Annotated in this window: 61 protein-coding genes, 2 pseudogenes and 2 riboswitches (1 of these 65 only partly in view); of the genes and pseudogenes, 52 read left to right on the top strand and 11 right to left on the bottom strand. The window is 27.0% G+C overall.

Annotated features, from left to right (window positions below; translation table 11 throughout):
* The first annotated feature begins 356 nt into the window (after window positions 1–356).
* Window positions 357–503, top strand: a complete 147-nt coding sequence (locus tag CSGHG_RS22445; RefSeq protein WP_010292536.1) for a hypothetical protein — start codon at window positions 357–359, stop codon at window positions 501–503.
* 67 nt (window positions 504–570) lie between these two features.
* On the opposite strand, the gene CSGHG_RS02905 is transcribed toward CSGHG_RS22445, so the two are convergent.
* The 3 genes from CSGHG_RS02905 to CSGHG_RS02895 are packed head-to-tail and all read right to left on the bottom strand — an operon-like array spanning window position 571 to window position 3,092.
* A complete protein-coding gene (locus CSGHG_RS02905) occupies window positions 571–1,404 on the bottom strand; it encodes a MetQ/NlpA family ABC transporter substrate-binding protein (protein WP_010292534.1) in 834 nt (277 codons plus the stop codon).
* Between the two features lie 18 nt (window positions 1,405–1,422).
* The gene (locus tag CSGHG_RS02900; protein ID WP_081496265.1) at window positions 1,423–2,028 is read right to left on the bottom strand and encodes a methionine ABC transporter permease; all 606 of its coding nucleotides are present in this window, start codon (window positions 2,026–2,028) and stop codon (window positions 1,423–1,425) included.
* A gap of 29 nt (window positions 2,029–2,057) precedes the next feature.
* Window positions 2,058–3,092: a methionine ABC transporter ATP-binding protein gene (locus CSGHG_RS02895; protein WP_010292530.1), complete on the bottom strand. Its 1,035-nt coding sequence runs from the start codon at window positions 3,090–3,092 to the stop codon at window positions 2,058–2,060.
* A gap of 116 nt (window positions 3,093–3,208) precedes the next feature.
* Window positions 3,209–3,309, bottom strand: a riboswitch (SAM riboswitch).
* A 67-nt stretch (window positions 3,310–3,376) separates the two neighbouring features.
* Window positions 3,377–3,478, bottom strand: a riboswitch (SAM riboswitch).
* 128 nt (window positions 3,479–3,606) lie between these two features.
* Here CSGHG_RS02895 and CSGHG_RS19710 point away from each other — a divergent pair.
* From CSGHG_RS19710 to CSGHG_RS02880, 3 genes are all read left to right on the top strand, one after another.
* A complete protein-coding gene (locus CSGHG_RS19710) occupies window positions 3,607–4,401 on the top strand; it encodes a polysaccharide deacetylase family protein (protein ID WP_081496218.1) in 795 nt (264 codons plus the stop codon).
* A 238-nt stretch (window positions 4,402–4,639) separates the two neighbouring features.
* On the top strand, window positions 4,640–5,428 hold the full coding sequence (locus CSGHG_RS02885; protein ID WP_010292524.1) for a YhfC family intramembrane metalloprotease: 789 nt from the start codon (window positions 4,640–4,642) through the stop codon (window positions 5,426–5,428).
* A 182-nt stretch (window positions 5,429–5,610) separates the two neighbouring features.
* A complete protein-coding gene (locus tag CSGHG_RS02880) occupies window positions 5,611–6,144 on the top strand; it encodes an isochorismatase family protein (RefSeq protein WP_010292522.1) in 534 nt (177 codons plus the stop codon).
* A gap of 72 nt (window positions 6,145–6,216) precedes the next feature.
* Here CSGHG_RS02880 and CSGHG_RS02875 read toward each other — a convergent pair whose 3' ends face one another.
* Window positions 6,217–6,402, bottom strand: coding sequence for a hypothetical protein (locus tag CSGHG_RS02875; RefSeq protein ID WP_010292520.1), 186 nt, complete (start codon window positions 6,400–6,402; stop codon window positions 6,217–6,219).
* A 160-nt stretch (window positions 6,403–6,562) separates the two neighbouring features.
* The gene (locus tag CSGHG_RS23010) at window positions 6,563–6,718 is read right to left on the bottom strand and encodes a hypothetical protein (RefSeq protein WP_155844725.1); all 156 of its coding nucleotides are present in this window, start codon (window positions 6,716–6,718) and stop codon (window positions 6,563–6,565) included.
* 563 nt (window positions 6,719–7,281) lie between these two features.
* Here CSGHG_RS23010 and CSGHG_RS25005 point away from each other — a divergent pair.
* The 13 genes and pseudogenes from CSGHG_RS25005 to CSGHG_RS24785 all read left to right on the top strand — a co-directional run bounded on the left by CSGHG_RS25005 (window position 7,282) and on the right by CSGHG_RS24785 (window position 19,597).
* A pseudogene (locus CSGHG_RS25005) lies at window positions 7,282–7,997 on the top strand (metallophosphoesterase family protein).
* A 273-nt stretch (window positions 7,998–8,270) separates the two neighbouring features.
* Complete coding sequence (locus CSGHG_RS02855; RefSeq protein ID WP_010292511.1) at window positions 8,271–9,071, top strand: hypothetical protein; 801 nt, start codon at window positions 8,271–8,273, stop codon at window positions 9,069–9,071.
* A gap of 20 nt (window positions 9,072–9,091) precedes the next feature.
* Complete coding sequence (locus CSGHG_RS02850; RefSeq protein WP_010292509.1) at window positions 9,092–10,210, top strand: ATP-binding protein; 1,119 nt, start codon at window positions 9,092–9,094, stop codon at window positions 10,208–10,210.
* A gap of 9 nt (window positions 10,211–10,219) precedes the next feature.
* Window positions 10,220–10,882, top strand: coding sequence for a DUF2201 family putative metallopeptidase (locus tag CSGHG_RS24810; RefSeq protein ID WP_328284721.1), 663 nt, complete (start codon window positions 10,220–10,222; stop codon window positions 10,880–10,882).
* A gap of 77 nt (window positions 10,883–10,959) precedes the next feature.
* On the top strand, window positions 10,960–11,493 hold the full coding sequence (locus CSGHG_RS24805) for a VWA-like domain-containing protein (protein ID WP_328284720.1): 534 nt from the start codon (window positions 10,960–10,962) through the stop codon (window positions 11,491–11,493).
* Window positions 11,494–11,883: 390 nt separating this feature from the next.
* Window positions 11,884–12,357, top strand: coding sequence for a rhodanese-like domain-containing protein (locus CSGHG_RS23855; RefSeq protein ID WP_010292506.1), 474 nt, complete (start codon window positions 11,884–11,886; stop codon window positions 12,355–12,357).
* A gap of 215 nt (window positions 12,358–12,572) precedes the next feature.
* Window positions 12,573–12,914 carry a tRNA 2-selenouridine(34) synthase MnmH gene (locus CSGHG_RS23850; protein WP_010292504.1) on the top strand — a complete coding sequence of 114 codons (342 nt, stop codon included), beginning with the start codon at window positions 12,573–12,575 and terminating at the stop codon, window positions 12,912–12,914.
* A 528-nt stretch (window positions 12,915–13,442) separates the two neighbouring features.
* Window positions 13,443–15,385: pseudogene (locus tag CSGHG_RS19690) on the top strand (DNA gyrase/topoisomerase IV subunit B).
* A 12-nt stretch (window positions 15,386–15,397) separates the two neighbouring features.
* Window positions 15,398–18,307, top strand: coding sequence for a DNA topoisomerase IV subunit A (locus CSGHG_RS02830; protein WP_010292498.1), 2,910 nt, complete (start codon window positions 15,398–15,400; stop codon window positions 18,305–18,307).
* A 78-nt stretch (window positions 18,308–18,385) separates the two neighbouring features.
* Window positions 18,386–18,883, top strand: a complete 498-nt coding sequence (locus CSGHG_RS24800; protein WP_010292495.1) for a M16 family metallopeptidase — start codon at window positions 18,386–18,388, stop codon at window positions 18,881–18,883.
* Between the two features lie 5 nt (window positions 18,884–18,888).
* Window positions 18,889–19,050 (top strand): insulinase family protein, encoded by a 162-nt coding sequence (locus CSGHG_RS24795; protein ID WP_010292493.1) that lies wholly within the window; start codon window positions 18,889–18,891, stop codon window positions 19,048–19,050.
* The gene (locus CSGHG_RS24790) at window positions 19,047–19,352 is read left to right on the top strand and encodes an insulinase family protein (protein ID WP_328284728.1); all 306 of its coding nucleotides are present in this window, start codon (window positions 19,047–19,049) and stop codon (window positions 19,350–19,352) included. Before CSGHG_RS24795 ends, CSGHG_RS24790 begins: the two co-directional genes overlap by 4 nt.
* A 65-nt stretch (window positions 19,353–19,417) precedes the next feature.
* Window positions 19,418–19,597, top strand: coding sequence for a hypothetical protein (locus tag CSGHG_RS24785; protein WP_328284719.1), 180 nt, complete (start codon window positions 19,418–19,420; stop codon window positions 19,595–19,597).
* 56 nt (window positions 19,598–19,653) lie between these two features.
* Here the strand turns inward: CSGHG_RS24785 and CSGHG_RS02820 are convergent, their stop codons facing one another.
* Complete coding sequence (locus tag CSGHG_RS02820) at window positions 19,654–20,472, bottom strand: TIM barrel protein (RefSeq protein ID WP_010292487.1); 819 nt, start codon at window positions 20,470–20,472, stop codon at window positions 19,654–19,656.
* A 257-nt stretch (window positions 20,473–20,729) separates the two neighbouring features.
* On the opposite strand from CSGHG_RS02820, the gene recJ reads away from it, so the two are divergent.
* Complete coding sequence (recJ, locus tag CSGHG_RS02815; RefSeq protein ID WP_010292486.1) at window positions 20,730–22,496, top strand: single-stranded-DNA-specific exonuclease RecJ; 1,767 nt, start codon at window positions 20,730–20,732, stop codon at window positions 22,494–22,496.
* 50 nt (window positions 22,497–22,546) lie between these two features.
* On the opposite strand, the gene CSGHG_RS02810 is transcribed toward recJ, so the two are convergent.
* Window positions 22,547–23,056 carry a QueT transporter family protein gene (locus CSGHG_RS02810; RefSeq protein WP_010292484.1) on the bottom strand — a complete coding sequence of 170 codons (510 nt, stop codon included), beginning with the start codon at window positions 23,054–23,056 and terminating at the stop codon, window positions 22,547–22,549.
* A gap of 303 nt (window positions 23,057–23,359) precedes the next feature.
* Between CSGHG_RS02810 and CSGHG_RS02805 the strand changes: the two genes are divergently transcribed.
* Entirely contained in the window at window positions 23,360–23,587 is a 228-nt protein-coding gene (locus CSGHG_RS02805; protein WP_010292481.1) for a hypothetical protein, read from the top strand.
* A 241-nt stretch (window positions 23,588–23,828) separates the two neighbouring features.
* Here CSGHG_RS02805 and CSGHG_RS02800 read toward each other — a convergent pair whose 3' ends face one another.
* The 4 genes from CSGHG_RS02800 to CSGHG_RS02785 all read right to left on the bottom strand — a co-directional run bounded on the left by CSGHG_RS02800 (window position 23,829) and on the right by CSGHG_RS02785 (window position 24,867).
* Window positions 23,829–24,017 carry an alpha/beta-type small acid-soluble spore protein gene (locus tag CSGHG_RS02800; RefSeq protein ID WP_010292479.1) on the bottom strand — a complete coding sequence of 63 codons (189 nt, stop codon included), beginning with the start codon at window positions 24,015–24,017 and terminating at the stop codon, window positions 23,829–23,831.
* A 101-nt stretch (window positions 24,018–24,118) separates the two neighbouring features.
* Entirely contained in the window at window positions 24,119–24,307 is a 189-nt protein-coding gene (locus tag CSGHG_RS02795; protein WP_010292477.1) for an alpha/beta-type small acid-soluble spore protein, read from the bottom strand.
* Between the two features lie 87 nt (window positions 24,308–24,394).
* The gene (locus CSGHG_RS02790) at window positions 24,395–24,583 is read right to left on the bottom strand and encodes an alpha/beta-type small acid-soluble spore protein (protein WP_010292475.1); all 189 of its coding nucleotides are present in this window, start codon (window positions 24,581–24,583) and stop codon (window positions 24,395–24,397) included.
* Window positions 24,584–24,678: 95 nt separating this feature from the next.
* Complete coding sequence (locus tag CSGHG_RS02785; RefSeq protein ID WP_010292473.1) at window positions 24,679–24,867, bottom strand: alpha/beta-type small acid-soluble spore protein; 189 nt, start codon at window positions 24,865–24,867, stop codon at window positions 24,679–24,681.
* 396 nt (window positions 24,868–25,263) lie between these two features.
* Between CSGHG_RS02785 and CSGHG_RS02780 the strand changes: the two genes are divergently transcribed.
* The 33 genes from CSGHG_RS02780 to fliG form a co-directional block, all read left to right on the top strand.
* Window positions 25,264–26,331, top strand: a complete 1,068-nt coding sequence (locus CSGHG_RS02780) for an undecaprenyldiphospho-muramoylpentapeptide beta-N-acetylglucosaminyltransferase (protein WP_010292472.1) — start codon at window positions 25,264–25,266, stop codon at window positions 26,329–26,331.
* Between the two features lie 182 nt (window positions 26,332–26,513).
* A complete protein-coding gene (locus tag CSGHG_RS19680) occupies window positions 26,514–27,839 on the top strand; it encodes an MBL fold metallo-hydrolase RNA specificity domain-containing protein (RefSeq protein ID WP_010292471.1) in 1,326 nt (441 codons plus the stop codon).
* A 277-nt stretch (window positions 27,840–28,116) separates the two neighbouring features.
* On the top strand, window positions 28,117–31,638 hold the full coding sequence (nifJ, locus tag CSGHG_RS02770; protein WP_010292470.1) for a pyruvate:ferredoxin (flavodoxin) oxidoreductase: 3,522 nt from the start codon (window positions 28,117–28,119) through the stop codon (window positions 31,636–31,638).
* Between the two features lie 202 nt (window positions 31,639–31,840).
* Window positions 31,841–32,242: a DUF1292 domain-containing protein gene (locus tag CSGHG_RS02765; protein WP_010292467.1), complete on the top strand. Its 402-nt coding sequence runs from the start codon at window positions 31,841–31,843 to the stop codon at window positions 32,240–32,242.
* A 183-nt stretch (window positions 32,243–32,425) separates the two neighbouring features.
* The gene (locus CSGHG_RS02760; protein ID WP_010292466.1) at window positions 32,426–33,067 is read left to right on the top strand and encodes an HAD-IB family hydrolase; all 642 of its coding nucleotides are present in this window, start codon (window positions 32,426–32,428) and stop codon (window positions 33,065–33,067) included.
* 14 nt (window positions 33,068–33,081) lie between these two features.
* Window positions 33,082–33,885: an aminotransferase class IV gene (locus CSGHG_RS02755; RefSeq protein ID WP_010292464.1), complete on the top strand. Its 804-nt coding sequence runs from the start codon at window positions 33,082–33,084 to the stop codon at window positions 33,883–33,885.
* 147 nt (window positions 33,886–34,032) lie between these two features.
* A complete protein-coding gene (locus CSGHG_RS02750; RefSeq protein ID WP_010292463.1) occupies window positions 34,033–35,796 on the top strand; it encodes a DUF342 domain-containing protein in 1,764 nt (587 codons plus the stop codon).
* 11 nt (window positions 35,797–35,807) lie between these two features.
* Window positions 35,808–36,254 carry a chemotaxis protein CheW gene (locus CSGHG_RS02745; protein WP_010292461.1) on the top strand — a complete coding sequence of 149 codons (447 nt, stop codon included), beginning with the start codon at window positions 35,808–35,810 and terminating at the stop codon, window positions 36,252–36,254.
* Between the two features lie 8 nt (window positions 36,255–36,262).
* Window positions 36,263–36,751 carry a chemotaxis protein CheD gene (locus tag CSGHG_RS02740; protein ID WP_010292460.1) on the top strand — a complete coding sequence of 163 codons (489 nt, stop codon included), beginning with the start codon at window positions 36,263–36,265 and terminating at the stop codon, window positions 36,749–36,751.
* 25 nt (window positions 36,752–36,776) lie between these two features.
* Window positions 36,777–37,826 carry a protein-glutamate methylesterase/protein-glutamine glutaminase gene (locus tag CSGHG_RS02735; protein ID WP_010292458.1) on the top strand — a complete coding sequence of 350 codons (1,050 nt, stop codon included), beginning with the start codon at window positions 36,777–36,779 and terminating at the stop codon, window positions 37,824–37,826.
* Between the two features lie 4 nt (window positions 37,827–37,830).
* The gene (locus CSGHG_RS02730; RefSeq protein ID WP_010292456.1) at window positions 37,831–38,595 is read left to right on the top strand and encodes a CheR family methyltransferase; all 765 of its coding nucleotides are present in this window, start codon (window positions 37,831–37,833) and stop codon (window positions 38,593–38,595) included.
* 11 nt (window positions 38,596–38,606) lie between these two features.
* Window positions 38,607–41,018, top strand: a complete 2,412-nt coding sequence (locus tag CSGHG_RS02725; RefSeq protein ID WP_010292454.1) for a chemotaxis protein CheA — start codon at window positions 38,607–38,609, stop codon at window positions 41,016–41,018.
* A 15-nt stretch (window positions 41,019–41,033) separates the two neighbouring features.
* A complete protein-coding gene (locus tag CSGHG_RS02720; RefSeq protein WP_010292452.1) occupies window positions 41,034–41,648 on the top strand; it encodes a chemotaxis protein CheC in 615 nt (204 codons plus the stop codon).
* On the top strand, window positions 41,641–42,000 hold the full coding sequence (locus tag CSGHG_RS02715; protein WP_010292450.1) for a response regulator: 360 nt from the start codon (window positions 41,641–41,643) through the stop codon (window positions 41,998–42,000). Before CSGHG_RS02720 ends, CSGHG_RS02715 begins: the two co-directional genes overlap by 8 nt.
* 11 nt (window positions 42,001–42,011) lie before the next feature.
* Window positions 42,012–42,410: a chemotaxis protein CheW gene (locus tag CSGHG_RS02710; RefSeq protein ID WP_010292448.1), complete on the top strand. Its 399-nt coding sequence runs from the start codon at window positions 42,012–42,014 to the stop codon at window positions 42,408–42,410.
* A 30-nt stretch (window positions 42,411–42,440) separates the two neighbouring features.
* On the top strand, window positions 42,441–43,433 hold the full coding sequence (gene fliM, locus CSGHG_RS02705) for a flagellar motor switch protein FliM (protein WP_010292446.1): 993 nt from the start codon (window positions 42,441–42,443) through the stop codon (window positions 43,431–43,433).
* Window positions 43,426–44,553, top strand: coding sequence for a flagellar motor switch phosphatase FliY (gene fliY, locus CSGHG_RS02700; RefSeq protein WP_010292445.1), 1,128 nt, complete (start codon window positions 43,426–43,428; stop codon window positions 44,551–44,553). The genes fliM and fliY overlap by 8 nt, the downstream gene beginning before the upstream one ends.
* 211 nt (window positions 44,554–44,764) lie before the next feature.
* On the top strand, window positions 44,765–45,043 hold the full coding sequence (flgM, locus tag CSGHG_RS02695; RefSeq protein WP_010292443.1) for a flagellar biosynthesis anti-sigma factor FlgM: 279 nt from the start codon (window positions 44,765–44,767) through the stop codon (window positions 45,041–45,043).
* Window positions 45,043–45,459: a flagellar protein FlgN gene (locus CSGHG_RS02690; RefSeq protein ID WP_010292441.1), complete on the top strand. Its 417-nt coding sequence runs from the start codon at window positions 45,043–45,045 to the stop codon at window positions 45,457–45,459. The genes flgM and CSGHG_RS02690 overlap by 1 nt, the downstream gene beginning before the upstream one ends.
* A 12-nt stretch (window positions 45,460–45,471) precedes the next feature.
* A complete protein-coding gene (gene flgK, locus CSGHG_RS02685; protein WP_010292439.1) occupies window positions 45,472–47,046 on the top strand; it encodes a flagellar hook-associated protein FlgK in 1,575 nt (524 codons plus the stop codon).
* Between the two features lie 12 nt (window positions 47,047–47,058).
* Window positions 47,059–48,237, top strand: a complete 1,179-nt coding sequence (gene flgL / locus CSGHG_RS02680) for a flagellar hook-associated protein FlgL (protein WP_010292437.1) — start codon at window positions 47,059–47,061, stop codon at window positions 48,235–48,237.
* Window positions 48,238–48,257: 20 nt separating this feature from the next.
* On the top strand, window positions 48,258–48,695 hold the full coding sequence (fliW, locus tag CSGHG_RS02675; protein ID WP_010292435.1) for a flagellar assembly protein FliW: 438 nt from the start codon (window positions 48,258–48,260) through the stop codon (window positions 48,693–48,695).
* Entirely contained in the window at window positions 48,689–48,904 is a 216-nt protein-coding gene (csrA, locus tag CSGHG_RS02670; RefSeq protein WP_010292432.1) for a carbon storage regulator CsrA, read from the top strand. Before fliW ends, csrA begins: the two co-directional genes overlap by 7 nt.
* Window positions 48,905–48,919: 15 nt before the next feature.
* Window positions 48,920–49,324 (top strand): flagellar protein FlaG, encoded by a 405-nt coding sequence (locus CSGHG_RS19675; protein WP_010292430.1) that lies wholly within the window; start codon window positions 48,920–48,922, stop codon window positions 49,322–49,324.
* 19 nt (window positions 49,325–49,343) lie between these two features.
* Complete coding sequence (gene fliS, locus CSGHG_RS02660; RefSeq protein WP_010292428.1) at window positions 49,344–49,733, top strand: flagellar export chaperone FliS; 390 nt, start codon at window positions 49,344–49,346, stop codon at window positions 49,731–49,733.
* Between the two features lie 177 nt (window positions 49,734–49,910).
* Window positions 49,911–51,704 carry a flagellar filament capping protein FliD gene (gene fliD, locus CSGHG_RS02655; protein WP_010292426.1) on the top strand — a complete coding sequence of 598 codons (1,794 nt, stop codon included), beginning with the start codon at window positions 49,911–49,913 and terminating at the stop codon, window positions 51,702–51,704.
* A 5-nt stretch (window positions 51,705–51,709) separates the two neighbouring features.
* On the top strand, window positions 51,710–52,054 hold the full coding sequence (locus CSGHG_RS02650; protein WP_010292424.1) for a flagellar protein FliT: 345 nt from the start codon (window positions 51,710–51,712) through the stop codon (window positions 52,052–52,054).
* 636 nt (window positions 52,055–52,690) lie between these two features.
* The gene (locus CSGHG_RS02645) at window positions 52,691–53,515 is read left to right on the top strand and encodes a flagellin N-terminal helical domain-containing protein (RefSeq protein WP_010292421.1); all 825 of its coding nucleotides are present in this window, start codon (window positions 52,691–52,693) and stop codon (window positions 53,513–53,515) included.
* Window positions 53,516–53,603: 88 nt separating this feature from the next.
* The gene (flgB, locus tag CSGHG_RS02640; protein WP_010292419.1) at window positions 53,604–53,990 is read left to right on the top strand and encodes a flagellar basal body rod protein FlgB; all 387 of its coding nucleotides are present in this window, start codon (window positions 53,604–53,606) and stop codon (window positions 53,988–53,990) included.
* Window positions 53,991–53,993: 3 nt separating this feature from the next.
* Window positions 53,994–54,425 (top strand): flagellar basal body rod protein FlgC, encoded by a 432-nt coding sequence (gene flgC / locus CSGHG_RS02635; RefSeq protein ID WP_010292417.1) that lies wholly within the window; start codon window positions 53,994–53,996, stop codon window positions 54,423–54,425.
* Between the two features lie 9 nt (window positions 54,426–54,434).
* On the top strand, window positions 54,435–54,743 hold the full coding sequence (gene fliE / locus CSGHG_RS02630; protein WP_010292415.1) for a flagellar hook-basal body complex protein FliE: 309 nt from the start codon (window positions 54,435–54,437) through the stop codon (window positions 54,741–54,743).
* Between the two features lie 15 nt (window positions 54,744–54,758).
* Complete coding sequence (fliF, locus tag CSGHG_RS02625; RefSeq protein WP_010292413.1) at window positions 54,759–56,327, top strand: flagellar basal-body MS-ring/collar protein FliF; 1,569 nt, start codon at window positions 54,759–54,761, stop codon at window positions 56,325–56,327.
* A gap of 3 nt (window positions 56,328–56,330) precedes the next feature.
* Window positions 56,331–57,229: the 5' portion of a flagellar motor switch protein FliG gene (gene fliG / locus CSGHG_RS02620; protein WP_010292410.1), read on the top strand. It continues 118 nt past the right edge of the window; only the first 899 of its 1,017 coding nucleotides appear in the window; it begins with the start codon at window positions 56,331–56,333; its stop codon lies beyond the right edge, outside the window.

Genomic DNA, 57,229 nt, shown 5'->3' with positions numbered 1-57,229 from the left:
CATAATTCATAATTCTTAAGTAAATATATTTGCACTTATTTTTCTCAACTGATAACAAAAATTTATTCAATAACTTTAAAAAAATTTTATACAAAACATAGTGTTGAATTCTAAGTGATTCGGAGTATGTTTCACTATTTTAGGTATCTAAGTTTTGGAATGGATAATTTTAAAAGTCAACTTGAAAACCTATATTTAATGAAATTTATGTTTTAAATTAATTATAATATAAAATATTTTAAAAATAAAAAGATTAACTAAAACGAATAATCAGAATATATGTATAATTTTTTCTCCAATACTGATACTATTTATGAGATATATTTAAGATTTAACACATGAAAGGAGTGAATAATATGTCACATAAGAATAATAAGAACAGTAAAGATAATAAAAAAGCAGGTCAAAAAACTAAAAAAGAATTAGAAAAAATGAATATGGAAACATCAAATGAAGTAGGTGTTTCTAAGGAATCTAAAAAATTAGGAAAATCACTTAAATAGCTGAATATATTTTAAAAGGGTATGAATAAAATTCATACCCTTTTAAAATATATAAGAAAAATTATTATTAATTAGCAGGAAGAATAGCATTACCATATTTATCTTCTATAAAATGTTTTGTTTCATCACTTTTAAGAAAATCAACAAGCTCTTTAAGTGCATTATTGTTCTTGTTTTCAGAAGTGGTAGCTATAATATTAACGTATTCATTTATATCAGATATATCTTCTGAAAATAATGTAGACTTAGTATCAAGTCCAGCATCTAATGCATAGTTTCCATTTATAATTGCAATATCAACATCTTCTAGTATTCTTGGAAGTTGAGAAGCTTCTATAGATTTAATTTTAAAATTTTTCAAGTTATCTTTTATATCTTTTTCTGTTTGTATAGTTTTATTAGAATCTTTTAGTGTTATAAGTTTTTCCTTTTCTAAAAGTTTTAATGCTCTTGTACCGTTTGAACCATCATTAGGTATAGCTATAGTAGAACCTTCTTTTAAGTCGTTTAAATTAGCTATTTTTTTTGAATATGCAGATAAAGGTTCACCATGTATTTCACCAATTGAAATTAGATCAGTACCATTATTTTTATTAAAATCATCTAAATAAGGTTTATGTTGAAAGAAATTAGCATCTAATTCACCAGAATCTAGGGCTTTATTTGGTACAACATAGTCTGTGAATGTTTTAATTTCTAAGTTTATTCCTTTATCTTTTAATTTTGTTTTTGCAAATTCTAAAATTTCAGTATGGGGCACTGGAGAAGCTCCTATAACTATAGTGTTTTCATTAGAATTAGTTTCTTTTGAAGAATTTTTAGAATCACTATTAGGTGAACAAGCTGTAAAAATTATTAAAGATAAAGTTAATAAGATTATTGTAAAATAAGATTTTTTCATAAATAAATACCTCCTAAATTAAAAAACTTTTTTGTTTGATTTTTTACATAAGTAATTCCCAATACTTTGAATAAGTTGAACTACTATAATTAAAATTAAGATTGTTAATAAGACAATATTGTTGTTATATCTCATATAACCTTCTCGTATAGCATAATCACCAATACCTTCGCCACCAACTGCACCAGCCATAGCGGAATATCCTATAATATTTATTATTGTAAGAGTTATGCCAGATATAAGTGATGGAATTGCTTCACGGAGCATTACTTTAAAGATAATTTGCATATTTGTTGCTCCGCAAGATAATGCAGCTTCTATAACACCAAAAGGAATTTCTTTAAGAGAACTCTCTATAATTCTTGCCGCAAATGGAGCAGCTGCTATAGAAAGAGGAAGAATTGCCGCAGTAGTTCCAATGGTTGTTCCAACTATAAATTTAGAAATAGGAAATAATGCAACTATTAAAATTATAAAAGGAATTGACCTAAATATATTTATTATAGTATCTAAAAAAGAGTTTAACTTTAAGTTTTCGCATAAATGGTTCTTACTTGTTATTACTAAAATAATACCAATCGGAAAACCTATAATTAAAGAAAAAATAGTTGAGAAAAATACCATGTATAGTGTTTGTAGTAAAGCATAAATCATTAATTAAGAACCTCCCATCCTATATCATTATTAATTAAATAATTACGTATATCATCTAAATTTTCATTAGAAGCAATGTTTACAATAAGATGACCAATTTGAATATTTTGAACAATATCTATGTTCCCAGAGATAATATTTATATCCACATTAAATTTCCTTGAAATATGAGATATTGTAGATGTTGTTGTATTAGATCCTAAAAATGTAAGTTTAACTATAGAATGTGAATTCGTACAGCTATCTTTTATAGAACTAGGAATATTAATATTTTGATTTAAAAAATTTTTAGTTATATTAGAAGTTGGGTTTGCAAAAATATCAGTTACATAACCTTGTTCTACTATTTTTCCTTTATCTAATACAGCAACTTTATTACAAATAGTTTTAATAACATCCATTTCATGTGTTATTAAAATTATAGTTATATTAAATTTTTCATTTATAGATTTTAAAAGAGATAATATTGAATCTGTAGTACTAGGGTCTAAAGCAGAAGTGGCTTCATCACATAAAAGAACTTTAGGATCATTAGCTAATGCTCTTGCAATACCTACCCTTTGTTTTTGTCCACCAGATAGCTGAGAAGGATAAGAATCTTTCTTATCATAAAGGTCAACTAATTTTAAAAGTTCATTAACTTTTTTAGTTATATCACTATCAGACATCTTATTTATTCTTAAAGGAAAAGCAATATTTTCAAAAACAGTAGAATTCATAAGTAAATTAAAATTTTGAAAAATAACACCTATTTTTTTCCTTATAGAAATAAGCTCTTTATCAGATAAATCTAATATATTTATAAAATCATTTGTATTTTTAGAATCTAATATATTTTTAAAAAGGATTTCTCCTTTAGTAGGTTTTTCAAGTAAATTGATACATCTTAGAACTGAAGATTTACCTGCACCACTAGGACCAATAATTCCAAATATGTCGCCTTCGTTAATAGTTAAATTTAAATTTTCAAATCCAATAATCTCTTTTAAATTTTTAGATTTATATATTTTAGTTAAATTATTAATTTTTATCATATTTATTTTCACATCCTCAATGTAATTAGTTTCAAAACTATAAAAATAGCATACTGTATATATGTGCTAAAATTTAGCAATAAAAAAATCCCCTCCAAAAGATAAGAAGGGGATTTTTCTTATCTTTCGGTAAAAACCGCTGGAATTAGCACCTTGCCTAATGAAAGCTGGTTGCTGGGCATCATAGGGCCAGTCCCTCCGCCACTCTGGATAAGAGTATTTAAATTTACATATTTAATTTTAAAAACAAAAAAACCTCTTTAAAGATAAGAGGATAAATATAAATCTTATCTTTCGGCATAACACCGCTGGAATTAGCACCATGCTTTAAAAAGCTGGTTGCCGGACGTCATAGGGCCAGATCCCTCAATCACTCATAATAAGAAACCTATTAAATTTTAACTATATTTTATATTATATAGAAAACAATTAAAATGTCAACATTATTTTTACATTAATACATATAATTGAACATTCTTTAGCATATAAAAAATAATAATACTAATAATAATATATGAAATTAAAGAATTTGAAAAACATAGAAAGGAAGAATAAAAAATATGAAGAAAAAGAGTTTTTTTTATTTGTAATTATTATTAGCGTTGTTATTTTTACATCTATAAGTGTTTTTGCGATTTCAGATGATAGTGAATGTAAAGATAATAAAAAAATAGCATATTTAACTTTTGATGATGGACCAACAGAAACAACATTAGAAGTTTTAAAAATTTTAGATGAGGAAAATATTAAGGCTACATTTTTTGTTATAGGGAAATTAGTGGAGGAAAATCCTAATATCTTAAAAGAAATCAAAGAAAAAAATCATAGTATATGTGCTCATACATATACTCATAACAATAATAATTATAACAGTGCTGATGTTTATTTTAATGATTATGAAAAAGTAAAAAATGTTTTAAATAAAAATTTGGATAAAAAAAATTTTGAGTTCATGAGAATGCCTGGTGGGTCAAGTACAGGAATACCACAAAAATTAACATTAAAACAAATTAGAGATGGTTTGGTTAATAGAAAATTAGATTATGTAGATTGGAATGTGTCTATTGAAGACGCAATGGGAATAAACATTCCGGTAGATCAATTAATATCAAACTATTTTAAAGCTATGAATAGCAAAAATATTGACAAATCAAGAATAATAATTCTGATGCACGATGGTGCTTCAAATAAAACCACTCCAAAAGCATTAGGAACAATTATTAAATCTTTAAAAGAGCAAGGGTATGAATTTAAATCTTTAGATATGATAGATGAAAAAGAACGTGAAATTCTTATAGAAAAAAATTAATAAATAGATATAATTAATTATTAAAAATATAGAACTACACTAATTATATACAAAAAAATGTTGTTTTTTTATCAATAAGTTACTTTATAATTAAATTGTAACAAATCTATGATACTATGTATAATAAACAAAAAACTAAATAAAATTTTAGAAAAAAAATAACTTCATTAAATTTTTAAAATATAATTGTATCACAATATTAAATGCTTTAATTATAATAACTTAAGGAGATGATTCAGTGGTAAGTGGAAGTTCTATATTTTTTATGATAATTACAATTGTATTAAGTACTATTGTGCCAATAGCACTTATAGTATTTTTAAAAAAGAAATATAATATATCATTAAAATATGTAATAGTAGGGGCAATTGCTTTTTTATTGGCAGTTAAATTATTAGAAGGATCTATACATCAATATGTTTTATATAATAATGAAAAAACTGCTACATTTTTAAGACAACCAATGGCATATATGCTTTACGGTGGTCTTATGGCTGGAATATTTGAAGAAAGTGCGAGGTTTATATGCTTTAAGTGGATTTTAAAAAAAGATAGAAGTTTTGAAAATGGGCTAGCCTATGGATTGGGACATGGAGGAATAGAGGCATTTTTAATAACTGGAGGTATGTATATAAATAATCTCATAACAGCAGTTCAGATAAATACAGGTAATTTTGAAAATTTATTAGATAAGGTGGATACTAATACAGCACAAACATTAATGTATATAAAAGAACAAATGATTCAAATGCCATCCTATACGTGGATTATAGCAGGAATAGAAAGATCTAGCTCACTTATAATTCAATTAGGATTATCGCTTTTAGTTTTGTATGCAGTAAAAGAAGAAAAGATAAAGTATTTATTCTTAGCTATAATATGTCATGCAGTTATAAATTTTCCAGTTGCATTATATCAAGTTAATGCTATAGAGAATATAATATTCTTAGAAGAATATTTAGTAATAGTTGCTATAATAATTTTATTTATAATAATAAAAACTAGAAAAAAATTAAAAAAAGTATAATTAAATTAAAAAATAAAGGCAATATTATATAAAAACACAAAATAAGTTCTTGTAATGATTTTATTTTAACTTATAATATTAAAGAGATAGAAAATAATAAATAATCATATGAAAAGTAGATTGATTGTTTTCATCAATTTATTTAGTTAAATGTTTAAAGGAAATTATGAGGTGAATATAATATGAGAGCATTAATAGTAGTAGATATGCAAAAACATATTTTAAGTCAAAAAAATTTTAAGGAAGAAAAAGAAAAAATAAAGGAAATTATAAATATATGTAAGGCTAAAGGTGATAAAATAATATTTACAAAACATGAAGACCAAGATGATGAAAGTCCATTTAATAAAAATTGCGACAGAGGAAATATACATGAAGAATTTGTAGACTACTATGATGAATTAGTAATTAAAACTACACCAAGTGCATTTTTTAAAACAAATTTAGAAGAAATATTAAAGAAAAATAATATAAATGAAGTTATAATTGTAGGTTTTAATACAGAATTCTGTTGTATGTTTACGGCAATAGCAGCTTTTGATAGAGGGTATATAGTTACTTTTATAGAAGATGCTACAGGAACTGTTAATAGTTCTGAAACTTATGATATGGAAGATTTAGATATAAAAGATTTAGTTGGATCGGTGTTAAACTGGTCTGGAAAAATAGATGTTTTGTATTTAAATGAATTTTTAGAATTAGAAAATGTAAAATAAATAAAACAGTGTATGTTAAAATAATTTTAATCATACACTGTTTTTTATATAAAATAATACACACTTGCAAAATTAACAATTCAATGAAGCAAATACTAAAATATCGAAGAAATTATCATTGTTAAAATAGGACATTTTCTTTATCCCTTCTAAGTTGAAATTTAAATCTTCTAATATTTCTTTTGCTAATAGATTAGAACTACAAATATTACATTCTAATCTAATACAACCTTGTTTAAAAAGTTCTGTTCTAAACAAAATTAAAGCTTCTTTTATAAGTTTAGAATTATTATCAGTTATTACAAAATCTATATCAGCAATTTTCCCATTATTAAAAAATTTACTGTGTATATAACCTATATGGCTACTTGTTTCTTTTAATGTTATAAGTAAATATATCTCATCATCTTTAGAAATACTATTTTTTTATCTTTTCTTTTTGAGCATTTCTTGATACTTCAGCATAATTTAAAATAAAATTCTTATTTTTTTCTCTAAGTGCATAAATAAAATCTGAGTCCTTAAGTATTAATGGTCTTAAATACAATTTATCATTTTCACAAAACATATACATAAATTTAGCCCTCCAATGTATAGCAATTAATATGAGTAAATTAATAATTTAGTCCACAGCGTATAAGTCATAAGTCTCAAAAATATATTAAATTTTAAATACAAATAGATAAAATCATATCTATTTAATTCCATAGGAACATTTTAGCATTAAATTCAAAATATTGAAACTATCATGTTAAATGTTAAAAGAAATTTAATTAATATAGGGATACAATCTAAAATTTATACATCAAATTTTTTATCAGTTAAGAAAAATAATAACTATCAGTAAAATATTAATTTGAAATTTTCTTGTTTGATAAATAAGTTTAAAATTTAACTTGGAACCTTAGATTAGTTTGAAGATTAAAGTTTAATATTAGAGAAATTATATGGTATATTTTTAAATATATATGGATAAAATAGTATAATGAATAAAATGTTAATTGCATATAAAAATTGTTAAAAATAGTAAAAATAATTGTTTAAAAAATTTTAAGTGATATAATATATACAAATAACTATTTGGAAAATTTAGAAAATTAAGTATTATTTCAATGAAACAGCAAAGGAGAGTAGTCTATGGGGAAGGAAAAAGTATTAGTTATTGCTGATATTCATAGTAATATGGAAGCTTTCAATGTTTTTTTACAGTATGCAGAAAAAGAAAATGTAGATAAAATTTTGAATTTAGGTGACTTTATACAGGAAGGACCTAATCCTTTAGAAGTTTTTGATATTGTTATGAATGATAAGAGATTTATAAATATTTTAGGAAATACTGATTATTCAATAGTTACTAATTGTTGTGAAGAGTTTACTGACGGTGAAAAGGAACATCAAAAGTGGAATGTTAAGCTTTTAGGTGAAGAAAGGATTAACAAATTAAAAACTGTTCCTACAGAAAGAATAATAGAAATAAAGGGAAAAAAATTCTTATGGTTCATTCAAGGATAGATAGTATGAATGAATTACCGCTTCTTTATCAGGAAGTAACTTTGGATAAATTTACGGAAGATTATGGAGATGTTTGTGATTATGTTTTAATTGGGCATAGTCATTGCCAAACACTTATTAAATATTGGACAGGAAAACCTATAATAAATCCAGGATCTATAGGATGCTCTAGAGATGGTGGTCATGTAAGCTTTGCAGTTATGGAATTTAGTGATGATGGAACTGTAGACATTTCTTTTAAAAGTATAAAATATAATATAGACAAAACTATAATGGGATTTTTTAATGAGAATGTTCCAGATAAAGATAATATATTAAAATTATTTTATAATTTAGGATAACTTTAATATATCTAAAAAGAAAATAAATAATTTAGAAATGTAAAGGTTAGCATAAATATATTCTATTAATGTACTTTATTTATTATATATAAGAATATAATAACATTAGTCAAAATTTAAAAAGTGTACTTGTGATATACACTTTTAAAGTTTTGACTTTTATTTTTGTGTGAAAATATAATTTGAACAAATAGGAAAAAAATATATAATTATAATATAACGGATAATTATTATTAATAAGTAATGGTTAAGAAAAAATATAGAGGTATTTGTATGAATGAAGAAAAAATTTTAAGATTAATAGAAGAAAATCCTATAATAATAAAAAATATAAGTAATCCTACAGATAATATGAAAAATACAGCAATAAATAAAAATGGATTAATGATAAAATATATAAAAAATCCAAGTGAAGAAATGAAAAGAAATGCAGTAACAAATAATGTATGGGCAATTGAATTTATTGATAATCCTAATGAAGAGATACAAAAAGTTGTAGTTGAAAATTCGTGGAATACATTAAAATTTATAAAGAATCCAAGTGAAAAAATAGTGAAATTGGGAATCTTGCAAAAAGGATGGGCTATACAATATTGTGAAAATCCAAGTGAAGAACTACAAATTTTAGCTATAGAAAAAGATTATGATTCTATAAAATATATAAAAAATCCAAGTGAAAAAATTCAAAAGTTAGCAATTGAAAAAGATTATCATGCATTAAGATATATTGAAAATGCAAAGGAAAGTATTGAAAGATTGGCAGTTAAAATTAATGAAGCATCAGTGCCATTAGTTAAAGAATTGAATTATGAAAAAAAAGTATCTTTTTTAAAGGAAAATATATTAGCTATAAAATATTTTAAAGATCATATTGAGATTGAAAAAATGGAGGAGATATTAAAAGAGGTTTTTTCCAATGAAGATGTAGATGATAAATATGTTAGAGATTTTTTGAATTGTAAGTCAATTGGTATAAATCAAAATAACATATCGATGGATAAAATTATGTTTATATACAGATTCGGTAGTGCAAAGTGTAAAAGAATTGCAGTAGATGAAAAATTAAAATATTAAAGATAAGGAAGAGTTGAAAGATGAATTTTGAAGATACATTATTAGCAGCGGAATTAATTATTGAAACTAGTGAAGTTCCATTAATAGTTGGAGAAAGTGGTATAGGAAAAACTGCTTTAGCAAAAGAGTTAGCTAAAAAAAATGATTGGAATATATTTGTTATTGATGGTAATTTGTTAAAAGAAGGAGAAATTGGGGGACTACCTACAGTTGATGAATACAAATACTTAGATGAGAATAAATTAGAACATACTGAAAAAAGAACAGTTTATGCAGTTCATACTAAGTTGCAGCAAATTCAAGAAGCTATAAATAATGGAAAGGAAGTATTGCTTTTTATAGATGAAATTAATCGTTGTGAACATACTGTTCAACAAGAACTTATGAACCTAATTTTGAATAAAGAAATAAACGGATATAATTTACATGAATCGGTGAAATTATTAGCAGCCATGAATCCTTCAAGTAAGTATGAAGATGATTTTGATTATCAGGTTATAGATATGGATCCGGCTCAAGAAAATAGATTTGTATGGCTTGAAATGGAAAGCAATGTTGAAAGTTGGATTAAATGGGCAATAAGTAATAGGTTAGATGAAAAAGTTATAGAATTTATATCTACATTTCCTGAATATTTGCATAGTAGTAAAAATGATGAAAGAATAAAAGCAACACCAAGAAGTTTTGAAAGGGTATCTAAAAGTTATAAGTTATATAAAGAAAAAAGTGATAAAATATCTAGAAAAGTATTTTTTAATATATTGAAAGGCAATGTTGGAAGTGAAATTGCTCAAGAGTTTATGGCTTTTATAGAAAGTAGCACATTACCATTAATTACTTATAAAGAAGTATTTGATGAGGAAAGTTTATCAGAAGATGTAATTTTAAGAATAAAAAATGAAAGTCATACAAGGTTGTATTTAACTATAAAAAACATATTAATTTTTATGGAAAGCAATGAAATATCTTTTAAAAAAATAGAGCGTTTAGTAGAATTTATAGGATATTATCCCGTTGATTTAAAAATTGGAATTATGAAGGAGATAAAGGGACAATATAAACGTATTTATAAAGAATGTTTAAAAAATGATAATTTTGTAGAAGGATATTTTAAGACGTATAGTAGTATAAATGGATAGGTGAGGGTTATGAGAAGTTTTTACAAAATAAAAGAAGAATTATACAATGAAATATCTAACATTCAATATATAAAGGACGTAAATGATGATTTTGAAGATAGATTTTTTAAATTAATAGATAAAATTAATTTTTTGTTAATAGATGATAGTGAAAATTTTTATGGGTATTTTTTATTGAAAATGAATAGAAAAATAAAATATGATATTACATCACCTACGGCTATAACCTTAAATGTTTCTGGATATACTATATACTTTAATCCAATATTATTTTTAGTATTAGATTTAAATCAGATGAAAACTTCCATTAAACATGAAATTATACATATAATATCGCTACATTTAATAAGAGGTAAAGAATTAAAAAAGAATTTTAGTACATTGGCTATAAATATGGCTATGGATATAGTTGTGAATCAGTATCTAGATTATTTACCACCATATGCAACAACTATTGAGTGGGTAAATTTAAAGTATAATTTAGATTTAAAACCTTATAGTAGTATGGAAGAATATATTTTAGAAATTCAAAGAAAATTAGATTTATTAGATGATAATAAAGATGGTGATGAAGATGATACAAAAATAAATAATGAAATAGAAAAAAATATGATGTTGCTAGAACACATGAAAGTTGGGAAAAAAGCGATTTTTATGATGAAGATATTATAAAAAACATCACAAAAAAGATTGTTAGTGACTCTAAAAAGAATAATGTTGATTTTTATGTAGAAAATATACTATCAGATTTGAACTCTAATAGTAATAAAATTTCATGGAATTTATATTTAAAAAAGCTTATGGGAACCTTAGAAAAGGGTCGAAAAAAGACAATAATGAGAAGAAATAGAAGACAACCTAATAGATTAGATTTAAGAGGAGAAATTTCTAATCATATTGCTAAAATTGTAGTAGCTATAGATATAAGTGGAAGTATAAGTGATGAGGAATTTAATGTAGCAATAAATGAAGTGATAAATATTGTTAAAAATTATAAATATGAAATTAAAATAATAGAATGTGACACTAAAATTAGAAGGATATATAAAGCTAAAAATTCAAAAGATATAAAGGCTAGATTAAACACTAGAGGTGGCACTAGGTTTTCACCAGTATTTAAATATGTAAATAATACAGATACAAATGTATTAATATATTTTACAGATGGAAAAGGAGAAGTAGAATTAGAAGTTAAGCCAGGAAAATACAAAACACTTTGGATTATATCAGGAAAAGCCAATGAAGTATCACTTAGAAATAAATTTGGAGTAATAAAAAACTAAAAGATGTGAAAAGTAAGGAAGATACTATAGATATGATGGATGTAAGAAGTGATGGCTGGTCAATGAACAATCAACAACCTATATTATAATAAAATTATATTTTAAAGAGCAAAATAAATTAATAAAGTAAGGTGTTTTAGAAGTTAATATGATAATTTTAAAAAGACACCTTTTTTTATTTTGTTTAATAAATTTAAAAAAACAATAATAATTATTTAAAATTTAAATTAAGCTTATGTTGACATTGGTACATTGAAACTATTAAAATATAACTTTGAGTAGAAATGTTAACAATTTATAATTCACAAGGCATAAAAAAATATATATTTTAAAATAAATATTTATTATTTGTGGACTGTGAATTGTGAATTGAAGATTTGGAGGTTTATTATGTTTCAGACCACAGAGTATAAAGAACTAAAAGGAGATTATGTTTTAGTAGATGTTAGGAGTCCACTAGAATATAAAGAAAACACTATTCCAGGTGCTGTAAACATACCACTTTTTAATGATGAGGAACGAGCTTTAGTAGGAACTATATACAAACAGGAATCTACAGAAAAAGCCAAAAAAATTGGTATGGAAATAGTATCAAAAAAATTACCATCAATATATGATGAATTTTTAAAGTTAGAAAAAAAACATAAAAAAATAGTACTTTTTTGTGCTAGAGGTGGAATGAGAAGTGGATCTTTAGTTGCATTATTATCATCACTGGGGATGAGAGTTGAAAAGATTAAAGGTGGATATAAAAGTTATAGAGGTTATGTTTTAGAAGAATTACCAAAGTTAAATGAACAAGTTAAGTATATAGTTCTTCATGGTAATACAGGGGTAGGAAAAACGGAAATATTAAAAAACTAAAATCTGATGGATATGATATATTAGATTTAGAAGGATTTGCTAACCATCGTGGTTCTATTTTAGGATCTGTAGGGCTTGGTGATGTTAATTCACAGAAAAAATTTGAAAGTTTAATTTTAGATGAACTTAAACATAGGAATAGTGACTTTGTTTTTATAGAAGCTGAAAGCAAAAGAATAGGTAGAGTAATTATTCCAGAGTACATACATGAATCAATGAAAAAAGGAATACATATATTTGTAGATGCAGATTTAGATTTTAGGTGTAATTTAATAGTTAAAGAATATACTAAATGTAAAACATCAAATGAAGAAATCTGTGATTCAATAATTAAAATAAAGAAGATTTTAAGTAAAGAATGCTTAGAAGAATTTTGTAAAAAAGTCATGGAAAATGATTATGAAGAAGTAGTAAAAGAACTTATGGTTAAGTACTATGATCCAATGTATATGCATAGTGCTAATCAATATGATTATAATTTGAAAATTTTCGTTTCTAACATAGAAAAAGCGGCTAAAGAATTAGAGTGTTTTGTAGATAATCATTTAAAAAAGTAAGTAGCTTATCTTTATATACATATTTAGAGTATTAAGAAATTCACAAAATTTATAATTTGATTCAAATAACAATTATTAAAAATGGCAATTGGTAATTATTAAAATTAATATTATACTTAATTTAAAAGCAATGTAAAAACAGAATGTTACTATTGATTTTTATATTGTTTTTGTAAAGTTAAGATAAATATTAGAGATTACTAGTTGTCTATTTTAAATTAATCTAAATTACACAATATATAAAATTTTGTATTTTAATAAAAATAGGTTATAATATATTCCTTGATGTATTTAAAATGGATTTTATAAAAAATACAAATTTTTTCTATAAATATTAAAGTTTTTATTTAATATTTAAACAAGGAGAATGTAAATATTTAGATACTTATTCAAGTGAAATTTATTTATATAAAGGTTTATTTACATTTATAAGATAATAAGAATTAAAGATATATAAGAGTTTAAATATAAATTTAGAACTCTTTAATTTTGAAAATAAATTTAAATAATTAACATAGGAGGCTTAAAATGAAGGAAGTTAATAGTTATGAAGTTACGGATTTGACCTCTTTGGAAAAATTAGAGCCTGTAAGAGTAAGACCAGGTATGTATATTGGTTCTACAGGAACTAAAGGATTACACCATTGTATTTGGGAAATATTAGATAATGCTATAGATGAAGTTGCTAATGGATATGGTGATAGAGCAGAAGTTATATTAAATAAGGATAAAAGTGTAACAATTATAGATAATGGTAGAGGGATTCCTACTGGTATACATCCTTTAAAGAAAAAATCAGGAGTAGAAATGGTTTATACTGAGCTTCATACTGGAGGAAAGTTTAATAATTCTAATTATAAAACGTCTGGTGGATTACATGGAGTTGGTGCAGCTGTTGTTAATGCATTATCTTCATGGCTTCAAGTAGAGGTAATGCAAAAAGGTAAGATTTTTAGACAAAGATTTGAGTATGCATATGATAAGCAATTAAAAAGAAAAATGCCAGGCACACCTGTTACTGCTTTGGAAGCAATAGGTAATACAAAACAAACAGGAACGAAAATAACTTTTTTAGTAGATAAAGAAATATTTGGGAATGTAGACTATAAGTTTGATATTATAGATGAAAGGTTACAAGAGTTAGCTTTTCAAAACAAAGGAATAACTTTAGTTTTAAGGGATGAACGAAAAGAAGAGGCAGTAGAAAAAGTTTATCATTCGGAAAGAGGACTTTTAGATTTTATAGAGTATTTAAATGAAAGTAAAACACCATTGCATAAAGATCCTATAATTTTTAGCGGAGAAAAACAAATAAATGGATTAAATTTAGAAGGTGAAGTTTGTATACAGTTTACAGATTCAACAACAGAGTACATAGCAAGTTATGTAAATAATATTCCAACTACTGAAGCTGGAACCCATGAAACAGGATTTAAGACCGGTATGACGAGAATATTCAAAGAATGGTGCAAAAAACTTAATCTTCTCAAGGAAAAAGATAAAGAGTTTGAAGGTGATGATTTAAGGGAAGGTATGACTGCAATTGTTAAAATAAAAGTTAGTAACCCTATATTTGAAGGTCAGACTAAAACTAAGCTTGGTAATGCTGAAGCTTATTCTATGATGAATGAACTTTGTTATAATAAAATTGGAGAGTGGATTGAAGATAATAAAGAAGTTGCTACAAGTATAATGAATAATGCTATACTTGCATCACAACGTAGAGAAAAAATAAAAAAATAAATGATGCAGAAAAGAAAAAAATAGGAAATGGAACTTCTCCTTTAGCAGGAAAAGTAGCAGTATGCACATTAAAAGATAATAGTTTTACTGAGTTTATAGTTGTTGAAGGTGATTCAGCAGGAGGAAGTGCAAAACAAGCAAGAGATAGAAGATTTCAAAGTATAATGCCTTCAAAAGGTAAAATAATGAACACAGAAAAACAAAAATTAGAAAATGTTATTGCTAGTGAAGAACTAAAAATATTTAATACAGCTATTGGAACTGGAATTTTAGATAGCTATAAGGAAGAAAATCTTAAGTATGATAAAATAATAATATTAAGTGATGCTGATGTGGATGGTTATCATATTAGAACACTATGGATGACATATATTTATAGGTATATGAGACAATTAATTCAAAATGGACATCTTTATATAGCACTTCCACCTTTATATAAGGTTTATAAAAATGTTAAAAATAAAGAACAAAGCATTTATGTTTATAATGATGAAGAATTAGAAGAAGCTAAGAAAAAAATTGGCAAAGGTGCATTAATTCAAAGATACAAAGGTCTTGGAGAGATGAATCCAGATCAATTATGGAATACAACACTAAATCCAGAAACAAGAACACTTCAAAGGGTTACAATAGAAGATGCAGCAAAAGCTGAAAAAATGATTTCACTTTTAATGGGTGATGTTGTTGAACCAAGAAAAAATTATATGTATAAGTATGCAGAGTTTTAGGAGGGAGAATTTATGGCGAAAAAAATAAATAAAGAAATACCAAAAGATAACAATATTTTAAATACACCAATAGATGAAGCTATGCCAGAGAATTATCTTCCTTATGCAGTTGAGGTTGCAAAAGATAGAGCACTTCCAGATGTTAGAGATGGATTAAAGCCAGTTCATAGAAGGATTCTTTATGGTGCATATATGTTAAAGGCATATCCGGATAAGCCGTATTATAAGTCAGCTAGAATTGTTGGAGATATATTAGGTAAATATCATCCACATGGAGATACTTCTGTGTATGATGCAATGGTAATATTAGCTCAGGACTTTTCAACAAGAATGCCACTTATAGATGGTCATGGAAACTGGGGAAGTATAGATGGAGATAGTGCAGCAGCTATGCGTTATACTGAAGCAAGACTTTCTAATATTGCAATGGAAATGTTAAGAGATATAGAAAAAGATGTAGTAGACATGGATTTAAACTATTCTGATACAGAAAAGGAACCCACAGTATTGCCTGCTAGATACCCTAATTTATTAGTAAATGGAGTTTTTGGTATAGCTGTAGGACTTGCTACCAATATACCACCACATAATTTAGGTGAGGTAATAGATGGGGCACTTGCTTATGCTGAAAATAGTGAAATAACTACAAAAGAACTAATGAATTATATAAAAGGACCAGACCTTCCAACAGGTGGAACGCTTATAGGAAAAAATGCTATATTGGCTGCATATGAAACTGGAGAAGGAAAGGTTACATTAAGGGCGAAAACACATATAGAAGAACTAGAAAATAATAGATTAGCCATAGTTATAACTGAATTTCCATATAGAAAAAATAAAGCTAAAATACTTCAAAACATATCAGATATGACCGGAGATAAAAAACATTCAAAAGCATTAGATATAATTTCAGATATAAGAGATGAATCAGATAGAAATGGAATTAGAGCTGTTATAGAATTTAAAAAAAGTGCAACAAAAGAGCTTGTAAATAAAGTTCAAAAGTATTTGTTTAAAAAAACAGAGCTCCAATGTAATATATCATTTAATATGGTAGCTATTGCAAATGGAAAGCCTGAAACATTAGGATTGAAATCTATAATATCTCATTATATAAATCATCAAAAAGATGTTGTAATAAGAAGGACAAAAAAGGATCTTGAAAGAGCAGAAAAGAGATTTCATATAGTAGAAGGTTTTATAAAAGCTATAGATATTATGGATGATGTTATTAAGGTAATAAGAGGATCTAAATCTAAAAAAGATGCATCTATAAATTTAATAAATAACTTTGCCTTTACGCAAATACAATCAGAAGCTATTTTAGAGCTTATGCTATATAGACTTACAGGGCTTGAGATTAAAACTTTTGAAAAAGAATATAAAGAGCTTGAAAGTTTTATGAGAAAGTTAAGAAAGATATTAAATGATGAAAAAGAACTTATAAAGGTTATAAAAAAAGAACTTTTAGAAATAAAAGATAAGTATAATGATGATAGAAGAACTATTATTGTTGAAAATGATGAAGAAGCTAAAATCGAAGTAGAAGAGTTAATAATTGAAGAAGATGTTGTAATAACACTTTCTAATGAAGGATTTGTAAAAAGAATTGCTCAAAAATCATTTATTAGAACTTCACAGGATATAAATGATATAGAGCATAGAGAAGGAGATTTTAATAAATTTCTGATACATGGTAATACAAAAGATACTCTTGTGATGTTTACTAATTTAGGAAATATGTATCAAGTAAAGATAAATAATATACCAGAATTTAAATGGAAAGAAAAAGGCGAAAAAATTGAAAGTATTATAAAAACATTAAATTTAGATAATGAACAAATAATTAATGCTTTTGTAATAGATGCTTTTGAAAAATCTTTAGATGTAATGTTTATAACATCTAAAGGAATCTTGAAAAAGACAGAACTTAGTAAATTTAATACTAATTACTCTAAGCTTTTAGCTATAAAACTTAGGCAGGATGAAAAGTTAATAAACGTGTCAATAGTAAAAAAAGATAGAGAAGAGCAGTTTATAAAAATAGAAAGTAAAAATGGATTAGTATTTACTGTAGAGGAGCCTAATTTAGAATGTACAGATAAAAATGTATTAGGAAGTGAGATATTTACTTTGTCTAATAATGATGAGGGAATAAATGCTGAATATACCAGCGAATTTTATTTTAAAGAATTTTATCTAAGTATTAATTCTAAAAATTTACTACGAGTATCTCAAAGAGCTACACAAGAAGATGTATGTATTTTAACAAACAGTATGGAAGAAATATTAGTTTTCACTGAAGGCGGAATTGTATATAAATTAAAGGGATACATGCTTCATAATGTAGGTAATAAAAAAGGAAGTTCATTGAAAGAATTTGTAGAGGAGTATAATCCTAAAGATACTATAATATCGATCTACTCTTTTAATAAATATAATGATGACTTAAGTTTCTACTTTATAACGCAAAATGGATTAATAAAAAGAACGAACACTACAGAGTTTAGTGGAAGCTATATAGATACAATAGCATGTAAATTAAGAGGTGCGGATAAGGTTATAAAAGTTGTAGAAGATAAAGGTGAAAATGATATTATAGTTATTACTAAGAATGCAATGGCTATAAGATTTGCATTAGAAAGTATAAATCCTATGGGGAAAAATGCTAGCGGTGTAACTGCTATTAGTTTAAAAGATGATGATATAGTTAGTTATGCTAAAATAGTAGATGCAAATGAAGAGATTATTAATGATGAAGTTTGTGTAGATAAATTAAATAGTAGTTTAATTCTTACTACTGTAAGTGGAAACAGTAAAAAGATATCTATAAATGAGATAATACCTCAAAATAGAGCTGGAAGAGGTAGAAGTATAATGCAGTTACTAGATGATGAAATTGCAGAAGTAAATATAGAATAAAAAATAATAACTAGCTAATATAGAGCTTAAAAGTCTATTTGGCTAGTTATTTTTAAAATTTATAAATAGGGGTAAGATATGGAAAAAATAGTTTTAGATAATGGATTAAAATTGATTTATACTAATACAAAAACAGATATTACATCCTTCACTATAGCAATAGATGGTGGAGCCATAAAGGAAAGAGAAGATGAAATAGGGCTTAGTCATATAGTAGAGCATATGGTATTTAAAGGAACACAAAGTAGAAGTGAAATAGATATAAACAAAGAGTGTGATAAAATTTTTGGATTTCATAATGCTATGACAAATTATCCTTATGTAGTATATTATGGAACATCTTTATCAGAAGACTTTGAACGTGGATTAGAGCTTTATAGTGATATAATTTTAAATCCAACATTTGAAGAAAAATATTTTAAAGAAGAAATTTCAGTTATATGTGAAGAACTTAAAGAATGGAGTGATGATGTATCACAACATTGTGAAGATAAAGTTTTATATAATGGATTTTCTAAAAGAAGAATTAAAGATTTAATTATAGGAAATGAAAGTTTAATAAAAAATATACTATAGAAGATGTGAAAAAATATTATAATAAGTATTATCATATTAATAATATGGTTATATCAGTAGTTTCATCTATATCCTTTGAAGAAGTGATAAAGATAGTTGAAAACTATTTTAAAAATGGCTATATTAAAGAAAAAGAAAAAGAAAGCATCCTTTATGAAAAAACATAAATAATATTTTTTATGAATATAAAGAAGGAATAAATTCTAGTAAAATACAGTATATCTTTTCTATCGATGAGTTAAGTGATAGAGAAATAACCATTTTGAGAATTTTTAATAGTTATTTTGGAGAGGGAACTAGCTCAGTTTTGTATGATGAAATAAGAACTAAAAGAGGGCTAGTATATGATATAAAAGGTTTTTTGAAAAATGAATCAGGAATAAAATTATATTCAATAAGTTTAGGAACATCTAAGGAAAATATAGAATTAGCAATGAAATTAATAGATGATAACATAAAAAAACTGTAAATTTAAAAAATATATTTACAGAGGAAAAAATACAATCTATACTTAAAAATTGTAAATTAAAAAGAATGTTAGGTCTTGAAAAATCAATAACATTAAGCTTTAACACTGCTATATATGAACTTATGTATGGAGATTGTAATTTATTATTTGACGAATTTGAAATTGAAAATATAACGGAAAATGAAATTCTAGAAGTTATAAATAAAGTATTGAAAAACCCTACAATACAAGTTATAACAGGTTAGTTAAAACATGTAAAACTATGAAATTAATTTTAATAAATAATTTCATAGTTTTTTTATTAAAGAGATTGATAAGTATTTTTTAGTAATAAGGAATCATTTTCAAGTATAGGACTTTCGCAAATGATACAACCTTTTATATTAAAATTTTTAAATGCTTTCATACATGCTTTATAATTGAAATCACTTTCTTCGAAAGGTAAGTGGTTTTTTTCACCCTTTTCACCATAGTTTATTCCAGATATATGTATATGCATATCATTTAAAGCATCTTCACCTAAATTGTCACCTATATAAGTTAATATTTTAGCAAAATCATCATAACTTTTTAATGCACCATTATATCTTGCATGAATATGGGAAAAATCAACGCAAAGTTTACATGTAGGTACATGCTTGCAAAGGGATACTAATTCTTCTAAATCACCAAATTGAGTTCCTTTACCTGTAGTTTCAAGTCTATAATCGATACCTATATTGGGAAGTTTAAGCAAATTTTCTTTTATTGTTTCAAAAGTTTCTTCTTTTGAATCTTTAAGATAAAACCCAGGATGAAAAATTAAACTACGGCCATTAACTTTTTTTAAACCTTCAGCACCTTGAATAATTCTTTCTATAGATTTTTCTTGTTTTTCAATTTCATCTGCATTTAGATTTATATAATATGATCCATGAGCTGAAAGATAAAAGTTATTATCATTTTTAGCCTTTAAAACATCATCTTTATTTTTGTCAGTAATATTAACAGATCTGACGAATGGTAACTCCATAGCATCTAATCCTAAGTTTTTCAAATAAGGTATGCCTGTCTTATAGGTAAATTTAGAGTTAAGTTCACCTAAAGGTAATCCTGATATTCCAAAAAGTAAATTATCCATAATAAATCCTCCTAAATTATTTTGAAATATATAATAATTAATTCTATCAAATAATTATTTAAAATCAATAGTAATAATAACTTTAAAAGAATAATTATTAATTAAAATCTATATAAACTTTATTTGAAGAGAGAATGTGATAAAATTAAATTATTGTATTTAAGTAAGTAAATATATAAAATATTGTTTATGTATTATGTTTTATATCAAATAAAATTCAAGATTTTATTTGATTATTATATTTTAGGGGTGAAGAAATGAAGACTAAATGGATGTTGAGAACTACAAAAACTAACTTAGATAAAGTTGGAAGAATTTTAGGTGTAAGCCCTCTCATAGTAAAAATTATGATAAATAGAGGGATTAGTACTATAGAAGATATGAAAAAATTTTTAAATCCGCGTTTAGAAAACTTGCATAGTCCATTTTTAATGAAAGATATGGAAAATGGTATAAATATAATTAAATGTGCTATTTTAAATAAAGAAAAAATTATGATTTATGGAGATTATGATGCTGATGGCGTTACAAGTACAGTAATATTATATAAGGCATTAACTTTATGTGGTGCAAAGGTAAATTATTATATACCAAATAGAGAAACAGAAGGATATGGTATGTCAAGTGAAAGGCTTGAAAAAATTAAAAAAGATGGTTATAACGTAGTAATTACTTGTGATAATGGAATATCAGCATTAGAACAAGTTGAAAAAGCAAAAGAGTTAGGAATGACTATTGTAGTTACAGATCATCATGAACTTCCTTTTGAAGAGAAAGAAAAAGGAGAAAGAGTATATACACTTCCTAATGCAGATGCAGTCATAAATCCTAAAAGATTAGATTGTGATTATCCATTTAAAAATTTATGTGGTGCAGGAATAGCTTTTAAGTTTGCGCAAGGTATTTATAATGAAATGGAAATACCTAAAGAAAAAGCCTATGAACTTATAGATATAGCAGCTATTGGAACTATTTGTGATGTTGTAGATTTAATTGATGAAAATAGAATAATAGCAAAAGAAGGATTGAAAATTTTAGCTAATACTAAAAACTTAGGTATTGCTGCTTTAAAAGAGGAATTAAACATAAAAGGAGAAGTATCTTCATATCATATAGGTTTTTTGATAGGACCATGCATAAATGCTACTGGAAGATTGGAGACAGCATTTTTATCTGTAGATTTATTATTGGCAGACACTGAAGAAAAAGCTAAAGAATTAGCAAAAACTTTAGTAGAATTAAATAAGACAAGACAAGATTTAACAAATGAGGCAGTGGAAGAAGTAAAGGAAATTATAGAAAATTCTAATTTGAAAAATGATAAAATTTTAGTAATTTATAATGAAAAAATACATGAGAGTATAGCAGGCATAGTTGCTGGAAGGATTAAAGATAGTTATAATCGTCCAACTATAGTTTTGACTAAAGGAAAAGAAATGCCTAAAGGTTCAGCAAGATCTATTTCAGAATATAATATGTTTGAAGAATTAATAAAATGTAAAAGTCTTTTAGAAAAGTTTGGTGGACATCCTATGGCTGCAGGACTTTCAATAAAAAAGGAAAATATTGATGATTTTAGGTTAAAAATAAATGAATTATGCACATTAAAAGAAAATGACTTGATATACAAAATAAGGATAGATGAAAGATTATCATTGAAAAATGTAAATTTTAAAGTTATAGATGAGTTGAAAGCCTTAGAGCCCTTTGGAAAAGGAAATTCATCTCCAATACTTGCTGAAAAAAATGTATCTATAGAAAAAATAAGTATATTAGGAGAACATAAAAATACATTAAAATTAAGATGTAGAATTAATGGTACAAATAGATGTATAGATGGAATATGTTTTAATAAAGTAGAGGAATTTATAGAAGATTTAAAAGAAGCATATGGTGAGAGTTATGAATATATGCTAGAAAATCCTTTTGGTATGAAAATAGATTTAATTTTTTCACCATCAATTAATGAATATAATGGAAATGTATCAGTGCAACTGAAAGTAAATAATTTTAAGATACAATAAAAATATAAAAGCAGTAATATATAATTACTGCTTTTTCCTTATTTTAAATCTTAATTTAGTTTAAGTATATTACTTATCTTTGAATTTTTCTCTAAAGCTGATATTAATGGAAGTCCCAATCCATAACAACAAATAAATTGACCTATTCCAACATAAAACATATTGAAAATTAAAGGTACATTTGGAGCATAAAGAACTTTTAACATACTTCCAACTACAATAGCGTTAACTAATACCGCTGGAAGTGGAGCTAATAATCTTTTATGTTTCAAATTACTTTTTCCAATTTTGTAGGTTAAATAAGAAGCTAATAAAGTAGCTAAAGAACCTACTATTAAATCAGGAATGCCCATGGGACTAATGATGTTAGACATTAAGCAACCTAAAAAAAGTCCCCAAATTGCATAAGGTGAGAAATAAGGTAAAACTGTTAATCCTTCTGCAATTCTAATCTGAATAGGTCCATAACTCATAAAGTTAAGAGTTACAGTAAGTGTTGCATATATTGCTGCTAAAAGAGCTGCAAATGCAATTTTTCTAGTATTGTTTTGTTTATTCATTTATATATACCTCCATAGTTTTGTTTTTAGACAGGATGGTTACGAACTGTCTTAGTCAATACCATATATAATTATATATTTATAACAGATCAAAATCAAGAGAGAGATAAATAAATAAGGTGGAAATTAAAACTACTTTATAATTAAAAAAATTAAGTATTGATTTTATAAATGTTAAAATTATAATCATAAATTTAACATTTATATTAAAAATATACATATAAACTTAAAAATCATAAGTATATTTAAAATATAGTTGCACATAATATTCTTGTAAAAAGAATATTTTAGGAGGAACAGCAAATGGCTAAAAAAAATGCTAAACAAAATGTTAAAAATTCAATAAACCAATTGGAGAATGTTAAAAATTCAATTGATAGTGCAGCAAATACTGTTGAAAGTAATAGTACTAAAGCACAATTACAAAATGAATTGAACTCAGTTCAAAATAGTTTAAGTAATGCAAAATCTATAGAAAATAAAATCGAAGCAGATGATGCTAAAAAAAACAAATCAAACTCTTTTCAATAATTAATTATAAAAAGAGATTGTATCTATAAATCTGATACAATCTTTTTTATGTGAAAATTTAATAAAAATTGTCTTTGAAAGAGTGATTTTTATAAAAAATAAAGAAAAGAGTTATTTAAAATATTTAAAATATTTTAAATAACTCTTTTATGGGATATTAATATATAGTAATATACTATAAATCTAAACTATATATCAAACATCAGGTTAAAAGTTTATAATAAATTTTGAAAAGTATTTATTATAAATTTCTTTCGTAAGCTTCTACCATTTTTTTAACCATTTGGCCACCAATTGAGCCGGCTTCTCTAGAAGTTAAGTCTCCATTATAACCATTTTTTAGGTTAACTCCAACTTCTTTAGCAGCCTCCATTTTGAAATTGTTTAATCCTTCTTTAGCTTCTGGAACTAATACTCTATTTCTGCTCATTTAAATTGCCTCCTTTAATATAAGTATACTTAAATACTTTAAATGGTTTTAATATAAAATTTTGTAGCTTGTTTGATATTTGATAAAGTGTCAAAAGTTTATTATAATGATTTTTCGTAAGATTCTACCATCTTTTTAACCATTTGACCACCAACAGAACCAGCTTCTCTAGAAGTTAAATCTCCATTGTAACCATTTTTAAGATTAACTCCAACTTCTTTAGCAGCTTCCATTTTGAAATTATTTAATCCTTCTTTAGCTTCTGGAACTAATACTCTATTTCTGCTCATTATGAGCACCTCCTTATTAATATATCTCTAATTATATATTTATTAAATTAAAGATTAGATTCAATAAACCCTAGGTAAATTAGCCTACTACAGATTTCTTTCGTAAGTCTCTACCATTTTTTTAACCATTTGGCCACCAATTGAACCTGCTTCTCTAGAAGTTAGGTCTCCATTGTAACCATTTTTAAGATTAACTCCAACTTCTTTAGCAGCTTCCATTTTAAAGTTATTTAATCCTTCTTTAGCTTCTGGAACTAATACTCTGTTTCTACTCATAGTAGAGCACCTCCTAATCAAATTGAATAATTAAATAATTTTTAGGTATATGGTATAGAATTAGTATGAGTAATTCTATTATCTTATAAAATTAATTATAAATTTTTTTCATAAGATTCTACCATTTTTTTAACCATTTGACCACCAACAGAACCAGCTTCTTTAGAAGTTAAGTCTCCGTTGTAACCATTTTTAAGATTAACTCCAACTTCTTTAGCAGCTTCCATTTTAAAGTTGTTTAATCCTTCTTTAGCTTCTGGAACTAATACTCTATTGTATCCCATTGTTTTCACCTCCTTTTGTTGTTTGTAGTCTTATTTTAACCGAATATAAAAGTTTTATTTTATTAGTTTAAAGGAAACTTCTGAATAAAATTCTTGTTTTGTAATATATTAGGTAATAAATTAACTATGAAAATTAAAAAAAATATTATATAATGTAGTTTTGAAAAATAATTTTAATTTATTGAATTATAATGCTTAAATAAACAATGTATAAATCAGTTTGAAATTATTTTAAAATTATAGAGAATATAATGAATAAATCTTTTGAAAAATATATTATATATAATGTAGGGTAATTTTAAAAAATAATACATTAAGAAAAAATGGATTTTAAGTATAGTAAAGACTAAAATATGAATTGAAAAATAATTAATAAAAAAGCTAGGAGGAAATATTTTGAGTAATAAAAAAATAATTTTAACTGGTGGTGGAACTGCAGGTCATGTTACACCTAATATAGCTCTTATCCCAAAGTTAAAAGAATTAGGTTATGATATAGGATACATAGGAACTAAAGAAGGAATTGAAAGAAGGCTTATTGAGGCTGAGAACATAAAATATCACATAATATCTAGTGGGAAGCTAAGAAGGTATTTTGATTTGAAAAATTTTTCAGATCCCTTTAAAGTTATAAAAGGAATTTTTGATGCAAAGAAAATACTAAAGCAAGAAAAACCAAATATAATTTTTTCAAAAGGTGGGTTTGTATCAGTTCCAGTTGTTTTAGCTGCAAAAATGAGGAAAATACCGGTTATAATTCATGAAGCTGATATGACACCAGGACTTGCAAATAAAATATCTATGCCATATTGTTCTAAAATTTGTGTAACATTTAAAGAAGCATTAAACCATATAGATAAATCTAAAGGTGTATTAACAGGACTTCCTATAAGAGAAGAAATTTTAAATGGAAGTAAAATAGAAGGAAAAAGAATATGTGGGTTTAAAGATGAAAAACCTATAATTTTAATTATCGGTGGAAGTTTAGGCTCAAAGTTTATAAATGATTCCATAAGAGCAAATTTAGATGAGTTATTAAAAGACTTCAATTTAGTGCATGTCTGTGGAAAAGGAAATGTAGATAATACAATAAAAAAAGAAGGGTATGTTCAATTTGAATATGTAAAAGAAGAATTGCCACATTTGATGAAGATTTCTTCATTAGTGATTTCACGTGCTGGTGCCAATGTTATATTTGAAATTCTGGCACTAAAAAAACCAAATTTACTTATACCACTTTCAGCTAGAGCTAGTAGGGGGGATCAAATTTTAAATGCGAGGTCTTTTGAAAAAGATGGTTATAGTATGGTTTTAGAAGAAGAGGAATCAAATTCAAAAATATTATTAGAAAAAATAAAAGAATTAAATAGAAATAAAGATAAGTATATTGAAAATATGAATAAGAGTGAAGTTAAAAACAGCGTTGATAATATAATAGAGTTGATACAACAATGTAGTATATAAGAGTTAAAATACAAAATAAGATAGTACTTTATATTTTAAAGTACTATCTTATTTTGTATAAAGAAAATGGTAATTGGAAAATATATTTTTGAATAATTTTAAAGTTGCATTTAAATAAAAAATGAATATGAATTTAAAATAATAAATTTATTATAAAAATAAGTATATAAAGAGGGGTTAGTATGAAGATTAAATTTTGTGGAGCTACTAAATGCATAACAGGTTCATGTCATCTATTAGAGGTTGGTAACACTAAAATATTATTAGATTGTGGTTTATTTCAAGGTAAAGATTTAAAAAAATTTAATAATGATGAGTTTATGTTCAATCCTAAAGAAATATCAGCAGTAATATTATCTCATGCTCATTTAGATCATAGTGGAAGAATTTTAAACCTATATGAGCAAGGATTTAAGGGAAATGTTATATGTACAAAACCAACAGTGGAACTTTGCAAGGTATTACTAGCAGATATAGAAAACTCATTGGATAAAAGTGAGAAGAATAGAAGTGAAATATATTTTGAAAAATTCATAGGATATGACTATGATGAAAATATTATTATTAATGAAGATATATCATTGGTTTTTAGAGATGCAGGACATATTCTAGGTTCTGCTATATGTGAAATTGTAATAAATGATGAAAACAATACAAAAATAGTATATAGTGGCGATGTGGGAAATGATAATTTATTAATAGTGGAGGACCCAAAAAAAATATATAGTAGTGATTATTTAATATTAGAGGGTACATATGGTGATAAAATTCACAATGTTAAAAGAGATGAATTTGATTTTTTAGTGGAGATTATAAAAAAAACTGTTTCTAAAAATGGTAATGTAGTTATACCTGCATTTTCATTAGGAAGAACTCAAGAAATAATATATACTTTAAACAAATTTATGGAATCTGAAGAAGACTATAATGTAGATATATATGTAGATAGTCCTATGGCTACTAAGATTACTAAAATTTTTGAAAATAATAAAAAATATTTTGATAAGGAGGCAAAAAAATTTTTAAATGAAGGAGATAATCCTTTTCAGTTCAAAAATCTTCACTTCATAGAGGAATTAGAAGAATCAAAAAAACTAAAAAATAAGAAGGGTATAGTTATAATATCTTCTAGTGGAGATTGTGAAGGGGGGAGAATTGTGCATCATATAAAAAATAATATAGAAGATAAAAATAGCTCTTTAGTTTTTGTTTGTGCTCAAGGGTATGATACAATCGGTGGGCATATTTTAGGTGGAAAAAGAAATATTTGTATATTAAAAGAAGAGTTAGAAATTAATTGCAATATATACAATTTGCAGGGGTTATCTGGTCATGCTGATAAAAACAGTTTGGAAAAGTGGGTATGCAATTTTAAAAGTAAACCTAAGAAAATATTCTTAGTCCATGGAAGTGAAAAAGCACTTTGTGAATTGAAAGACAATTTAGAAAAAAAGAAGTTCGACATATCCATACCTGCAATTGGGTGTATAGAAAATACAAATAGTTAAAAATATAACAATGAAAATGACCGTTAAGCACTTGAAATTTAAGTAGTATAGCATTATCATAGATTATGAAAGCTGTATAAAATGCTATTTTTAGTAAAAATATTATAAAAATTGAGTTATTTCGAGGTATTATCCTAAAAATTTTTTTGGTAACATGGATAATGATTATCAAATAATTACTATGTTATTATTTTAGATAATTAAAAAAAAGATAGGTATTAACCAAATAGCAAAAAAATTATTATAATAATAGATATTAAGAAAGAAGGTTTGGACAATGAGACAAATGAAAACTATGGATGGAAATACTGCTGCTGCTCACGTAGCTTATGCTTACACTGATGTAGCTGCTATATATCCAATAACACCATCATCACCAATGGCAGAGCACTGCGATGAGTGGGCTGCACAAGGTAGAAAAAATATTTTTGGGCAAACTGTAAGAATGATGGAAATGCAATCTGAGGCAGGTGCAGCAGGTGCGGTTCACGGATCATTACAAGGAGGAGCATTAACAACTACATTTACAGCTTCTCAAGGATTACTACTTATGGTTCCTAATATGTATAAAATAGCAGGGGAATTATTACCAGGAGTATTCCATGTAACTGCTAGAGCATTAGCAGCACAAGCATTATCAATATTTGGAGATCACCAAGACGTAATGGCTGCAAGACAAACAGGATTTGCTTTACTTGCAAACAATAGCGTTCAAGAAGTTATGGACTTAGCTCCAGTTGCTCACTTAGTAGCAATCGAAGGAAGAGTTCCATTCTTAAACTTCTTTGATGGATTTAGAACTTCACATGAAATTCAAAAAATAGAAGCTTGGGATTACGAAACATTAGAAAAATTTGTAGATAAAGATGCTGTAGAAGCATTTAGAAATAGAGGATTAAATCCAAATAATCCAGTAACAAGAGGTACAGCTCAAAACCCTGATGTGTACTTCCAAACTAGAGAAGCTTCAAATAAATTCTATCAAGCTGTTCCAGAATTAGTTGAAAAATATATGGAAAAAGTAAACAAAGAAATTGGAACAGATTACCATGTATTTAACTACTATGGTGCACAAGATGCTGATAGAGTAATAGTTGCAATGGGTTCAGTTTGTGATGTTGTAGAAGAAACAATAGATTACTTAGCAACTCAAGGTGAAAAAGTTGGATTATTAAAAGTACGTTTATTTAGACCATTCTCATTAGATCATTTCTTTAAACATATGCCAAAAACTGTTAAAAAAGTAGCAGTTCTTGACAGAACTAAAGAACCAGGATCAGCTGGAGAACCATTATATCAAGATATAAGAAATGCATATTATGATTGTGAAAATAAACCAGCTATAATAGGTGGAAGATATGGACTAGGTTCAAAGGACACTACTCCAGATCATATAGTAACTGTATTTGATCACTTAAAAAATGATGAATTAAAAAATGGATTCACAATAGGAATAAATGATGATGTAACATTTACTTCATTAGAAGTATCTAGAAGTATACAAGTTGCAGATAAAGGAACTACAGCTTGTAAATTCTGGGGTCTTGGATCAGATGGTACAGTTGGAGCTAACAAAAGTGCTATAAAAATAATTGGAGACAATACAGATATGTATGCTCAAGCATACTTTGCATATGACTCTAAAAAATCTGGTGGTATAACAGTTTCTCACTTAAGATTTGGTAAGAAACCGATTAAATCACCATACTTAATAAATGCTGCAGACTATGTTGGATGCCATAACCAATCATATGTTAATAAATATGATGTTCTAGCAGGAATAAAAGATAATGGAACATTCTTATTAAACTGCATTTGGAATCAAGAAGATTTAGAAAAACATTTACCAGCATCAATGAAGAGATATATTGCAGCACACAACATAAACTTCTATACAATCAATGCTGTTAAAATAGCTCAAGATTTAGGTTTAGGTGGAAGAATAAACATGATAATGCAAGCTGCGTTCTTTGAATTATCAAAAATTATTCCAACTGAAGAAGCAGTTAAACACTTAAAAGATGCTGTTATTAAATCATATGGCAAAAAAGGTGAAAAAGTTGTAAAAATGAACCATGATGCTATAGATAAAGGAATAGAATCTATTGTTAAAGTAGAAGTTCCAGCTTCTTGGAAAGATGCTCAAGATGAAGCACTTCCAATTCAAGAAAAACCTGATTTTGTTAAAAATATCGTAGATGTTATGAACAGACAAGAAGGAGATAATTTACCAGTTAGTGCCTTTGCAGGTATCGAAGATGGTACATTTGAACCAGGAACAGCTGCATATGAGAAAAGAGCAATAGGAATAAATATTCCAGAATGGATACCAGAAAATTGTATTCAATGTAACCAATGTGCTTATGTATGTCCACATGCGACTATAAGACCATACGTTGCAAAAGAAGAAGCATTTGAAGGTGCTCCAGCAAACATGAAAATTGTAGATGCTAAAGGCGGAAAAGCATTTGAAGGATTAAAATTTGCAATGACAGTAGCACTTGAAGATTGTACTGGTTGTGGAAACTGTGCGCAAGTTTGTCCAGCAAAAGAAAAAGCTTTAGTTATGAAACCTTTCGAAACTCAAGAAAAAGAAAAAGAAGTTTGGGATTTTGCAGTTAAAAACTTACCAGCAAAAGCTGAAAATCCAATGGGAGTAAACAGTGTTAAAGGTAGCCAATTTGAAACTCCACTTTTAGAGTTCAGTGGTGCTTGTGCAGGATGTGGAGAAACTCCATATGCAAAACTTATAACACAATTATTTGGAGATAGAATGATGATAGCTAATGCTACTGGATGTTCATCAATCTGGGGCGGTAGTGCACCTTCAACTCCATACACAACTAACCATAAGGGTCAAGGTCCAGCTTGGGCAAACTCATTATTCGAAGATAATGCTGAGTTTGGATTAGGTATGTTCTTAGGAGCTAACCAATTAAGAGATAAACTTGTTTTAGCAGTTAAAGAAGCTGTTGAAGCTAATATTTGTGAAGAATTAAAAGGTTTATTAAAAGAATGGTTAGAAAATGTAAATGATGCAGAAGCTACAAAAGCTTTAGCAGCTAAAATATTACCAATGTTAGAAAATGAAAAATCAAATGAAGCTTTAGCTGAAGTTTATAATAAAAAAGATTTCTTCGTTAAGAGATCACAATGGATCTTCGGTGGAGACGGTTGGGCATACGACATCGGATATGGTGGAGTAGACCACGTATTAGCAAGTGGAGAAAATGTAAATGTATTTGTATTTGATACAGAAGTTTACTCAAATACAGGTGGTCAATCTTCTAAATCTACTCCAACTGCTGCTATAGCTAAATTCGCAGCTGCAGGTAAGAGAACTAAGAAAAAAGATTTAGGAATGATGGCTATGAGTTATGGATATGTTTATGTAGCTCAAGTAGCTATGGGAGCTGATCAAAATCAAACTCTTAAAGCTATAAGAGAAGCAGAAGCATATGATGGCCCATCATTAATAATTGGTTATGCACCATGTATAAACCATGGAATTAAAAAAGGTATGGGATCTACTCAATTAGAATCTAAATTAGCTGTTCAATCTGGATACTGGACATTATATAGATATAACCCAGTACTAAAAGAAGAAGGTAAAAATCCATTTAGCTTAGATTCTAAAGAACCAACATTATCATTTAAAGATTATCTAATGGGAGAAGTTAGATATGCTTCATTAGCAAAAGCATTCCCAGAAGATGCTGAAGCATTATTTGCTAAAACAGAGCAAGATGCTAAAGAAAGAAGAGAAAATTATAAAAGACTTGCAGAACAACAAATCTAATATAATTTGAATAAAAAAGGGTTACTCAAAGTTTGAGTAGCCCTTTTTTTATATAAAACTTATATATTTTTAGTATAAATAAAGTAATGTTTGTTATGAAAATTATGTATATTTTATAATATATATATTTTTATTAAAAAAGCTTTTAAAAAAGTTAAATTAAGGGTACAATTAGAATATAACCATATAGGAGGTGTTAAATATGAATGATAATAAAGATTGCGGATGCGGCTGTGGATGCGATAACAAAGAGAATGAAGTAAAACACGAAAGCTGTGGATGTAGCGGACATAGTCATGAAAACGAAGGTTGCGGATGTGGACATAACCATGAAAGTGAAGGTTGTGGATGCGGATGTGAAGATCACGAAGTTTTAACAGTTGCATTAGAGGATGAAGAAGGAAACACTATAATATGTGAGATAGTAGATGGATTCGTTTTTAATGAAAATGAATTTGCATTAGTTCAAAATCCAAATGATGGTTCAGTATATTTATTTAAAGTTGTTGGAGACGACGAAGTTGGAGAATTAGTAGTTCCAGATGATGAAGAGTACGAGGCAGCTAGAAAATATTATGAAAAATCAATTGCAGCACAAAATTAATTAAAAAAGTAAAAAGTCGTTATCAAAACGACTTTTTTATTTTATAATAATATAAAGGAAAATAATAATTAGATAGTACTTATTAACTTTTATAATATTTATAGATAGACTATTTTGAAAATTCATTTTAAAAATATTTAGTGAAAGTTATATTAATAAAATATTGTTTGTCAGGAGAAATATATGGAAAAATTAGCTATTTTTGATATTGATTATACTATAACGAAAAGAGAAACACTTTTGGAACTTTACATGTTTATGATAAAGAAAAGTCCTAAGTTTATAAAATATGCGCCAAGGAATATAATATCCACTTTATTATTTGCATTAAGATTAAAGGATGCTGGAAAATCAAAAGAGACATTTATAAGATTCATAGATGGAATTAAAGAAGATGAAATGCAAGAGCTTGTTAAAGAGTTTTATGAAAAAAGACTTTGTAATATACTTTATCAAGATGCTATAGATATGATGAAAAAATTAAAAAAAGAAGGTTGTAAAATTTATTTAATATCCGCTTCAGCTGAATTTTATATAAATGAATTTTATAAGATAAAGGAAGTAGATAAAGTTATAGGTACTAAGTTTAAAGTGGAAAACAATATTCATAGACCAATAATAGATGGTACAAATTGCAAAGGTGAAGAAAAGGTTAAAAGATTAATGGAGGAAATAAAAAAAGAAGGCATAGAGGTAGATTTTAAAAACTCATATATGTTCTCTGATTCCTTATCGGATTTGCCTTTATTAAATTTAGTTGGAAATGGCTATTTAATAAATTACAAAAGGAAACATGATAAATTACAAATACTAAAATGGAAATAGGGAGTGTTACAGTAATGATTAAAATTTCTAATAAATATATTTTATATAATGGTGATATGAAAACTGCAGATGAATTTGAAAAAATAAAACCAGTATCATCAAAACAAATTTATGAAGTTATAAGAATTATAAATAAGAAGCCTTTATTTTTAAAAGAACATATAGAAAGGTTAATTAATTCTGTAAAAATTACAAATAGTAAATTTGTTATAACTACGGAAATTATAAAAAATGAAATAGAAAAATTAGTAAAGGTAAATGATGTAATAGAAGGAAATATTAAAATTATATTAGATAATAGTAACAGGTATATGTTTTTTATACCTCATAGCTACCCTTCACAAGATTTATATATTAATGGTGTAAAAACAATACTATATTTTGGTGAAAGAGAAAACCCTAACGCAAAGGTAATAAATGATACTTTTAGAGAAAGGGTTAATAGAAAACTAGAGGAAAGTAACTCTTATGAAGCTATATTAGTAGATAGGAATGGATATATTACGGAAGGTAGTAGGTCTAACATATTTATGGTTATAGATGGTAAAATTGTAACATCACCAGGTAATAAGGTGTTACCAGGCATAACAAGGATGAAGATAATTCAATGTTGTAATGAATTGGGTCTTGAAATAGAAGAGAAGGAATTAAATTATAAACAATTAGATAAAATAGAAGGAGCATTTATATCAGGTACATCTCCAAAGGTATTGCCAATAAAAAGTATAGATGAATTAAAAATAAATTCACAAAAGAATAAAATAATAAATGATATAAAAAATAAATTTGATGAATTAATAAAAAAAGATATAAGTTAGTAATTTTTTAGGGGAATATATAAAGTAATAGGGGATTTTGACGATAATTTAGGCATGTGAAAAAATAATAAATTAGAATTATAAATTATTATAGTCTAAAAAATAGTCAAAAACCTCTAGGTTAACTTTAATTTGGGGGGATTTATGGTGGAAGTAAAAACAAATGGGTTAGGTGTTATAAAGGTAGAAAATAATAAAGTTTTTGTTTTAAATCCTGAAGAAGGAAAATTACCGGCTAGAATTTTACCATCACCAGATGTAGAGATAAAAATTGATAACAAAGTTATTACAGAGCCTGTAGAAGTTTTTCAAGAGAATGTAGTGGAGTTTACAATTAAAAATCAAGAAAAACCAAAAAGGCATCTAAATATAGAGATATCTGAAGATAAAATAGAAGCAAAAGTTACAATAAGAGAAGAAAAATGCAATCTATATAAAATTAAGGATTCTCAGATTTCGCCAATACTAAGACCAACAATAGAGGTAATAGGAGAATTAACAGCACCTAGATATACTGAGTCAGAACTAACTATGGAACTTAATAAATTAGGAATAATTTATGGGTTAGATGATGAAGCTATAAAATATTGTTGTGAAAACGATATTATAGAAAGCATTAGCATAGCAATGGGGAAAGAGCCAATTAAACCTATAGATGATGAAATTAAAGCATATTTTAATGTAATGGACGAGAAAAAGTTAGTTGAAGATGACAATGGAAGAGTTGATTTTAAATCTATAGGAGAAGTGGAAACTGTAAAATCAGGTGATTTAATTGGTGAGTTGCAGATGGGTAAAAATGGAAAAATAGGCTTTAATGTTTATGGACAAGTAATTAAACCACCAAAAAGAAAAGTTAAAACCATAAAAAGTGGAAAAGGGGTAAATGTTGTAGGAAATAGAGCATATGCCACAATAAGTGGTAAGCCTTACCTCAGGAGCAACACATTTTCTGTTGAAGAGGTTTTTAATGTTGATGGTGATGTGGATATCTCAAAGGGTAATATAAGGTTTATAGGTGATGTTATAGTTCATGGGAACGTTAAAGATGATATGAAGGTTGAAAGTGGTAATAGTATAATTATTCGTGGTAATGTCTTAAGAGGGGAATTAAATGCAGAAGGGGATATAGAAGTAAAAGGTAACATTATATCATCAAATATATTAGGCGGAAATATTGGTGCAGACTACTCTAAGTATATAGAACAGGTAGAAAAAATTCATGAAAAAATATTCAACCTTTGCGAGAATCTTTATAAAATAAATAGTAGCAATAATTTGGCTAATCAAATTAAAGAAAAAGACTTAATAAATGCAATTATTGATGCTAGATTTAAGAACTTTAATATGGACATTTATAATTTAATTAATTCAATGAAAAGTCAAAAGGATATACAATGTGATTTATATAAATTTATTTCCTTAAAAATGTGTAATTGTTATTTTGATAATTTTAAAACTATAAATGAAGTAACTTATATGGAAAAATTATTAAAAGCTAAAATAGAAGAATTAAATAGCAAAATATATAAAAGGTGTGATATGTATATAACTTATGCACAGGATTGTAACATTGATGTTACAGGAAATATTTATATTGATGGAAAAGGAATTTATAAATCTAATGTTAGTTCTTTAGATAGTATATATTTTATAAATGATAAAAGTACAATTAGAGGCGGAGTTATAAGTGCTGAAAATGAAATAAAAGCTAAAATAGTAGGAACACCTAATGGTGTTATGAATGTGCTGAAAGTGAAAGATAAAGGTCATATATATGTAGCTATGGCCTATTATAACACTAAATTTATAATTGGAAATAAAAAATATGTATTAGAAGAACCAAGTAAAGATATTCACGTTTATTTAGATAAAGATGATGAAATATGTGTTGAAAAATTAAAGTTATAGAGGGTGAAAAAATGAATGAAGAAATAAAGATGCTAATTTTCTCAATAGGGGATCAATTTTATGCCGAAAATATTATGGATGTAGAGAGAATTTTAATTTATGAAGAACCTACAGAATTACCTGATGCACCAAGTTTTTTAAAAGGCATTATAAATTATGAGGGAAGTATACTTCCAGTAATATCACTTTCAGATAAATTTAATAAACATGGTGAAAAAATTAAAGATGAATTAAAAATAATAGTAGTAAGGGATGAAGAACGAAAAATAGGAATAATAGTTGATTCAGTATCAGAAGTAAAGCCTATTAATGTTAATAATATTGAAGCTGCTCCAGATATAGCATCTGATGTATCAAAAAGATATATTCAAGGATTAATAAAAGAAAAAGATAGGATAATAATATTCTTATCTCTTTCGAATATATTATCAGATGAAGAAAAAGAACTTGTATATTAGGTGAAACTATGGAAAAAAAAGATATAAAGATTGGTATAGGAGACTTAAATATAGGAAAAAATCCAGATAGATTAATAACAATAGGTCTTGGATCATGTATAGGTATAGCTCTTTTTGATAAATACTCTAAAATTGGTGGACTTGCCCATATAATGCTTCCAGATAGTACTAAGTTCACTAAAATTACTAATAATCTTAAATTTGCAGATTTAGCTATACCTATATTGGTAGATAAGATGAAAAATGCAGGAGCAAATGAAAAGTTTTTAAAAGCAAAAATTGCAGGTGGAGCATCTATGTTTAGTTTTGCTGATAAAAATATGAACATGGATATTGGCGATAGAAATGCAAAAGCTGTTAAAGAAATGCTTAAAAAATATAAAATTCCAATTGAGGCAGAGGATGTAGGTGGAAATAAAGGAAGAACTATTACCTTAAATACAGAGAATGGAGTACTTCAAGTGAAAACAATAGGTCTAGGTATTAAAGATATTTAAAGTTTATTATTAGAGGTGATAGTTAATGGACAGAAAAATAAAAGTTATAGTAGTTGATGATTCCGCTCTTATGAGAAAAATAATATCTGATATGATAAATGAGCAAGAAGACATGGAGGTAGTTGCTATAGCTAGAAATGGTGAAGAACTTTTAAAAAAACTAGAGGTAATTACACCAGATGTAATTACTTTAGATATAGAAATGCCAATTTTAGATGGAATTTCTACATTAAAAGTACTAAAAGAAAAGAAAATAGCTTCGAAAATAATAATGTTAAGTTCATTAACTAAAGATGGGGCTGAAATTACTATGGACTGCCTTGCTCTTGGAGCTTTTGATTTTGTGTGCAAGCCATCAGGAGCAATTTCATTAGATATAAATATTGTTAAGGATGATTTAATAAAAAAAATAAGAAATGAAAAAAGAACGATTAAATCTATATCAATGAGAAATAAGACAAATTTAAATTTTATGGAAAGGCTTAGAAAAAAAGAAACTAACCATAAAGAGATAAATGCAGTAGTAATAGGAGCATCTACAGGAGGACCTAAAGCATTGTACAGCGTTATTACAGGACTACCTAAAAACTTAGGAGTTCCAATTTTTGTAGTTCAGCATATGCCTGTTGGTTTTACTAAAGCTTTTGCAGAAAGACTAGACAGGGGAAGTAATTTAAAAGTTGTTGAAGCTGAAGATAGAATGCGTATAGAAGAAAATGTTGTTTACGTTGCAAGGGCAGGATATCATATGGAGATAGAAGGAACTTATATAAGACTTACAGACACTTCTCCAGTTTGTGGTGTTAAACCAGCTGTAGATAAACTGTTTATATCAGCATCAAAAGTTTATGGAAGTAAGTTATTAAGTGTTGTTTTAACTGGAATGGGTAAAGATGGAGCTAATGGAACTATAGAGGTTAAAAATAGAGGTGGTTATACTATGGCAGAAGATGAGTCAACTTGCATAATATATGGTATGCCTAAAGCTGCTTTTGAAACTAATAAAGTTGATGAGGTATTACCATTACATTATGTATCAAGCAGAATAACAAAAATAGTTAGAGGAGTTGACTAAAGTAATGGATTTTAAACCGCTTGAAGTTTGGGTGAAAAGAGAGCTACAAATAGATTTAACGGCATATAAGTCTAATCAATTGCATAGAAGAATCCAAAGTTTAATGACTAGAGTAGGTGCAAGTTCAATAGAAGAATATATAACAATGCTAAAAACTGATAACATTCAGCGAGAAAAGTTTTTGGATTATTTAACTATAAATGTAACGGAATTTTTTAGGAATCCTGAAATTTTTGACGAGTTTAAGGATGTTATAAAAAGTAACTTGAATTATAAATCTCCACTAAAAATTTGGAGTGCAGCATGTTCTCTTGGTGCAGAGCCATATTCTTTAGCGATGATATTAGATGAAATATCACCAGGAGTTAATCATAAAATTATAGCGACAGATATTGATAACAATATATTAAACAAAGCAAAAAAAGGTGAATATAGTAGCTTAGAGATTAAAAATGTACCATCACAGCTATTAAAAAAATATTTTAAAAGTCATGATAAAAGTTATGTTATAGATGATAAATTAAAAAAAATGATAACATTTAAAAAACATGACCTTATTTTAGAAAATTATGAAAGTAATTTTGACATAATAATTTGTAGAAATGTAGTAATATACTTTAATCAAGATATAAAAGATAGAATTTATGATAAATTTAGTAGATCCTTAAAAAAAGGTGGGATACTTTTTGTAGGGGCTACGGAAAGTATATATAATTATAAGGCTTTCAATTTTGAAAAAGTATCCACTTTTATTTATAGGAAGCTTTGAGGAGGAATAATATGGATACGTCACAATACCTTTCAATGTTTTTAGAAGAATCAATGGATAATCTTCAAACTTTAAATGAAAGTCTCCTTATTTTAGAGCAAGAACCTAATGATAAAGAAAGGTTAAATGAAATATTTAGGGTAGCACATACTATTAAAGGTATGGCTGCAACTATGGGATATAATACTATAGCAGAACTTACTCATAAAATGGAGGATGTTTTATCTAAGTTTAGAGAAGGAGAATTAAATGTAACTCCAAAGGTTGTAACAGTATTATTTAGATGTCTAGATAATTTGGAGAATATGATAAACACTATTGCTGATGGTGAAGAATTAGATTATGATATATCAGATATAGTTCATCAATTAGAAGATATAGGTAATAAAAAACAAAGCGATGAAGCTAAAGAAAATGCTGAAAATGCAGAAGGAAAATCAATTGAGGCAGTTTGTGATGTAGCAAATCAACTTCAATTTAATGAGTATGATTTAAATGTAATTAAACAAGCTAAGGATTCTGGATTTAATGCGTATAGTATTTATGTTAAATTAGATGATGGAACAATTTTAAAATCAGCAAGAGCATTTGTAATAATGCAAGCGTTAGAAGAACATGGAGAAATTATAAAAACACAACCTATCTTAGAAGATTTAGAAATTGAAGATTTTGATTTGGATATAAATTTTGCGTATATAACAAAAGAAACTAAGGAAACTATAAAAAATTTAATAGAAGACATTTCAGAAGTAAGAATAGTTGAAGTTTCAGATGTAAAAACAGATAAAAATAAAGAAGAGATTAATAGTGATTGTTCAAATTATAACTTATCAGAATATGATATGGATGTTATAAAACAAGCTAAGCAAGTTGGATTTAATGCACTTAATGTAAATATTCAGTTAGATGAAGGAACATTATTAAAATCAGCAAGAGTATTTATAATAATGCAAGAGCTAGAGGCACATGGTGAAGTTATAAAATCAATACCTGCATCAGAAGATTTAGAGGCAGAAAATTTTGATTATAATATAGAACTAACTTATATTACTAAGAAAACTGAAAAAGAAACTAAAGATATATTATTTAAAATATCAGAAGTGAAAAGTGTAGAAATCAGTAATATCTCAGAAAATAATAAGAACAGTATAAAAAATTTGAAACCAAAAGAAATCACTGATAAATCAGAGAAAATAAAAGAAATAAATAAGGAAATAGAAAAAGGTAAAGATATTAAGGGAAAGAAAACAACTAACGATAAGCATAATTCAGATAAACATCCTAAGGGTAGAACAGTTGGACAATCAGTAAGAGTAGATTTGGAAAGATTAGATAAGTTTATGAATATGGTTTCAGAACTTGTGATTCATAGGACAAGACTAGAACAAATAAGTTTAAATCATAAAATACCAGAGTTAAATGAAACTTTAGAACAAGTAGCTCGAAGTACATCTGATTTACAAGATTTGGTTATGAAAATAAGAATGTTGCCATTAGACGCTGTATTTAACAGATTTCCAAGGATGATAAGGGATTTATCTATAGAATTAGGTAAAGAAATTGATCTTGAAATATTAGGACAAGACACTGAACTTGATAGAACAGTTATAGAAGAAATTGGGGAACCATTAATTCATCTTTTAAGAAATGCAGCAGACCATGGGATAGAGAGTCCAGAAGAAAGAATCAAAGCTGGTAAAAATCCAAATGGAAAAATAAAGCTTATAGCATATCCAGAAGGAACTAAGGCTGTGATAAAAGTTGAAGATGATGGAAAAGGTCTAAATGTTGACAAGATTAGAGCTAAGGCTGAAAGTGTAGGAATAACTACAGAAGGTATGAGCGAAAATGACATTAAAAATTTAATATTTAGCCAAGGATTCAGTACTAATGAAGTAGTTACAGACATATCAGGTAGAGGTGTTGGTATGGATGTAGTAAAAACTAAAATTGCTGCATTAGGAGGAACTGTAGATGCTATAAGTGAATTAGGTAAGGGAACAAGTTTTATTATAAGACTTCCACTTACACTTCAAATTATACAAGCATTACTTGTAAAGGTTGGTTCTGAGACAATGGCAATATCTTTAGGATATATAGATAGAGTTATTGAATATAAAAAGGAATTAACTAAAAAGACAAACAATAAAGAGGTAATAATTTATAACGATAATATAGTTAATCTTATAAGAGTTAATGAAAAATTAAACATTCCAGAGGATGATCATGGAAAGAAATATGTAGTTATGACAAAGGTAGGAGAAAGGGAAGTTGGTTTACTTGTAGATTCATTATTAGGTCAACAAGAAATAGTAATAAAGCCTTTTGGCAAGACATTAAAGAACTTGAATGAATATATAGGTGCTACAATTTTAGGAGATGGATTAGTAACATTAATACTAGATGTTGCATCATTGATATAAGGAGGTGCTTAAAATTTGGAATATACGAAGCTAACTGATCTCCAGTTAGATGCACTAAGGGAAGTAGGAAATATAGGAATAGGAAATTCTGCAACAGCATTATCTAATCTTTTAAATAAAAAGGTTGATATAACTTTTCCTAAAGTAAATTTAATACCTTACGAAGAAATATTTGAAAATGATGCTGAAGATTTAGCCTATGCAGTTGTAATTAGAGTGCTTGGTGATGCACCTGGAAATATGCTATTTATAATAGATGAAAATTCTCTTTTAGATATAATAAGTAGTCTTTGTGGACAATGTGGAAATGAAGTAAATGAAATGGGGCTATCAGTTTTAGCCGAGGTTGGAAATATAATTTCATCCACTTATATAAATGCCATTGCATCACTTACAAATTTGAACTTGACGCTTTCTGTACCAGCAGTGGCTAGTGATATGATAGGGGCTATACTTTCAACAACATTTATGGAAGCTGGTCAATATGGAGAATCTGTTTTAGATATTGAAACAGAATTTATTCAAGAAAATGAAACATTAAACGGGCATTTTTATTATATTCCTATGCCTGGCTCATTAGAAAAAATATTGAAATCTTTAGGAATAATGGAGGGAAATTTAAATGGCTAAAGTATTAATAGTTGATGACGCAACATTTATGAGAATGATGATAAAGGACATTCTTGAAAAGAATGGATTTGAAGTAGTAGGAGAAGCACAAAATGGAATAAAGGCTGTAGAACTTTATAAATCTGAGAAACCAGACGTGGTTACAATGGATATAACTATGCCAGATATGGATGGAATAGAAGCTGTAAAAGCTATAAAAGAATTTGATCCAAATGCAAAAATAGTAATGTGTAGTGCTATGGGTCAACAAAGCATGGTTATGGATGCTATAAGAGCAGGTGCAAAAGATTTTATAGTTAAGCCTTTCCAAGCAGATAGAGTATTAGAAGCTATAAATAAAGTAATTGGATAGGGGGACTAGCAATGCAAGTTGTTGTTTTTAGGATTGGGGATGAACAATTTGCTGTTGAAACTAGCAAAGTTCAAAGTATATGTGATATGATGAACATCACATTAGTACCCAAAGCGCCAAGTCATATAAAAGGACTTATAAATTTAAGAGGGATTATAATTACAATTTTAGATATAAACTTAGTATTAAATATGAAATCAGCTAATACAGAGGAACAAAATATTATAATATTAAATTTAGAGGATGAAGCTGTCGGTATTACAGTAGATTCAGTAGATGAGGTATTAGAAGTAGAAGATGGTTCTGTAGAAAGAGTAGTTAGTGATAAAGAAAAAGTATTTATAAAAGGTGTAATTAATTTAAAAGATAGAATTATAACTTTATTAGATTTTGATAAAATAAATATATAAAATCTACGAATATAGGAATGAGGTAGAGTAATGTCAGAAGTATTATCTCAAAGAGAAATAGATGCTCTTTTGCTTGCTTTATCTTCTGGAGATTTAGAGGCAGATTCATTAGAAGTGAAGGAAGAGAAAGTTAAAGTAAAACCTTATGATTTTAGAAGGCCTCAAAAATTTACTAAAGATCATATAAGAACTTTAGAGCTTGTTCATGACAATTACAGTAGAATAATTTCTAATTATTTAACTGCACAACTTAGAAGTAATATAAAAGTCAATGTAGAAAGTGTTCAGCAAATAACTTATGAAGAGTTTATTCACTCTATACCAAATCCTACAGTGCTTACACTTTTTAAAATGCCACCATTAAGTGGAGATATATTACTTGAAACTAATGCAGAATTTGTTCTTAGAATGTATGATGTTTTAGCAGGAGGTTCAGGTTATAAAAAACCTAAATTAAAGGAGCTTACAGAAATAGAAAAGAAACTTATTAAAGTTTTAAATAGTGGATTAGTATCAAATTTGAAATTAGCATGGGAAGATGTTTTAGACGTACAACCAGAAATTCAAGAAATAGAAACAAATCCAGCATTAAATCAAACTCTAGCGCCTAATGAGCCAGTTGCTCTTATAACATTTACTGTTGAAATGTTTAGCACTACTATGTTCATGAATATATGTATACCATATCTTAGTATAGAGAAAGTTTTAGACAAGCTTGTGATTAGATATTGGTTTAGCAATGATGACGAACTAGCAAATGAGCATAAGAAGAAGGTAAGGCATAGACTAGATAAAGTAAATGTAGATATTTTATCTATACTTGGAAAAACAGAAATAACAGTTAATGATTTCTTATCTTTAAATATAGGAGACGTTATAACTTTAGATAATAATATAGATTCACCAGCAGAGATTTATGTAGAAGAACAATTGACTTATATTGGTAAACCTGGTTTAAGTGGAAAGCAAAGAGCAGTTCAAATAATAGAATATATAAGCGAGGATGTGGAGAACGATGAGTAACGGATTTCTATCACAAGAAGAAATAGATTCTTTATTAAATGGAAATGACGCTTCACCTAAAGAGAGTGAAAAGGAAAAAGAAAAGGAAGTTTTAAGTGATATAGAAAAAGATCTTCTTGGTGAAGTTGGAAATATTTCTATGGGATCCGCTGCAACAGCGCTTTCCACCATTATAGGAAAAAAAGTAAATATAACTACACCAAATATACAAGTAAGTACTTTAAGAAAAGTAAGAGAAGGCTTTGAGACGCCAAATGTAGTTTTAGATGTTAAATTTACTAGTGGAATAATGGGTGGAAATTTATTAATAATGAAAATAAGCGATGCGGCGGTTATTGCAAGCCTTATGATGGGTGGAGATGGAAAAGTAGATGGAATTAGTGAGCTTTCAGAAATAGAAATTAGTGCAGTATCAGAGGCTATGAATCAAATGATAGGTTCGGCTGCTACTTCTATGGCTACTATGTTCCGAAGAGAAGTAAATATTTCACCACCATTATCAAGTATTTGTGATGAAACAACATCACCATTATCAGAAGAAATTAATGAAGAAGAAGAAATTGCATTTATATCATTTAGAATGAATATTGAGGATTTAGTAGATAGTAGTATTATGCAAGTGCTTCCACTAGTTACTGCTCAAAAAATTATAACTATAATGATGGGAACAGAAGAAGAAACTACTTCTAAAGAAGAAAATATAGTGGAAGAAAATAACTTAAATGAAGAGATTGCAATGAAAAGTGAAAATGCTAACTATGATTATGAACCAAAATCGATAGAAACTAATGATGAGCCTGTTCAAGTTAAACAAGCTGCCTTTAGTCAATTAAATAATAGGCCAACTACAAGTATGCCAAATAATATAGATTTAATACTAGATGTACCACTAGAAGTATCTGTTGTGCTTGGTAAAACTAGAAAAAATATAAGAGAAGTATTAGAATTAACTACAGGATCACTAATAGAGTTAGATACATTAGCAGAGGAACCAGTGGATATTTTAGTTAATGGTAAAAAAATAGCTTACGGTGAAGTAGTTGTAGTTGATGAGAATTTTGGTGTTAAAATTACAGGCATAGTAAGTGGTGAAGAAAGAGTTAGAAGTCTTGGTAAATAAAATCAATGGTATATATTTTAAAGAGTTATAATCTATTGATATAAATAAAAGGCTGTGAATAAGTATATTAAATATATTTTTTCGCAGCCTTTTATTTTAAAAATGTTAATATTTATTTAAATTTAGTATAATTTTTTAAACTTTTTTCTATAAACTTTTAATATAAGATAACGATATAATTATTAGAATAAACACAAGGTAGGTATGAAAAATGAAAATTAATAGTACATCAAATTTTATGGCCATTAATTCATATAAAAATGTGAATAAAACAGTGGCTAAAACTAATGAAGTTTCAATTAAAGATAGCTGTGAAATTTCAAACTTAGGAAAAACTTTAAATACTATGGCTGCAACTGATTTAAAAGAAGCCCCTACTGAAAGAATTGAGAAAATAAAAGCTCAAATCAAAGAAGGAACTTATAAGGTTGATAGTAAGTTAGTAGCAGAAAAAATCATAGAACATTTAAATGGGAGAGAATACTACTAATGAATAATAAATTGAATGATATTTTAATTAAGGAAAAACAAGCTATTGGAGAAATTTTAAATTTATTAGAACAACAATATAATTTAATAGTTAAAGATGATGCTTTGGGGTTGGAGTCAATCATCGCTAACATTGAAAAATCAAATAAAGAAATTGCAATAATTGAAATGGAAAGAAGAAAAATTACAAAAGGAAGATCTATGAAAGAAGTAATAGATGAATATAAAGATAAAGAATTAGAAAAAAAATATGATGATTGTATTATGCTTTTAGAGGCAACAAAGATGCAAAAAGATAGTAATAGCATTTTGTTAAAGCAAGCCCTAAATTATACTAATGCAATGATTAATATGTTAAAACCACAAGATAAAGGTGCCATAAACACTTATAATTCTTATGGGAAAATTAGAAGGTAGCGAGGTGATAAAATGTCAGGTTTGTTTGGGACAATGCAAGTATCTAAATTAGGTATGCTTGCACAACAATCTGCTCTTAACACTACATCACATAATATGTCTAATGTAAATACTCCTGGATATTCAAGGCAACATGTTATTTTATCCGCTAGTCGTCCTATAACACTTGCAGGTCCAGGTCAAATAGGAACAGGGGTAAATGTAGTAGCTATAACAAGAACAAGAGATACTTTTTTAGATTATCAAATAAGAAGAGAGTCTAGTAATCTTGCTGACTCAATAGCTAAAGAAAAATATTTATCTGAAATTGAAGGTATATTTAATGAGCCTAGCGATACAGCTATATCAAAATTATTGTCAGAGTATTATGATGCGTGGCAAACATTATCATTAAACCCAGAAAAATCAGAAGCAAGACAAGTAGTAGTTCAAACAGCTAAACAATTAACAGATTTATTAAATCATACACATAAACAACTGGAAGACACTAAAGGAAATTTAGAAACAGAAAAAAAACAATCAGTAGAAGATATAAATAATTTATTAGATCAAATAAATGAACTTAACAAAGAGATAAAAAAAGTTACTTTTGCCGGAAATAATCCTAATGATTTATTAGATTCTAGAGATTTATTATTAGATGAATTAAGTACAAAATTTGGTATTGATGTAACTTCAGAGAATCTTAATGGAATAAAATTAAATGCTAATGGTATAGATATAAATTTAATACAAAATGCAGATAAAGACCCTAAATATCATTTAAAATTTGATGAAGCATCAGGAAGTTATCAATTTGTTCAGGTAGATGATAAGGGAAAAGAAATAACAACGGATGAGGATGGAAACCCTATAAAACCAACCGATTTTAATCCATCAAGTGGAACAATAGGTGGATTACTAAAATTAGATGAAAAAATACAATCTAATATAGATAAATTGAATAACTTAGCAAAAACTATAGCATTATCTACTAATGCAATACATTCAGATGGTGGTGGAAATAGAAATTTTTTCACTGATGGAACAGATGCAGATAAAATAGGTAGTGATAATTCAGGTATGAATATAACTGCAGGAAATATAACTATAAATGAGGATTTGTTGAAAAATCCTATGCTTTTAAATGTAAGTAGCGCTTCAAATAGTGGTGGAACAGATGGAAAAAGAGCCTTAGTTATAGCACAACTTAGAGATATAAAATTTATAATTGATGATGAAACAAAAGGTGTGAAAGAAAAAACTACATTAGAAGAATTTAAGAAAAATAACGGTTATGATAAAGGCATTACTTCAGAAGGTATTGTAACTTTTGAAAATAATAAAGATGGTGCAAGTGTAGAGGGATATTATAAAGGCATAATAAATACATTAGGTATTGAGGCTCAAGCTGCTAAAAGAGATGTTGCTAATAAACAAATATTATTAGGTAGTTTTATTGAAAAGAGAGAGTCTACATCAGGAGTCTCTATTGATGAAGAAACTATAAATTTAGTTCAATTTAATCATGCTTATCAAGCAAATGCAAAGATGATATCCACTGTAGATGAATTGTTAGATGTAGTAATAAATGGATTAAAACGTTAGGATGGTGGTTTTATGAGAATAACTAACAAAATGATGTCAAATTCGTTTTTAGCAGATATGAATGTAAACTTAAATCATATGAAACGTAAACAAGAGCAACTTGATACAGGTAAAGAATTTAAAAGACCATCTGATAGTCCATTTAAAGCAGCACGTTCTATGCAAATATACAGTGAAATTTATGCAAATGAGCAGTATAACACTAATATAAACCATACTATAAACTGGCTAGATACAACAGATAGTGCATTAGATAATTTAGGTAAGTCATTAAGTAGAATAAGAGAACTTATGGTTTCAGCTGGAAATGGTACTTATGATAAAGATGAGTTAAAAGCAGTTAAAGATGAGATATCAGAGAAAGTAAATGAAATTTCTCAAATATTAAATACTTCCTTTGATGGAAAATATATTTTTGGTGGAACTCATGGTGATAAAAAACCTACCACTGTAGATGAAAATGGAGAACTTATCTCTGGAACCATTGGAGATAATTTAAAGGTTGAAATCTCCTCTGGAGTTGTTATTGAATATAGTGTTAATGCTAATGAGCTTTTAAGTTTTAAAAACAAAGATTTAAAAGATGGAAATGGAAACCTATTAAAAATTGATAAAGATAACAATGTTTTAAGGGTAGATAAGGAATCACATTTAGTGGATGAAAGTGGGAAAAAAATCCTATATGATGGAGAGCCTATCACAATTGATGGTAATGGAGAACTTAAAGATAAAGATGGCAAATTATTGAAGATAAATAAGGATGGAAAGCTTACTGATGAAAATGGAAAGATATTAACAGATAAAAATAATAAAGAAATAGACATAGATAATAAAGTAACTATTGCAGCAAATGACACTTTAGGACATTTATTAAATGATATAATAAAGGATTTAGGAGAAGATGGAGATATATCCAAAGTGAATAATGAGCACTTAGAAAGGTTAGATAGTGCAATTAGTAATCTTTTAAGTGTTCGTTCAAAGGTTGGAACCTTTCAAAATAGAATGAAGGGTGCAAAAAATGTAAATGAAGACCAAAATATAAACCTTAAAGCGATATTGTCTTACAATGAAGATATAGATTGGGTGGAAAAGAGCATGGAGATGGGAATGATACAAACTGTTTATTTAGCATCGCTTCAAACAGCATCTAAAATATTACCACCATCTTTATTAGACTTTATAAGATAATGAACAAGGAGTAAAAAAATATGGAACTAAAGACTAAGTATCATGGCATTATAAAATATGATGAAGATAAAATTATAACTTTAAGTGAAGGTCTTTTAGGATTTGAGCATTTAAAAAAATATATAATATTTTCACTAAAAGATAATGAAGATTTTAAAGTTATTCATTCACTTGAAGATGAATCAGTAGGCATAGTTATTATGTCACCGTTTTTAGTAAGGAAAGATTATGAGTTTAATTTGAGTGATAAAATAGTATCTAAATTAAAAATTAAAAATGAAAAAGAAGTAGCAGTTTATACTACAGTAACATTAAATTCAGATATAAATAAAATTACAACTAATTTAAAAGCACCTATAGTTTTAAATATAAGTAGCAATCTTGGAAAACAAATTATAATAGATAATGAAAGTTATAATATAAAGGAACTACTATTTAAGGAGAATTTAAAATGTTAGTTGTAAGTAGAAAAAAAGGGGAATCTATATTAATAGGTGAAGATGTTGAAATCGTTGTAGTTAAACTAGATAATGGGTCAGTAAAATTATCTATAAATGCACCAAAAGATGTTACAATCCTAAGAAAGGAATTGAAGGATGCTGTAACTATAGAAAATAAAAATGCAGTCTCAGTAGATACCTCAATCCTTGGAAAATTAAAAAAATAATTAAGAGGTGTAAACATGGAAGTTGGAACAATGAAAATTGTAGATAACAAGGAAGTAAACTATAATAAATTAAATTCTAACAAAAAAAAAGATGCTAATTTAGTAGAACAACAAGAGAAAGCTTCAGATATTCAAGGTGAAAAAAATAAAGGTATTGGTTTAAATGATAAATATAATTCAAAGGAAAATATTGAAGAGAAGAAATTAAAAAATGCTGTAGAAAAATTAAATGTATTTTTAAAGGAACATGATTCCTATGTAAAATATGAACAGCATGAATTTTTTAGAAATACTTTTATAGTAAAAATAATGGATAAAGAAAATGATAAAGTAATAAAAGAAATACCACCTAAAAAAATATTAGATATGGTGGCAGCTATGTGTGAAATGGCAGGAGTTCTACTAGATGAAAAGGCATAGGTAAAAGGTGGGTTAAAGGATGAATTCTTATGCTAATGGATATAATGCTTATAAAAATAATAGTATAAATTACGCATCAAAAGAGCAATTATTACTAATGCTTTTAGATGGAGCAGTAAAATATGCCAAAATAGGAAGACAAGCAATATTAGACAAGGATATAAAAAAGAAGCATGAAAACTTAGTAAAAACTCAGGATATATTTTATGAGTTAATGATATCATTAGATAGAAGCACAAATCTACAATGGATAGATGGTTTATCATCTGTATATGAATTTATAAATAATAGATTAATGGAAGCTAATATAAAATCTGATATAAAGATAATGGATGAGATTATACCACTTATAGAAGATATTAGAAGTATGTGGAATGATGCATATAAAATAGCAGCTAAACAAAGATAAGTAAGAAAATATAAATTAACATATACATTGAACTTTTGTAAATATGTTAATTGTATTAGCTAACAGGTATGTGGGGAATAAAAACTACTTTATTCCCTATATTGTTATAGGAAAACAAGTTTATATTTAAGTTTATTCATTAAATTTACAACCTATAATTTTAGAGAGGTGAAATATATGAGAATAACAGGTATGGCAACAGGCATGGATACAGACACTATGATAAAAGACATGCTTAAACCACAACAGCTTAAAATAGATTCAATGAAGCAACAACAACAAATAGTACTTTGGCAACAGGAAATATATAGAGATATTATAAAAGATGTTCATGGGTTAATGGGTAAATATTTTGATGTTTTAAATAAAGATACGTACTTATTATCTTCAGGATCTTTAAATAGTTCTAAAGTTAAATGTAGTAATGAAATATTAAATATAACAGCAAGTTCAGATGCTAAAGAAGGAACATATAAAGTAAATGTAAAAAATTTAGCGGAAGGTGCTAAAATTCAAGGTGAAAAAACTGACATAAATTTAGATACTAAATTAAGTGATATTAATAATTTTTTTGAACCAGATACAGAGAAAAGTACATTTAATATATCTATAAATGGTGAAATACATGAAATAAATATTGACAATACTATGACGGTAAAAGATTTATCGAAAAAAGTATCAGAATCAACTAATGGAAAAGTTAATTTAGAATATAGTTCTATATCTAAGAAATTTACCTTAAGTACTAAAGAAACAGGAAAAGAGGTAAGTTTAGGATTAGATGATAATGGAATTGATTTAATGGGTAAATTAGGATTAAACACATCAGAATTAACTGGAACTACAATAGAATCTATTGAGTCGAATAAGTCTTTGGGTTTACTAGATCAAACTTTAACTATAAAATTTGATGATAATGGAGAAGAAAAAGAAGTTGATATACGAGTAAATGATAAAACAACGTTAGATAACTTATCAACGGATATATATAAACAAACTGGTGGTAAGGTAAAGTTAAATTCTGAAATTGAGTCAGGAAAAGTTAAACTAACATTAGAAGGTGGAACTGAAATAACGGGGAATTTTCCTAATGTTGAAAATGCTGCAAAAGATTTAGTTAGAAGTGTTACACTTAAACAAACAAAAGGTAAAGATTTAGAAGCTAAAATAACATTACCTGGTGATTCAACTGAATATGATATTACATCCAATAATAATAAATTTTCAAAGGATGGAATAAACTTTGATTTAAATGGAGCAGAAGTAGGCGAAGATTTTACAATTACTATAACTAAAGACAATGGTAAAGCAATTGAAACAGTTAAAAGCTTTATTGAAGATTATAATAAATTAATAGATAAGGTTAACAAACTTAATACAGAAAAGAGAAATTATAGTTATAAGCCTCTTACAGATGATGAAAAGAAAGATATGAAAGAGGAAGAAATAAAAAAATGGGAAGAACAAGCTAAAAAAGGTATATTAAAAGGCGATAGTTATCTTAAGAACATGATGTCAGAGTTAAGAATGGATATGTTTGGAGATAAGGATACTTTATTTAGTATAGGCATAGAAACATCTGACAATGTGCGAGAAGGTGGAAAACTTGTTTTGGATGAAGATAAGTTTAAAAAAGCTTTAAATGAAGATTCAGAAAAAACATTTAATACTTTCAAAATAGGAATGGAAAAAGTAGATACAACATTTAAAAAGTATGCAAGTACAAGAATATTAGGCGATACTGGAAATAGAGGATTACTACTAGAAAAAGCTGGAATTGAAGGTAGTGTAACAGATAAGAATAATATTTTAACTAAAAGCATATTAGATAAAGAAGATATGATAAAAGAACAAGTAAAGAAAATGAATGAAATGGAAAATAGATATTATTTACAGTTTGCTCAATTAGAGAAGGCTATGAACTCATTAAATTCTCAAATGAATTGGTTTACACAGCAGATGGGTAGTTAAAATACATGGAAAATTTACTTGAAAGATGTTCTTTTATAAATCAAGAAATGATAAAAAGTCTTAGTGAAGACATTGAAAATGCATCTTATGATAATATAGAAAATTTAATTATAGAAAAACAAAGGATAATAAATAAAATAGAAAGCTCTAATGTAGATAAAGAAAGATTAAAAAGTGTTATATGTAAATTAAATTTATTAGAGGATGAGAAAAAGATTAAAATTTTATTTAACACAAGAAAAGATGAAATAAAGGATAAGATAAAAATTATATCAAAAAATAAAGTAGCTAATAATCAATATAATAAAGATTTTTATAGAAATTCTTATTTCATAAATGAAAAAGTCTAAATTTAAAGCAAAGTCTACATAAAAAGTTTATGTAGACTTTAATTTTTTATAAAATCTCATAAAAATATAGAAGTTATGATATTTTTTGATAAATATATGATAATTTTGTATATATGTTACAATTAAAGTGCATTTTGTGACAAGTTTATTGAAAAAGCAAATTTAAAAACTTAATATAGAAGTAAGAAAAGTGTTTAAGTTCTAATAAACAAGACAACCTACCTTGTTTAATATAAACTATAGGGTTCCAAGTTGACTTTTAAAATTAATTATTCTAAAACTTGGATACCCAAAATAGTGAGACATGATACTATCCAAAAATGTGTTTATAAAAATCAACCCAAATTTAATCATAATACTATAGTGACGCTATCAACATTATAGTATTATGATTTTAGAATTAGATAATATATAAGTTGAAATTTTTGCTTGATTTACTTATATATTAATACCCAATATTAATATAATTCGTATACTATCATTAAGAGATTAAAAGATAGTATATATATGAAATAGATCTAAATTATTGAAAAGTTTACTAAATACTTATGTAATTGTCTTTATATAAGAGTGTGGTAAACTATTTGTTGTATACAGTATTTAAAAATAATAAATTAAGAATATGGAGTGAAGTAGATGAGATTAAATCATAATATGTCAGCTCTAAACATATATAATGCCTATTGTAAAAATTTATCTAAACAAAATGCAGCTATGAGTAGAATTCATTCAGGATTAAAAGTTGCAACAGCTAAGGATGATCCTAATAAATTGTCTAGTAGTGAGCATATGAAAATACAAATAAGATCATTAGAAATGGCATCAAGAAATACACAAGACACTATAAGTATGTTGCAAACTGCTGACAGTGCATCGCAAAATATATCAGATTCATTAATAAGAATTAAAGAGCTCACTATACAGGCAGGGGGGACAGGCTCTGAAGAAGATAAGAAAATAATACAAGAAGAAATAAATTCTATATTAGAAGGAATTGATGATATAGCTAAAAATACAGAAATAAATGGTAAAAAGATATTATCATCAGATAAAGGAATATTAGTTCAATGTGGTAGTAATGCCGGTGAGCAAACTACAATCCCCACAAGTGATTTAAGTTCTTCAGGGTTAGGATTAGATGGAAAAGTTAAAGTATTAACTACAGAAGAAATAAATAAGTCTATAGATACAATAAATACTGCTATAAGTAAATTAAACGATTGCAGAAGCAAAATGGGAGCTATATCAAATAGATTAACTAGTAACACTGAAATGTTAAATGAATTATCATTAAAAACACAAAATGCGGAGAGCTCTTTAACCGGTGCAGATATTAGCGAGGAAATTATAGAGTATACTAAAAATAATGTTCTAGTAAATGCAGGATTATCACTTATGGTTCAGGCAAACAAGCTTCCTCAAGATGTGTTGAACATTATTGGAAATATAGGTAAAAAATAAAGAATTTAAAGTGAAACTATATATAGGCAAATAAGTTTTAATCCTTGATGTAATTTTCAAGTTAAGTGTATAAAGAGGAGGGATAATGTTGGGAATAGATAATGTTACATATAATTTAATAAAAAAAGGAATGGATGTAACGACTTTAAGTGGAAAAATTATAAATAATAACATAGCAAATGTAAATACAAAAAATTATAAAAGAGAATATGTTAATTTTGATGAAGCACTTAAAGAGGAAAATTCAAAAAATTATGAATTAAAAAAAACTAGCAATAAACATATGGGGTTTTCTGCAGAAAATATAGAAGTGAAAAAAGACAATAAATCTAGTATGAGAGAAGACGGAAATAATGTGGATATAGAAAGTGAAATGACTAGTGCAGCATCAAATAGTTTAATGTATGATGCATTAGTAAAACAAGCTAATACTAGATTTAACATGAGAAGTACAGTGATAAAAGGAGGTAATTAATAGATGGAAGCATTTAGAGGTATGAGAATAAGTGCTAGTGGTCTTTCGGCAGAAAGATTAAGACTAGATACAATAACATCTAATATAGTAAATGCAAATACTACAAGAGGCGTTGATGGAAAGCCTTATGTAAGAAAAATTGCAACCTTTGAAGAAAATTTACAAAAACAGATAGATAAGTCAAATGGGAATATAGAGCTAAAACCAATGGGAATTAAAGCAGTTGGTGTTGAAAATGATAAATCTCCATTAAAAAAAGTTTATGATCCATCACATCCTGATGCAGATGAAAAGGGATATGTAACAATGCCTAATGTAAATATATTAAATGAAACAGTAGATTTAATTGCTGCTTCAAGAGCTTATGAAGGAAATATAACAGCATTAAATACTCAAAAGAATATGATATCAAAAACATTAGAAATTGGAAGATAGGTGAATTTTATGGTAACAAACGAATTTGTTCCCGGCATTAAGGTTTTTAATGAAGGGATAAAAGGAAATATTGAGAATAAGAATGAGCAAAACAATGTAGGAAGTAGTTTTTCTGAAATGTTAAATTCGGCTTTAAATAAGGTTAATGAAACACAAGTAAAAGCAGAAAAAGAAACAAATGGTTTTATAAAAGGTGATGTTAATTTACATGAGGCAATGGTTTCAGCAGAAGAAGCTAGATTGACATTAGAACTAGCAGTTCAAGTAAGAAATAAGCTTATAAATGCTTATGAAGAATTTAATAAAATGCAAATATAGTAAGGAGTGCACAGAATGAGTAAGCTATCTGAGAGCTTAAAAGAGCAAAAAGATAAAATAAAAGAAATGAGCAAGGCTAAAAAGATAGCTGTAGCTATACTTACCTCCGTTGCTATAATAACTGTAATAACGATGTCAGTACTTGCTTTAAAACCTAAATATGCAGTATTATTCTCCAAAATGACAGCAGAGGATTCAGGCGCAGTAATAGAAAAATTAGAAGAAAAAAAATATAAATATAAAATTCAAGGGGATTCAATTTTAGTAGAAAAGAAAAATGTAGATAAGTTAAGAATGGAATTATTATCACAAGTATCTTTTAAAGAAGGTAGCAATGGTTTTGAATTGTTTGATGAGAAAAGTTCAGTAGGTTCTACGGATACAGAAACTAAGGTTATGTATCAAAGAGCATTAGCTGGAGAATTAGAAAGAACTATAAAATCTTTTGAAGAAGTGGAAAATGCAAAAGTTAATTTAGTTATACCAGATAAATCTGCATTTATAACTAAACCAACTCCAGCATCGGCATCAGTAACACTATTAATGAGCAAAGGCAAGCAATTATCTGAGGATCAAGTAAAGGCTATTGTTTCATTAATTTCAGGAAGTGTAGAGAACCTTCCAAATGAAAATGTAACTGTTGTATCTGACGATTTTAAATTATTAACAGAAGGTCTTTATGATGAAAAAGGTGAAAATAAATCTATTAATTCTACTGAAAAGCAATTACAGGCTAAAAAGCAATTGGAAGAAGAATATTCGAAAAAAATAATGAATGTACTTGAACCTATATATAAAGACAAAGTTAGAGTATCTGTAAATGCAGAATTAAATTTTGATGCAGTAGAGCAAAAAAGCGTGGATTATGGTAAAGAAGGCGCAGTTGTAAGTAATCATGAAGTTGTTACTACAGAAAATGATAGTGGTAACACATCAGGTAGTCCAGTAGATAATAATATGAATAACACTCAGAATAATGAAGAGAAAGAAAAGGGAGTTACTCATAAAGAAAATACTACAAATTATGAAGTATCTAAAAAGGAACAAACAGTTATTAAAGCACCAGGAGAAGTTCAAAAATTATCAGCATCTGTAGTAGTAGATGGTAAAGTAGATGCTCAAGCAAAAAATGCTATAAGAAATCTAGTTACCGAGTCTATTGGATTAGATAAAAAAAGAGGAGATTCAGTAACTGTTGAATCATTAGATTTTGATAATGCAGAAAAAGAAGCAGCTCAAAAAGAATTAGAAGATATGAAAAAACAAGAAGCTGCTGCGAAAAGAAACAAGGTTATAGCTATGGTAGTAGGTGGAGTTGGTGCGCTTATAGCAATTTTAGCAATAATTTTAGCAGTTAAAAAATCAAGGGGAGAAGATGAAGAAGAGTATGAAGATGAGGATTCAAACTTTGATATTTTAATCGGAGATGAAGTAAAACCAAAAGAAGTTTTTGAAACTTTAAATTTAGACGCTAAAAATGAAAATGAGCATGTTACAGGTGAAGTTAAAAAGTATGCAACTAATAAGCCAGAACAGGTAGCAGATGTTGTTAAATCATGGTTAGCAGATGATGAAAGGGGATAATTTATGGCTAAAGTAGAGAAATTGACCGGTGTTCAAAAAGCGGCAATATTATTTATAACATTAGGGCCTGAAGCATCTTCAGGAATTATAAAAAGGCTACCAGAAAAAGATATACAAAAGGTAACTTATGAAATTGCTAACATGAGCTCAGTATCGTCACAAGAACGAAAGGCTATATTAGATGAATTCTTAGAGATGAATAAGGCTAAAGATTATATTTTAGAAGGTGGAATAGAATATGCAAGAAATCTTTTATCTAAAGCATTAGGAACTCAAAGGGCATCAGAAATACTAGAAAGAGTTACAGAAGCCACACAGCAATATAGACCTTTTTCTATTGCTAGAAAAGCTGATGCAACTCAACTTATGAATGTTATACGTAATGAACATCCTCAAACAATAGCATTGATACTTTGCTATCTTCAACCGGATAAAGCAGGACAAATAATGTCAGAACTTCCACCTGAACTTCAAGCGGAAGTTGCCTATAGAATAGCCACTATGAACACTATATATCCTGTGGTTATTAAGGAAATTGAAGGAGTGCTGAATGATAAGTTATCAAATATAATTCACAATAGTGAAAGTACTATTGTAGGAGGTGTTCCTTCCTTAGTAAATATATTAAATCAGGTTGATAGAAGTACAGAAAAAAATATTACAGAAGCTTTAGATCATGAAGATAGTGAACTTGCGGAAAAAGTTAAGGAATCTATGTTTGTATTTGAGGATATTATTACTCTTGGAGATCCAGTTATTCAAAGGATATTACGTGAAGTGGATAATAAAGAATTATGTCTTGCTCTTAAGGGCTGCTCTGAAGAAGTTGCAAATGCCATATTTAAGAATCAATCTAAGAGAGCAGCGGCTACACTAAAAGAGGATATGGAATTCTTAGGTCC

This window comes from Clostridium senegalense JC122, from assembly GCF_000285575.1.
GTDB lineage: Bacteria > Bacillota > Clostridia > Clostridiales > Clostridiaceae > Clostridium_J > Clostridium_J senegalense.
Note: the sequence above shows the minus strand (reverse complement) of the source record. Positions and strands in the feature narration are given on the sequence as shown.

Coding starts and splice junctions, on each gene's coding strand:
- CSGHG_RS22445 (WP_010292536.1), top strand. CDS start 357: ATGTCACATAAGAATAATAAGAACAGTAAAGATAATAAAAAAGCAGGT.
- CSGHG_RS02905 (WP_010292534.1), bottom strand. CDS start 1,404: ATGAAAAAATCTTATTTTACAATAATCTTATTAACTTTATCTTTAATA.
- CSGHG_RS02900 (WP_081496265.1), bottom strand. CDS start 2,028: ATGGTATTTTTCTCAACTATTTTTTCTTTAATTATAGGTTTTCCGATT.
- CSGHG_RS02895 (WP_010292530.1), bottom strand. CDS start 3,092: ATGATAAAAATTAATAATTTAACTAAAATATATAAATCTAAAAATTTA.
- CSGHG_RS19710 (WP_081496218.1), top strand. CDS start 3,607: ATGAAATTAAAGAATTTGAAAAACATAGAAAGGAAGAATAAAAAATAT.
- CSGHG_RS02880 (WP_010292522.1), top strand. CDS start 5,611: ATGAGAGCATTAATAGTAGTAGATATGCAAAAACATATTTTAAGTCAA.
- CSGHG_RS23010 (WP_155844725.1), bottom strand. CDS start 6,718: ATGTATATGTTTTGTGAAAATGATAAATTGTATTTAAGACCATTAATA.
- CSGHG_RS02855 (WP_010292511.1), top strand. CDS start 8,271: ATGAATGAAGAAAAAATTTTAAGATTAATAGAAGAAAATCCTATAATA.
- CSGHG_RS02850 (WP_010292509.1), top strand. CDS start 9,092: ATGAATTTTGAAGATACATTATTAGCAGCGGAATTAATTATTGAAACT.
- CSGHG_RS24810 (WP_328284721.1), top strand. CDS start 10,220: ATGAGAAGTTTTTACAAAATAAAAGAAGAATTATACAATGAAATATCT.
- CSGHG_RS23855 (WP_010292506.1), top strand. CDS start 11,884: ATGTTTCAGACCACAGAGTATAAAGAACTAAAAGGAGATTATGTTTTA.
- CSGHG_RS23850 (WP_010292504.1), top strand. CDS start 12,573: ATGAAAAAAGGAATACATATATTTGTAGATGCAGATTTAGATTTTAGG.
- CSGHG_RS02830 (WP_010292498.1), top strand. CDS start 15,398: ATGGCGAAAAAAATAAATAAAGAAATACCAAAAGATAACAATATTTTA.
- CSGHG_RS24800 (WP_010292495.1), top strand. CDS start 18,386: ATGGAAAAAATAGTTTTAGATAATGGATTAAAATTGATTTATACTAAT.
- CSGHG_RS24785 (WP_328284719.1), top strand. CDS start 19,418: ATGTTAGGTCTTGAAAAATCAATAACATTAAGCTTTAACACTGCTATA.
- CSGHG_RS02820 (WP_010292487.1), bottom strand. CDS start 20,472: ATGGATAATTTACTTTTTGGAATATCAGGATTACCTTTAGGTGAACTT.
- recJ (WP_010292486.1), top strand. CDS start 20,730: ATGAAGACTAAATGGATGTTGAGAACTACAAAAACTAACTTAGATAAA.
- CSGHG_RS02810 (WP_010292484.1), bottom strand. CDS start 23,056: ATGAATAAACAAAACAATACTAGAAAAATTGCATTTGCAGCTCTTTTA.
- CSGHG_RS02805 (WP_010292481.1), top strand. CDS start 23,360: ATGGCTAAAAAAAATGCTAAACAAAATGTTAAAAATTCAATAAACCAA.
- CSGHG_RS02800 (WP_010292479.1), bottom strand. CDS start 24,017: ATGAGCAGAAATAGAGTATTAGTTCCAGAAGCTAAAGAAGGATTAAAC.
- CSGHG_RS02795 (WP_010292477.1), bottom strand. CDS start 24,307: ATGAGCAGAAATAGAGTATTAGTTCCAGAAGCTAAAGAAGGATTAAAT.
- CSGHG_RS02790 (WP_010292475.1), bottom strand. CDS start 24,583: ATGAGTAGAAACAGAGTATTAGTTCCAGAAGCTAAAGAAGGATTAAAT.
- CSGHG_RS02785 (WP_010292473.1), bottom strand. CDS start 24,867: ATGGGATACAATAGAGTATTAGTTCCAGAAGCTAAAGAAGGATTAAAC.
- CSGHG_RS19680 (WP_010292471.1), top strand. CDS start 26,514: ATGAAGATTAAATTTTGTGGAGCTACTAAATGCATAACAGGTTCATGT.
- nifJ (WP_010292470.1), top strand. CDS start 28,117: ATGAGACAAATGAAAACTATGGATGGAAATACTGCTGCTGCTCACGTA.
- CSGHG_RS02765 (WP_010292467.1), top strand. CDS start 31,841: ATGAATGATAATAAAGATTGCGGATGCGGCTGTGGATGCGATAACAAA.
- CSGHG_RS02760 (WP_010292466.1), top strand. CDS start 32,426: ATGGAAAAATTAGCTATTTTTGATATTGATTATACTATAACGAAAAGA.
- CSGHG_RS02755 (WP_010292464.1), top strand. CDS start 33,082: ATGATTAAAATTTCTAATAAATATATTTTATATAATGGTGATATGAAA.
- CSGHG_RS02745 (WP_010292461.1), top strand. CDS start 35,808: ATGAATGAAGAAATAAAGATGCTAATTTTCTCAATAGGGGATCAATTT.
- CSGHG_RS02740 (WP_010292460.1), top strand. CDS start 36,263: ATGGAAAAAAAAGATATAAAGATTGGTATAGGAGACTTAAATATAGGA.
- CSGHG_RS02735 (WP_010292458.1), top strand. CDS start 36,777: ATGGACAGAAAAATAAAAGTTATAGTAGTTGATGATTCCGCTCTTATG.
- CSGHG_RS02730 (WP_010292456.1), top strand. CDS start 37,831: ATGGATTTTAAACCGCTTGAAGTTTGGGTGAAAAGAGAGCTACAAATA.
- CSGHG_RS02725 (WP_010292454.1), top strand. CDS start 38,607: ATGGATACGTCACAATACCTTTCAATGTTTTTAGAAGAATCAATGGAT.
- CSGHG_RS02715 (WP_010292450.1), top strand. CDS start 41,641: ATGGCTAAAGTATTAATAGTTGATGACGCAACATTTATGAGAATGATG.
- CSGHG_RS02710 (WP_010292448.1), top strand. CDS start 42,012: ATGCAAGTTGTTGTTTTTAGGATTGGGGATGAACAATTTGCTGTTGAA.
- fliM (WP_010292446.1), top strand. CDS start 42,441: ATGTCAGAAGTATTATCTCAAAGAGAAATAGATGCTCTTTTGCTTGCT.
- fliY (WP_010292445.1), top strand. CDS start 43,426: ATGAGTAACGGATTTCTATCACAAGAAGAAATAGATTCTTTATTAAAT.
- flgM (WP_010292443.1), top strand. CDS start 44,765: ATGAAAATTAATAGTACATCAAATTTTATGGCCATTAATTCATATAAA.
- CSGHG_RS02690 (WP_010292441.1), top strand. CDS start 45,043: ATGAATAATAAATTGAATGATATTTTAATTAAGGAAAAACAAGCTATT.
- flgK (WP_010292439.1), top strand. CDS start 45,472: ATGTCAGGTTTGTTTGGGACAATGCAAGTATCTAAATTAGGTATGCTT.
- flgL (WP_010292437.1), top strand. CDS start 47,059: ATGAGAATAACTAACAAAATGATGTCAAATTCGTTTTTAGCAGATATG.
- fliW (WP_010292435.1), top strand. CDS start 48,258: ATGGAACTAAAGACTAAGTATCATGGCATTATAAAATATGATGAAGAT.
- csrA (WP_010292432.1), top strand. CDS start 48,689: ATGTTAGTTGTAAGTAGAAAAAAAGGGGAATCTATATTAATAGGTGAA.
- CSGHG_RS19675 (WP_010292430.1), top strand. CDS start 48,920: ATGGAAGTTGGAACAATGAAAATTGTAGATAACAAGGAAGTAAACTAT.
- fliS (WP_010292428.1), top strand. CDS start 49,344: ATGAATTCTTATGCTAATGGATATAATGCTTATAAAAATAATAGTATA.
- fliD (WP_010292426.1), top strand. CDS start 49,911: ATGAGAATAACAGGTATGGCAACAGGCATGGATACAGACACTATGATA.
- CSGHG_RS02650 (WP_010292424.1), top strand. CDS start 51,710: ATGGAAAATTTACTTGAAAGATGTTCTTTTATAAATCAAGAAATGATA.
- CSGHG_RS02645 (WP_010292421.1), top strand. CDS start 52,691: ATGAGATTAAATCATAATATGTCAGCTCTAAACATATATAATGCCTAT.
- flgC (WP_010292417.1), top strand. CDS start 53,994: ATGGAAGCATTTAGAGGTATGAGAATAAGTGCTAGTGGTCTTTCGGCA.
- fliE (WP_010292415.1), top strand. CDS start 54,435: ATGGTAACAAACGAATTTGTTCCCGGCATTAAGGTTTTTAATGAAGGG.
- fliF (WP_010292413.1), top strand. CDS start 54,759: ATGAGTAAGCTATCTGAGAGCTTAAAAGAGCAAAAAGATAAAATAAAA.